General features: G+C 69.2%; 55 protein-coding genes and 11 pseudogenes. 39 read left to right on the forward strand and 27 right to left on the reverse strand.

The window, feature by feature from the left end:
- Positions 1-305 precede the first annotated feature (305 nt).
- Positions 306-1,082: a DICT sensory domain-containing protein gene (locus tag SY89_RS07660; protein ID WP_054583763.1), complete on the reverse strand. Its 777-nt coding sequence runs from the start codon at positions 1,080-1,082 to the stop codon at positions 306-308.
- Between the two features lie 190 nt (positions 1,083-1,272).
- On the opposite strand from SY89_RS07660, the gene SY89_RS07665 reads away from it, so the two are divergent.
- The 3 genes from SY89_RS07665 to SY89_RS07670 all read left to right on the forward strand — a co-directional run bounded on the left by SY89_RS07665 (position 1,273) and on the right by SY89_RS07670 (position 2,956).
- The gene (locus SY89_RS07665; RefSeq protein WP_054583764.1) at positions 1,273-1,491 is read left to right on the forward strand and encodes a hypothetical protein; all 219 of its coding nucleotides are present in this window, start codon (positions 1,273-1,275) and stop codon (positions 1,489-1,491) included.
- An 86-nt stretch (positions 1,492-1,577) separates the two neighbouring features.
- Positions 1,578-2,030 carry a hypothetical protein gene (locus SY89_RS18265; protein ID WP_239685543.1) on the forward strand — a complete coding sequence of 151 codons (453 nt, stop codon included), beginning with the start codon at positions 1,578-1,580 and terminating at the stop codon, positions 2,028-2,030.
- On the forward strand, positions 1,925-2,956 hold the full coding sequence (locus SY89_RS07670; RefSeq protein WP_239685648.1) for a M20/M25/M40 family metallo-hydrolase: 1,032 nt from the start codon (positions 1,925-1,927) through the stop codon (positions 2,954-2,956). The genes SY89_RS18265 and SY89_RS07670 overlap by 106 nt, the downstream gene beginning before the upstream one ends.
- Before the next feature lie 12 nt (positions 2,957-2,968).
- Here SY89_RS07670 and SY89_RS07675 read toward each other — a convergent pair whose 3' ends face one another.
- Together SY89_RS07675 and SY89_RS07680 are read right to left on the reverse strand one after the other, a co-directional pair.
- Positions 2,969-4,300, reverse strand: coding sequence for an isochorismate synthase (locus SY89_RS07675; protein ID WP_054583766.1), 1,332 nt, complete (start codon positions 4,298-4,300; stop codon positions 2,969-2,971).
- A gap of 26 nt (positions 4,301-4,326) precedes the next feature.
- The gene (locus SY89_RS07680) at positions 4,327-4,917 is read right to left on the reverse strand and encodes a sulfite oxidase-like oxidoreductase (protein WP_054583767.1); all 591 of its coding nucleotides are present in this window, start codon (positions 4,915-4,917) and stop codon (positions 4,327-4,329) included.
- Between the two features lie 152 nt (positions 4,918-5,069).
- Between SY89_RS07680 and SY89_RS07685 the strand changes: the two genes are divergently transcribed.
- The 4 genes from SY89_RS07685 to SY89_RS07700 all read left to right on the forward strand — a co-directional run bounded on the left by SY89_RS07685 (position 5,070) and on the right by SY89_RS07700 (position 6,497).
- A complete protein-coding gene (locus tag SY89_RS07685) occupies positions 5,070-5,282 on the forward strand; it encodes a DUF7120 family protein (RefSeq protein ID WP_049981868.1) in 213 nt (70 codons plus the stop codon).
- A gap of 109 nt (positions 5,283-5,391) precedes the next feature.
- Entirely contained in the window at positions 5,392-5,670 is a 279-nt protein-coding gene (locus SY89_RS07690; RefSeq protein WP_054583768.1) for a UPF0058 family protein, read from the forward strand.
- Positions 5,671-6,006: a DUF4112 domain-containing protein gene (locus SY89_RS07695; RefSeq protein WP_054583769.1), complete on the forward strand. Its 336-nt coding sequence runs from the start codon at positions 5,671-5,673 to the stop codon at positions 6,004-6,006.
- An 83-nt stretch (positions 6,007-6,089) separates the two neighbouring features.
- Complete coding sequence (locus SY89_RS07700) at positions 6,090-6,497, forward strand: hypothetical protein (RefSeq protein WP_054583770.1); 408 nt, start codon at positions 6,090-6,092, stop codon at positions 6,495-6,497.
- Positions 6,498-6,530: 33 nt separating this feature from the next.
- Here SY89_RS07700 and SY89_RS07705 read toward each other — a convergent pair whose 3' ends face one another.
- The gene (locus SY89_RS07705; protein WP_054583771.1) at positions 6,531-7,076 is read right to left on the reverse strand and encodes a GNAT family N-acetyltransferase; all 546 of its coding nucleotides are present in this window, start codon (positions 7,074-7,076) and stop codon (positions 6,531-6,533) included.
- Positions 7,077-7,195: 119 nt separating this feature from the next.
- On the opposite strand from SY89_RS07705, the gene SY89_RS07710 reads away from it, so the two are divergent.
- The 6 genes from SY89_RS07710 (at position 7,196) to SY89_RS18280 (ending at position 11,448) form a co-directional block, all read left to right on the forward strand.
- The gene (locus tag SY89_RS07710; RefSeq protein WP_054583772.1) at positions 7,196-8,353 is read left to right on the forward strand and encodes a M24 family metallopeptidase; all 1,158 of its coding nucleotides are present in this window, start codon (positions 7,196-7,198) and stop codon (positions 8,351-8,353) included.
- A gap of 82 nt (positions 8,354-8,435) precedes the next feature.
- Entirely contained in the window at positions 8,436-9,338 is a 903-nt protein-coding gene (locus SY89_RS07715) for an MFS transporter (protein ID WP_054583773.1), read from the forward strand.
- Positions 9,305-9,670: an MFS transporter gene (locus tag SY89_RS17210; RefSeq protein WP_054583774.1), complete on the forward strand. Its 366-nt coding sequence runs from the start codon at positions 9,305-9,307 to the stop codon at positions 9,668-9,670. The genes SY89_RS07715 and SY89_RS17210 overlap by 34 nt, the downstream gene beginning before the upstream one ends.
- A gap of 92 nt (positions 9,671-9,762) precedes the next feature.
- Positions 9,763-10,377: a hypothetical protein gene (locus SY89_RS18270; protein WP_054583775.1), complete on the forward strand. Its 615-nt coding sequence runs from the start codon at positions 9,763-9,765 to the stop codon at positions 10,375-10,377.
- A complete protein-coding gene (locus SY89_RS18275; protein ID WP_239685544.1) occupies positions 10,299-10,814 on the forward strand; it encodes a hypothetical protein in 516 nt (171 codons plus the stop codon). Before SY89_RS18270 ends, SY89_RS18275 begins: the two co-directional genes overlap by 79 nt.
- 82 nt (positions 10,815-10,896) lie before the next feature.
- Entirely contained in the window at positions 10,897-11,448 is a 552-nt protein-coding gene (locus tag SY89_RS18280) for a hypothetical protein (protein ID WP_054583777.1), read from the forward strand.
- A gap of 26 nt (positions 11,449-11,474) precedes the next feature.
- Here SY89_RS18280 and surE read toward each other — a convergent pair.
- The 3 genes and pseudogenes from surE to SY89_RS07750 form a co-directional block, all read right to left on the reverse strand.
- Positions 11,475-12,265 (reverse strand): annotated as a pseudogene (gene surE / locus SY89_RS07740) (5'/3'-nucleotidase SurE).
- Between the two features lie 45 nt (positions 12,266-12,310).
- Entirely contained in the window at positions 12,311-13,123 is an 813-nt protein-coding gene (locus SY89_RS07745; RefSeq protein WP_054583778.1) for an HAD-IIA family hydrolase, read from the reverse strand.
- A gap of 46 nt (positions 13,124-13,169) precedes the next feature.
- Positions 13,170-13,616, reverse strand: coding sequence for a DUF4112 domain-containing protein (locus SY89_RS07750; protein WP_054583779.1), 447 nt, complete (start codon positions 13,614-13,616; stop codon positions 13,170-13,172).
- Positions 13,617-13,702: 86 nt separating this feature from the next.
- On the opposite strand from SY89_RS07750, the gene SY89_RS07755 reads away from it, so the two are divergent.
- Together SY89_RS07755 and SY89_RS07760 are read left to right on the forward strand one after the other, a co-directional pair.
- A complete protein-coding gene (locus tag SY89_RS07755; protein WP_054583780.1) occupies positions 13,703-14,362 on the forward strand; it encodes a hypothetical protein in 660 nt (219 codons plus the stop codon).
- A gap of 60 nt (positions 14,363-14,422) precedes the next feature.
- Positions 14,423-15,183: pseudogene (locus SY89_RS07760) on the forward strand (GTP cyclohydrolase III).
- Between the two features lie 73 nt (positions 15,184-15,256).
- Here SY89_RS07760 and SY89_RS17215 read toward each other — a convergent pair.
- Complete coding sequence (locus SY89_RS17215; RefSeq protein WP_189319133.1) at positions 15,257-15,394, reverse strand: hypothetical protein; 138 nt, start codon at positions 15,392-15,394, stop codon at positions 15,257-15,259.
- 144 nt (positions 15,395-15,538) lie between these two features.
- Between SY89_RS17215 and SY89_RS07765 the strand changes: the two genes are divergently transcribed.
- Positions 15,539-16,447 (forward strand): hypothetical protein, encoded by a 909-nt coding sequence (locus SY89_RS07765; protein ID WP_054583781.1) that lies wholly within the window; start codon positions 15,539-15,541, stop codon positions 16,445-16,447.
- 48 nt (positions 16,448-16,495) lie between these two features.
- On the forward strand, positions 16,496-17,317 hold the full coding sequence (locus SY89_RS07770; RefSeq protein WP_054583782.1) for a BtpA/SgcQ family protein: 822 nt from the start codon (positions 16,496-16,498) through the stop codon (positions 17,315-17,317).
- 251 nt (positions 17,318-17,568) lie between these two features.
- Here the strand turns inward: SY89_RS07770 and SY89_RS07775 are convergent, their stop codons facing one another.
- The 4 genes and pseudogenes from SY89_RS07775 to SY89_RS18290 form a co-directional block, all read right to left on the reverse strand.
- The gene (locus tag SY89_RS07775; RefSeq protein ID WP_054583783.1) at positions 17,569-18,231 is read right to left on the reverse strand and encodes a VOC family protein; all 663 of its coding nucleotides are present in this window, start codon (positions 18,229-18,231) and stop codon (positions 17,569-17,571) included.
- Positions 18,232-18,320: 89 nt separating this feature from the next.
- A pseudogene (locus SY89_RS19565) lies at positions 18,321-18,919 on the reverse strand (DUF5789 family protein).
- A 59-nt stretch (positions 18,920-18,978) separates the two neighbouring features.
- Positions 18,979-19,266 (reverse strand): carbohydrate kinase family protein, encoded by a 288-nt coding sequence (locus tag SY89_RS18285; RefSeq protein WP_239685545.1) that lies wholly within the window; start codon positions 19,264-19,266, stop codon positions 18,979-18,981.
- Positions 19,267-19,517: 251 nt separating this feature from the next.
- Positions 19,518-19,973: pseudogene (locus SY89_RS18290) on the reverse strand (carbohydrate kinase family protein); the annotation flags it as partial.
- 163 nt (positions 19,974-20,136) lie between these two features.
- Here SY89_RS18290 and ilvA point away from each other — a divergent pair.
- A pseudogene (ilvA, locus tag SY89_RS07790) lies at positions 20,137-21,356 on the forward strand (threonine ammonia-lyase).
- A 22-nt stretch (positions 21,357-21,378) separates the two neighbouring features.
- On the opposite strand, the gene SY89_RS07795 reads toward ilvA, so the two are convergent.
- Positions 21,379-21,702, reverse strand: coding sequence for a hypothetical protein (locus SY89_RS07795; protein ID WP_054583784.1), 324 nt, complete (start codon positions 21,700-21,702; stop codon positions 21,379-21,381).
- Positions 21,703-21,927: 225 nt separating this feature from the next.
- On the opposite strand from SY89_RS07795, the gene sod reads away from it, so the two are divergent.
- Entirely contained in the window at positions 21,928-22,530 is a 603-nt protein-coding gene (sod, locus tag SY89_RS07800; RefSeq protein ID WP_054583785.1) for a superoxide dismutase, read from the forward strand.
- Between the two features lie 224 nt (positions 22,531-22,754).
- On the opposite strand, the gene SY89_RS07805 is transcribed toward sod, so the two are convergent.
- Entirely contained in the window at positions 22,755-23,168 is a 414-nt protein-coding gene (locus SY89_RS07805) for a Rieske (2Fe-2S) protein (protein ID WP_054583786.1), read from the reverse strand.
- Between the two features lie 104 nt (positions 23,169-23,272).
- Here SY89_RS07805 and SY89_RS07810 point away from each other — a divergent pair.
- The 6 genes and pseudogenes from SY89_RS07810 (at position 23,273) to SY89_RS18295 (ending at position 27,105) form a co-directional block, all read left to right on the forward strand.
- A pseudogene (locus SY89_RS07810) lies at positions 23,273-25,125 on the forward strand (aldehyde ferredoxin oxidoreductase family protein).
- Positions 25,122-25,427 (forward strand): hypothetical protein, encoded by a 306-nt coding sequence (locus SY89_RS07815; protein ID WP_054583787.1) that lies wholly within the window; start codon positions 25,122-25,124, stop codon positions 25,425-25,427. The pseudogene SY89_RS07810 and the gene SY89_RS07815 overlap by 4 nt, the downstream one beginning before the upstream one ends.
- Positions 25,428-25,490: 63 nt before the next feature.
- On the forward strand, positions 25,491-26,069 hold the full coding sequence (locus tag SY89_RS07820) for a DUF7124 domain-containing protein (RefSeq protein WP_054583788.1): 579 nt from the start codon (positions 25,491-25,493) through the stop codon (positions 26,067-26,069).
- Between the two features lie 48 nt (positions 26,070-26,117).
- Positions 26,118-26,384, forward strand: a complete 267-nt coding sequence (locus SY89_RS07825; protein ID WP_054583789.1) for a hypothetical protein — start codon at positions 26,118-26,120, stop codon at positions 26,382-26,384.
- Complete coding sequence (locus SY89_RS17220) at positions 26,384-26,527, forward strand: hypothetical protein (RefSeq protein WP_189319134.1); 144 nt, start codon at positions 26,384-26,386, stop codon at positions 26,525-26,527. Before SY89_RS07825 ends, SY89_RS17220 begins: the two co-directional genes overlap by 1 nt.
- Entirely contained in the window at positions 26,527-27,105 is a 579-nt protein-coding gene (locus SY89_RS18295; protein ID WP_239685546.1) for a hypothetical protein, read from the forward strand. Before SY89_RS17220 ends, SY89_RS18295 begins: the two co-directional genes overlap by 1 nt.
- A gap of 102 nt (positions 27,106-27,207) precedes the next feature.
- Here SY89_RS18295 and SY89_RS07840 read toward each other — a convergent pair whose 3' ends face one another.
- Together SY89_RS07840 and SY89_RS19570 are read right to left on the reverse strand one after the other, a co-directional pair.
- A complete protein-coding gene (locus SY89_RS07840; protein ID WP_054583790.1) occupies positions 27,208-27,834 on the reverse strand; it encodes a TorD/DmsD family molecular chaperone in 627 nt (208 codons plus the stop codon).
- Positions 27,824-29,953: pseudogene (locus tag SY89_RS19570) on the reverse strand (4Fe-4S dicluster domain-containing protein). The gene SY89_RS07840 and the pseudogene SY89_RS19570 overlap by 11 nt, the downstream one beginning before the upstream one ends.
- Before the next feature lie 275 nt (positions 29,954-30,228).
- Here SY89_RS19570 and SY89_RS07850 point away from each other — a divergent pair.
- The 4 genes and pseudogenes from SY89_RS07850 (at position 30,229) to SY89_RS07865 (ending at position 35,492) form a co-directional block, all read left to right on the forward strand.
- Positions 30,229-33,442 (forward strand): annotated as a pseudogene (locus SY89_RS07850) (formate dehydrogenase subunit alpha).
- Positions 33,443-33,487: 45 nt separating this feature from the next.
- On the forward strand, positions 33,488-34,120 hold the full coding sequence (locus SY89_RS07855) for a 4Fe-4S dicluster domain-containing protein (protein ID WP_054583791.1): 633 nt from the start codon (positions 33,488-33,490) through the stop codon (positions 34,118-34,120).
- Positions 34,117-34,512, forward strand: a complete 396-nt coding sequence (locus tag SY89_RS07860; RefSeq protein WP_054583792.1) for a hypothetical protein — start codon at positions 34,117-34,119, stop codon at positions 34,510-34,512. Before SY89_RS07855 ends, SY89_RS07860 begins: the two co-directional genes overlap by 4 nt.
- A complete protein-coding gene (locus SY89_RS07865) occupies positions 34,509-35,492 on the forward strand; it encodes a cytochrome b/b6 domain-containing protein (RefSeq protein ID WP_054583793.1) in 984 nt (327 codons plus the stop codon). The genes SY89_RS07860 and SY89_RS07865 overlap by 4 nt, the downstream gene beginning before the upstream one ends.
- A gap of 82 nt (positions 35,493-35,574) precedes the next feature.
- Here SY89_RS07865 and SY89_RS07870 read toward each other — a convergent pair whose 3' ends face one another.
- The gene (locus SY89_RS07870) at positions 35,575-35,973 is read right to left on the reverse strand and encodes a hypothetical protein (RefSeq protein ID WP_054583794.1); all 399 of its coding nucleotides are present in this window, start codon (positions 35,971-35,973) and stop codon (positions 35,575-35,577) included.
- A gap of 94 nt (positions 35,974-36,067) precedes the next feature.
- Here SY89_RS07870 and SY89_RS07875 point away from each other — a divergent pair, with 94 nt between their 5' ends.
- Positions 36,068-36,247: a hypothetical protein gene (locus SY89_RS07875; RefSeq protein WP_054583795.1), complete on the forward strand. Its 180-nt coding sequence runs from the start codon at positions 36,068-36,070 to the stop codon at positions 36,245-36,247.
- A gap of 76 nt (positions 36,248-36,323) precedes the next feature.
- Here the strand turns inward: SY89_RS07875 and SY89_RS07880 are convergent, their stop codons facing one another.
- The 4 genes from SY89_RS07880 to SY89_RS17225 all read right to left on the reverse strand — a co-directional run bounded on the left by SY89_RS07880 (position 36,324) and on the right by SY89_RS17225 (position 41,855).
- A complete protein-coding gene (locus tag SY89_RS07880) occupies positions 36,324-37,022 on the reverse strand; it encodes a PD-(D/E)XK nuclease family protein (RefSeq protein ID WP_054583796.1) in 699 nt (232 codons plus the stop codon).
- 134 nt (positions 37,023-37,156) lie between these two features.
- Positions 37,157-37,900, reverse strand: coding sequence for a hypothetical protein (locus SY89_RS07885; protein WP_054583797.1), 744 nt, complete (start codon positions 37,898-37,900; stop codon positions 37,157-37,159).
- Positions 37,897-39,831, reverse strand: a complete 1,935-nt coding sequence (locus SY89_RS07890) for a UvrD-helicase domain-containing protein (RefSeq protein ID WP_189319135.1) — start codon at positions 39,829-39,831, stop codon at positions 37,897-37,899. Before SY89_RS07890 ends, SY89_RS07885 begins: the two co-directional genes overlap by 4 nt.
- Positions 39,828-41,855, reverse strand: a complete 2,028-nt coding sequence (locus SY89_RS17225; RefSeq protein ID WP_054583799.1) for a PD-(D/E)XK nuclease family protein — start codon at positions 41,853-41,855, stop codon at positions 39,828-39,830. The genes SY89_RS07890 and SY89_RS17225 overlap by 4 nt, the downstream gene beginning before the upstream one ends.
- Positions 41,856-41,984: 129 nt before the next feature.
- Here SY89_RS17225 and SY89_RS07900 point away from each other — a divergent pair, with 129 nt between their 5' ends.
- Complete coding sequence (locus SY89_RS07900; protein ID WP_054583800.1) at positions 41,985-42,977, forward strand: asparaginase; 993 nt, start codon at positions 41,985-41,987, stop codon at positions 42,975-42,977.
- Between the two features lie 38 nt (positions 42,978-43,015).
- Here the strand turns inward: SY89_RS07900 and SY89_RS07905 are convergent, their stop codons facing one another.
- The 4 genes from SY89_RS07905 to SY89_RS07920 all read right to left on the reverse strand — a co-directional run bounded on the left by SY89_RS07905 (position 43,016) and on the right by SY89_RS07920 (position 46,198).
- A complete protein-coding gene (locus tag SY89_RS07905; RefSeq protein ID WP_054583801.1) occupies positions 43,016-43,996 on the reverse strand; it encodes an AAA family ATPase in 981 nt (326 codons plus the stop codon).
- Positions 43,997-44,125: 129 nt separating this feature from the next.
- Positions 44,126-44,686: a hypothetical protein gene (locus SY89_RS07910; RefSeq protein WP_054583802.1), complete on the reverse strand. Its 561-nt coding sequence runs from the start codon at positions 44,684-44,686 to the stop codon at positions 44,126-44,128.
- A gap of 76 nt (positions 44,687-44,762) precedes the next feature.
- Complete coding sequence (locus SY89_RS07915) at positions 44,763-45,524, reverse strand: enoyl-CoA hydratase/isomerase family protein (RefSeq protein WP_054583803.1); 762 nt, start codon at positions 45,522-45,524, stop codon at positions 44,763-44,765.
- 23 nt (positions 45,525-45,547) lie between these two features.
- Positions 45,548-46,198 carry a helix-turn-helix domain-containing protein gene (locus tag SY89_RS07920; RefSeq protein ID WP_054583804.1) on the reverse strand — a complete coding sequence of 217 codons (651 nt, stop codon included), beginning with the start codon at positions 46,196-46,198 and terminating at the stop codon, positions 45,548-45,550.
- An 83-nt stretch (positions 46,199-46,281) separates the two neighbouring features.
- On the opposite strand from SY89_RS07920, the gene SY89_RS07925 reads away from it, so the two are divergent.
- The 5 genes and pseudogenes from SY89_RS07925 (at position 46,282) to paaE (ending at position 49,212) form a co-directional block, all read left to right on the forward strand.
- Positions 46,282-47,223: a Phenylacetic acid catabolic protein gene (locus tag SY89_RS07925; protein ID WP_054583805.1), complete on the forward strand. Its 942-nt coding sequence runs from the start codon at positions 46,282-46,284 to the stop codon at positions 47,221-47,223.
- Positions 47,224-47,225: 2 nt separating this feature from the next.
- Positions 47,226-47,743: pseudogene (locus SY89_RS19575) on the forward strand (PacF protein).
- Positions 47,743-48,570, forward strand: a complete 828-nt coding sequence (gene paaC / locus SY89_RS07935) for a 1,2-phenylacetyl-CoA epoxidase subunit PaaC (protein ID WP_054583807.1) — start codon at positions 47,743-47,745, stop codon at positions 48,568-48,570. Before SY89_RS19575 ends, paaC begins: the two are co-directional and overlap by 1 nt.
- The gene (paaD, locus tag SY89_RS07940) at positions 48,563-49,015 is read left to right on the forward strand and encodes a 1,2-phenylacetyl-CoA epoxidase subunit PaaD (RefSeq protein ID WP_054583808.1); all 453 of its coding nucleotides are present in this window, start codon (positions 48,563-48,565) and stop codon (positions 49,013-49,015) included. The genes paaC and paaD overlap by 8 nt, the downstream gene beginning before the upstream one ends.
- A complete protein-coding gene (gene paaE / locus SY89_RS07945) occupies positions 49,012-49,212 on the forward strand; it encodes a 1,2-phenylacetyl-CoA epoxidase subunit PaaE (protein ID WP_054583809.1) in 201 nt (66 codons plus the stop codon). The genes paaD and paaE overlap by 4 nt, the downstream gene beginning before the upstream one ends.
- A 27-nt stretch (positions 49,213-49,239) precedes the next feature.
- Here the strand turns inward: paaE and SY89_RS07950 are convergent, their stop codons facing one another.
- Positions 49,240-49,716 (reverse strand): MaoC family dehydratase, encoded by a 477-nt coding sequence (locus SY89_RS07950; protein ID WP_054583810.1) that lies wholly within the window; start codon positions 49,714-49,716, stop codon positions 49,240-49,242.
- A gap of 114 nt (positions 49,717-49,830) precedes the next feature.
- Here SY89_RS07950 and paaI point away from each other — a divergent pair, with 114 nt between their 5' ends.
- A complete protein-coding gene (paaI, locus tag SY89_RS07955; RefSeq protein ID WP_054583811.1) occupies positions 49,831-50,229 on the forward strand; it encodes a hydroxyphenylacetyl-CoA thioesterase PaaI in 399 nt (132 codons plus the stop codon).
- Positions 50,230-50,257: 28 nt separating this feature from the next.
- Here the strand turns inward: paaI and paaK are convergent.
- A pseudogene (paaK, locus tag SY89_RS07960) lies at positions 50,258-51,543 on the reverse strand (phenylacetate--CoA ligase PaaK).
- 109 nt (positions 51,544-51,652) lie between these two features.
- On the opposite strand from paaK, the pseudogene SY89_RS07965 reads away from it, so the two are divergent.
- Together SY89_RS07965 and SY89_RS07970 are read left to right on the forward strand one after the other, a co-directional pair.
- A pseudogene (locus tag SY89_RS07965) lies at positions 51,653-52,824 on the forward strand (thiolase domain-containing protein).
- A complete protein-coding gene (locus SY89_RS07970; RefSeq protein ID WP_054583812.1) occupies positions 52,821-54,290 on the forward strand; it encodes an OB-fold domain-containing protein in 1,470 nt (489 codons plus the stop codon). The pseudogene SY89_RS07965 and the gene SY89_RS07970 overlap by 4 nt, the downstream one beginning before the upstream one ends.
- Positions 54,291-54,308 lie beyond the last annotated feature (18 nt).

Genomic DNA, 54,308 nt, shown 5'->3' on the forward strand with positions numbered 1-54,308 from the left:
GGCCGTTGGTGGCTACACACTCACGGCAAAGTCGTTGGTACCGGGCGACGGAGGCGCGGGAGTGCGTGTGCCGGAGTGGCTTCACACCCACGGCGTAGTCGCCTTCACCGCGCGACGGAGCGCGCGGGAGTGCGTGTGCCGTGAGTGGCTTAGCTCTCCGATTCGACTTCCACTTCCACCGGCTCGGCTTCGCCGCCGACGAGGAAGTAGACGAGCGTGACGAACGCGAGCACCAGCAGCAGTTTTGCTTTCGTGGACATACGCGCCCCTTCGGCCGACTGGCTCATAAACCCGCCGACCCGGATTCAGAGCTCCCGCCGCACGTAGTCGTCGACGGGCAGCGCCTCGCCGGGATCGGTGGTGAAAAAGCCGTCCCAAACGCCCATCTCGTCTTCCACCGCGAGCAGCGCGTAGGGGTTGGGGGTGTCCGGAGCCGCCGGGTTGGGCGGCCGGTGGATCACGAACCACGAGTCCCGGTAGTCCTCCGTCTCGCCGGCGTGGACGGTGACGCCCAGCTCCGTCGCCCAATCGGTGCCCGCGTCGTCCACGCCGTAGACGTGCGTGTCAACGTCACTCTTGCCGAGTGTCTGGTAAACGCGATGGGTCCCCTGCTCGTCGACGATCCGCGAGAGCCGCTGGAAGGAGGCGCGATGCGTACCGGTGTCCCGCTGCCACGCGGTGCGCTCGATCTGCCGGGAGACGGCAATCAGGAGCAGTTTCTCCTTGTGAGACTGGGGATACCCTCGGAGCCGAAACTTCACGCCTTCCAGCCCCTTGATCACGGCCGGGAGGCTCGTCTCCTCGAGGCCCGTGGAGCCAGTGACGAACGCGTCGGAGTTGGTGAACAGCAGCGACGACGACACCGCGTCGAGCGACGATTCGGCGAGCACCTCGCCGGACTCGTCCAGCAGCAACACCGTGTCTTCGGCCACCCCCTCGACCTCGGCTTCGTCGACGGCGACCGGCTGCTCGGAAAACACGCCCGCGAGCATCGTCCGGAGCTGTTCGGGCTGGCTCCGGTTTGCGAGCACCAGCCCCCGTTCGGCCCCGTCGTGCTCGTCGACGAACCGCCTGAGCGACATGTATGGCGGTGTTTCTATTGTGGGGCACATATTCCCTTCGGCCTCACACCCCTGGGGAACAACAGCTTAGTTGACGCCGACCTAACAACTGTCGCATGGCCCTCCAAACGGGACCGATCGTGTCGGTTCTGATCAGCCGCGTCACGCTCGGCGTGTTCGCAGTGGTCGGCGCCGCTGTCGCCCTCGCAGAGTGGGGCGTCATCCCCAGGAGGCACTACTCGTCGGGGCACCGGGGATCGCTGCGGCACTCCTCCTCGACACGTTCCTCTACAACGAGTTCCTCATCCGTACGGGCGCGGGGATCTGGGTCGAGATCTACGTGTTCCTCTACGTTCAGGCCGTCCTCGTCGGCGCCGTGGTGACCGCACTTCGGCGGCACTGGTCGGAAGAGCTGCCAGCCGCGGCCTGAGGCGAAACCGCGGCCGTCGACCGCTGAGTCTCGGCAACAAGCGACCCCTTGCGACCCTTTACCTCACTCCAGCCCTCCGAAGGCCTATGGACCCGACAGTCGACGAGACGATCGAGGACCGGTTCGACGCGTACCTGGACGACCTGATCGAACTGGTCGCGCAGCCGTCGATCAGCGCGACCGGCGAGGGGGTTCGCGAGTGCGCCCGCCACGAGCGCCAACTCTGCCTGGAGTACGGCTTCGACGAGGCCGAGATCGTCGAGACCGCGGGTCACCCGTCCGTGCTGGCTCACGCCTACGTCGACAACGACCCCGACAACGACGCGCCGACGGCGCTAGTGTACGGCCACTACGACGTACAGCCAGTCGATCGCGAGCAGTGGACCAGCCCCCGTTCGAGCCGGAGGTTCGCGTCGAGGACGGCGCGGAGCTCCTGTACGGTCGCGGTACCGTCGACAACAAGGGCCAGCACTTCACCTACCCCTGTGCCGTCCGGACGCTTCGTGACACCACGGGGCTGCCGTGCAACGTCACCCTGATCCTCGACGGCGAGGAGGAGAGCGGCAGCCCGAACCTGCTCGACGCCGTCGAGGCGCGCGAGGACCATCTCGCGGCCGACGTGTCGATCAACTCGGACGGCCCCATCGACGGCTCCGGCCGCCCGAGCGTGAGCTTCGGTAACCGCGGCATCCTCGTGGTCGGCCTCGACGTCGACGGCCCCAAAGGCGACCTCCATTCCGGCCACTACGGCGGCGCGGTCCCCAGTCCCGCGTGGGAGCTGATCCGCCTGCTCGGGACGATGCGGGACGAGCACGGGCGGATCGCCATCGACGGGTTCTACGACGCCGTCGAGGGCGTCCCGGCGCCGGACCGCGACCTGCTCGACGAGTTCGAGCCCGACCCCGACGAACTCCAAGCCGACCTCGACGTCGGCGGGTTCCAGGACGGCCCCGGCGAGACGTTCCTCGAGCAGACGCTGTACTACCCCTCGCTCAACGTCAACGGCCTCGCCAGCGGGCACGGCGAGGACGGGTTCAAAACGATCGTCCCCAGCGACGCCGCGGCGACGATCGACATGCGCCTCGTGGTGGATCAGGACCCAGACCGGATCTTTGAACTGTTCGAACGCCACGTCGAGGCCCACGCCGACGACCGACTGGAGACGACCGTCACCTACCACGCCAGCATGGATCCGATGCGGACGCCGATCGACACGCCGTACTTCGACCCGATCGTCGACGCCGTCACGGACGGCTGGGGCGAAGAGCCGGTCGTGAAGCCGTCGACCGGCGGCTCGGCGCCGTACGCGCTGTTCACCGACTACCTCGGGCTCCCGCACGCGAGTATTCCGTACGGCCAGAACGACAACAATCAGCACTCGCCCGACGAGCGGTTCGCCGTCGAGCACTTCAGAACGGGCATCCGGACCAGCGCGCGCTTGCTCGACGCGGTCTCGACGGTCTGACCGGTCGGCCGTTCACTCCTCGCGTTCCAACGCCGCCAGGATCGGCTCGAACTTCAGGCTGACCTCCTCCCACTCGTCCGCCGGATCGCTGTCGGCGACGATCCCGTTGCCCGCGAACAGCGTCGCACGGCGTCCGCCAGCCACGGCTGAGCGAATGCCGACCGCGAACTCGCCGTCGCCGTCGGCGTCGAACCATCCGACCGGCGCGGCGTACCAGCCACGCTCGAACGTCTCGGTCTCGCGGATGACTCGTTCGGCGGTCTCGGGCGGCAGGCCGCCCACGGCCGGGGTCGGGTGCAGCGCGTCGACGAGATCGAGCACGTGGGGGTCGCCGTCGAGGTCGGCCTCGATGGGGGTGTGGAGATGCTGGACGGTCGCCAGCTTCCGGACGCCCTGCTCGGCGACGGTCACCTCGCCCATCGGCGCGAGGCGTTCCTCGATCGTCTCCGCCACCAACGCCTGCTCGTGCTGGAGCTTCTCGCTTTCGAGCAGCGAGTCCGCGAGCGCGGCGTCCTCTTCGGGCGTGTCGCCGCGGGCGACTGTGCCGGCGAGCGCGTCGGTTCGGGCGTGGTCGCCGTCGAGGTGGACCAGTCGCTCGGGCGGGACGCCGAAGAAGCCGGCCTCGTCGGTCGGCTGGATCAGGAACCGGAAACAGTCGGGGTAGGAGCGCCGCAGTCGTTCGAGCGCGTCGGAGATATCGACCGCTTCTTCGAGCGTGACCGCGAGCGCGACGGCGAGTACGACCTTCCGCAGGTCGCCGGCCTCGATGCGCTCGACTGCGGACTCGATCCCGGCGGCCCACGCCGCCTCAGTCGTCGTGCGGCGGCTGGCGACGACGCCCGGCTGCCCGCCGACCGGGCGCATCGCCGGCAGCTGACCGATCTCGTCCGCGATCGTCTCCAGTTCCGCCTCGAGCGCGTCCGTGTCGCCGTCGACACGGGTGACCGTGAGGTGGGTCGCCTCGTCGGTGCGGACCAACTGAATCCGGGGGAGCACGAACGCTGCCGGCGGGAACCCCTCCCACGGGGGCTCGGGCTCGTGGTCGTCGTGGAACGCCGCGCCGCCGAAGAAGCGGGGTCTGGCCGCCCCGTCGGGCATGGTCGCGCCCGCGAACGCCGTTTCGGCAGCGTCTCTGACCGTTTGGAACCGCTCGGCGCCGTCGCTCGTGAGTCGGATCGCCTCGCCCGCACCGACCACTTCCAGCCCGTCCGGGGCGGCCCAGCGGACGCGTGGCGCGCCTCGACCGACGAGAAAGGCGCGGAACGACACGTCCGGAACCTCCCGGCTCCGGGCGACGAGCGTCGTCTCTGCCGGATCGATACCGGCCTGCCGCGATGACTCCATCTACTCCTCCTTTTCGGGGGACGGCCCTAACTGTACCGCTCCTCGTTCCACGGGTTCGCGGAGTCGGAGTAGCCGCGTTTCTCCCAGTAGCCGAGCTCGGGCTCGGTGAGGAACTCCACGCCTTTCACCCACTTCGCGCCCTTGTAGGCGTACTTGTGCGGGGTCACAACCCGTAGCGGGCCGCCGTGGTCGGCCGGCAGCGGCTCGCCGTCGAACGCCCAGACGAACATGACCTCCCGGCGGTCGCACTCCCCGAGCGTGAGATCGGTCGTGTAGCCGTCGTGAGCGTGGAACATGACGTGTTCGGCGTCGTCGGCGACGCCGACCGCGTCCGCGAGTTCGGGGAAGGGGAGGCCCGTAAACGCACAGTCGAACTTCGACCAGCCGGTGACACAGTGGAAGTCCTGTCGCTGCGTCTCCGGCGCCAGATCGCGGAACTCCGCGGCGGTGAACTCCCGAGGCTCTTCGACGGCGCCGGAGACGGTGAACGTCCAGTCGTCGTCGACGGCGGGCGTGTCGCCCTTCGAGAGGACGGGGAAGCTCTCGGTCTTTCGCTGCCCGGGCGGGAGGCGCTCGCCACCGAACTCCTCGTGGAGCGCCGTCACGTCTGTGGTCATACTCGGTCGAAGTGGGTCCGGTCACCTATGGGTGTCGGATCCGGCACCCTCGGCGGAGTCTTCCCCGAGGATTCAGGCTGCTGGCGCCGGCTGCGCTGGTGGGCGGCGCGGCAACGGGCTTAAATACCCGCTGCGACAAACTCCTCTGACAGATGCCGAAGGTCGATCTCACCGTCCCCGAACACTTGGAAATGCAGATCGCACAGCTCGTCGAGCAGGGCGAGTTCGTGGACCGAAACGAGGCCGTCGAAGAACTCCTCTCCACCGGACTGAAAGCCTACAAAACCAGCGGCCCGATGGACGACGAGGAGCCCGAGTACGAGGACGAGGGCATGATGGGCCACGAGGACGAGTACGTTTTCTGATCGGCGTTTTCGCAGGGTTCGCTCACACCGTGAGTCCCGACTCCCTCGGGAGCGTATCGTGTGAGGTCACCCCAATAACGTTTAACCGCCGGAACCGCGTGGTTCGGGTATGCACAAGGACGAACTGCTCGAACTCCACGAACAGATGGTGATCATCATGGAGAACTTCCGGGAGCGCGAGGACGTCGAACCCGGAACCTTCGACGAGTACGACGAGCTCGACGTCGACCCGTCTCACGTCCATAAATCCAAGAGCGAGCACAAACACGCCGTGTTCGTGCTGGGCAACGCGCTCGCGAACGCGATGAGCGAAGACGAGTTCTCCTCGGCCGGCCGGATCGGCAAGCGGATGCAGGAGCTCGCCGAGGACGCCGAAAGCCGCCTGTAGATGGCTGAACCGGCCCGGCTGACCCGTGCCCGGCGCGTGGCAGATCTTCTCGACGCCGCATTCACGCTGCCCGTGATCGGGCGTGTGGGGTTCGACGGGCTGATCGGGCTGCTTCCGGTCGTCGGCGACTGGGCGATGGCGATCCCGTCGCTGTACGTCGTCTACCAGGGGTACCGACTCGGCCTGCGGAAACGAACCGTCGCGTGGATGCTCCTGCTGCTACTCGTCGAAACCGTCGCCGGGAGCGTCCCGATCGTCGGCGACGCGCTCGACATCGCGTGGAACGCGAACCAGCGAAACGTGGCACGGATCGAGCGCCACGTCGCCGACGGCTGACCGACGGCGGCGACGGGTCCCCGTGAGCCACCACCGAAACGAACCGGTTCGTTTTTTCACCTGATCGGGCTCACGCTCCGGTCATGGCTACGGAGTCACCCGAGATGAGCGACCAGCTCCTGACGATACTCGGTGCCGGCGCCGGCGTGATGCAGATCGTCGTGTTCACGTGGGTTAGCGTGCTGCTGTTCGACAGCGTCGTCTACGGCGTCGCCGTCGGCGCGTTCGCCGGCGTGGGAGCGTTCCTCTTCATCCCCTGGCTGCTGAGCTACACGGCCGCACAGGAGGGTCAGAGCCTCGAACCGGCGAGTGAGCGAGTGAGCCGCAGCACCGGGACGGGCGTGTTCGGCCTCGGACTGGAACTGGGCGCCATCACGATGCTCACGCTGGGGTTCGTTCGCGAACCGCCGGGGCTGCTGTTGGGCGTCGCGAGCGCGCTCGTCGTCGCCGTCGGGGCCTACTTGGTCGGCTCGTTCGTCCTGGCGCGGTAACGCGCCGCCGACGCGGCAGGCGGCGGTCCCGTGTCAGAGCGTCCGGGACATCCGGTGGGCGGCACCCATCGGGTTGATCGTGGAGAACCCGGCGCGGCTGTAGAACCGCTGAACCCCGCGCTTCCAGGACTCCACGGTGAGCCAGACGTACCTGATCCCCTGCTCGCGGGCGAACCCCAGGCCGTTGGCCATGAGTTCGCTGCCGATGCCGGCGTGTTGGTACTCCTGGTGGACGAAGATCGCGAGCTCGTGGCGATCCGTGCCGTCCGGGACGAAGCTCACGTGCCCCACCGGCCGGCCCTCGTGGAGGGCGACGACGTTCACTCCCGCCAGGAGCCCCTCGACCCACGCCCGGATCTCGTCGCGCCGGATCGGCGGCGTCCCCTGGGCACGCTGTTCGGGGTCGAACGTGTCGTACATCTCGATCAGTCCCGCGAACGTCTCGTCGCGGTACGGACGGATCTGGATCTCCCGGCCGTCGTCGTCGACGATCGTCGACGGGGGCTCAGTTGGGTGGATGCGTGCGGGCCTGATTCGGTCGAGCAGCCCGCGAACGCCGCGGCGTGCCTTCTCGATCACTCTCGATTCCCTTGTGGATTGCTCACACATCACGCGCCGTCCCTGATAAACACCCGGCCCGATTCCCTGGCCGGTCCCGCTCCCCCGGAAGCTAAGCCCTGTCAGTGACAGGCACGGGTATGGACGAGCGCCTTGTCGCCGAGAAAGTGGAACAGGCCCGTGACGCCGTCGCCGACAGCGACGCCGACGTCTGGGTGATCTACTGCCGGGAGACCGACGAGATACACGAGCCGACGCTGCCGTACGTGCTGGGGTTCGACGTGGTCTGGCCCACCGCGATCGTCGTCGGACCCGAGGCGTCCACGGTGATCCTGGGCCAGCACGACGCGCCGACCGCCGAGGATCTGGGCGTGCACACGGTCCGCCCGTACGACGAGTCGATTCGGGAGCCGCTCCGGGCGGCGCTGGCAGAACTCGACGCCGAGACGGTCGCCGTCAACTTCGACCGCGACGACAACGTCGCCGACGGCCTCACCCACGGGATGTACCTCCGACTCGACGACCTGCTGCCCGATCGGGAGTTCGTCGGCGCCGGCGACATCGTCGCCGACGTCCGCGGGATCAAGTCCGAGACCGAACGGGAACGCATCGAGGCCGCCGGCGAGACGACGCTCGATCTCCTCCACGCCGCCGCCGACGAGTGGACGGCCGACACCACGGAGGCAGAGGTCGCCGACTACCTCCACGACCGGATGCGGGAGGCGGGCTACGGCAGCGCGTGGTCGTGGGAGTACTGCCCGACGGTCCACGCCGGCGGCGCCGCCGACGTGGGCCATACGCTCCCCGGCGACCGGACGGTCCCCGAGGGCGAACTCCTCCACGTCGACTTCGGCGTCGTCCAGGACGGCTACGCCGCCGACCTCCAGCGGCTCTGGGTCAACGGTGAGCCGCCGGCGGGCCTCGTCGAGGCGTTCGAGGACGTGCGCGCGGCCATCGAGGCCGGCTACGACGAACTCGAACCCGGTGCCGTGGGCCACCGCGTCGACGCTCGCGCCCGCGCGGAGCTGGTCGCGCGGGACCGGGAGCTGTTCGACCACGGCTTCGGTCACCAGGTCGGTCGCAGCGCCCACGACGGCGGCATGCTGCTGGGCCCGGAGTGGGAGCGCTACGGCGAGACCGTCGAGGGCGAGGCCCGGCCGGGCGAGATATACACGATGGAGCTCGGGCTCGACACCGAGTGGGGCTACGTCGGCCAGGAGGAGATGGTCCGGGTGACCGAGGACGGCACCGAGTACGTCGTCGAGCCCCAGACGGAGCTCTGGCGCCTCGACGAGTAGCGGCCTGAGCCGAGCAGTTCGCCGGGAGACGCAGCTATTTACCGCTCCAACCCACCGCTCCGATAGCGCCACGCCTCTCGACATGCTCCCGACCACGCTCGGCCGCGCCCGCGAGATGCTCACCGCCCTCCACGGTGACGGCCGCGGCTGGAGCGTCGTCGCCGTCGCGCTGGGGTGGGCGATGATCGTCGGCACGATGCTCTCCGTCCCGGCGGCGCTGCCGTACATCCGCGCGGAGTTCACGCTGAGCAACACCGGCGCCGGCGTCGCCGTCACCGCGATGTGGCTGGTGTACGGCGCCTGCCAGTTCCCCGCCGGGCTGCTCACCGACCGGATCGGCGAACGACGGATGCTGCTCGGCTCGATGGCGCTGGGCGGGGCCGTCGCCGCCGCCTTCGCCGTGTCGCCGACGTTCCCCGTCTTCGTTCTGAGCGCCGGCCTGTTCGGGATCGTCGGCGGCCTGTTCGCGACGCCGCGGGTGACGCTGCTCTCGCGGGCGTTCCCCGACAACAGCGGGACGGCGATCGGCGTCGTGATGGCCGCTGGCAACGTCGGCTCGTCGCTGCTCCCTGCCGGCGTCGGGCTGCTCGCGGCGGCGATCGGCTGGCGGTTCGGGTTCGGGCTGGAGATCCCGCTGTTCCTCGTTGCGTTCGTCGCGCTGTGGATCGCTCTCGACGGCACCCCGCGCTCGGAAGGGCCGGCTGCGGAGGAATCGACCGGAGCGGAACCCTCGGTGCGGGAGCTCCTGCCCCGCGTGCTCGGGGCGGTCCGGGATCGGGAGATCGTGCTCGTGACGGCCGCGATCACGCTGACGTTCTTCACGTTTCAGGGGTTGACCGCGTTCCTCACGACGTATCTCGTCGACGTGAAAGCGCTCGGCGAGGGGACCGCCGCGATCCTGTTCGGGGGCTGTTCGCCGTCGCCGCGATCACCCAGCCACTCGCCGGGCGGGTGGCGGATCGTACGAATGAACGGGTCGTCCTGATCGCGATCACGGCGGTCTACGCCTTGTTGTTGGTCGGACTGGTGCTGACGGGTGAGCGCCTGCTGCTGAGCGTGGTCGTCGTCCTGCTCGGCACCCAGCGCGGATCGACCCCGGTCGCGACGGCGTACATCGCGGCCGGGCTGCCAGCGGATATCCGGGGCAGCGGCTACGGTCTCCTGCGGACCGTGTTCACGAGCGTCTCCTCGCTCGGCGCGATCGTCGTCGGCGCGTTCGCCGACGCGGCGCTGTTCGACGCGGCGTTCCTGCTGCTCGCGGGGTTGGCCGTGGTCGCGACCGGCTGCTACATGCTACTCCCCCGGCCGGGGGCGTAGTCGTCACGGCGACCGCTCGTCGGGCGAGCTTTCAAGTCCGGTGACGGCACTACTACGCCCATGTCCGTCTCGTCGGCCCTCCAGTTCGGGGGGTGCCCTGGGCGCTCCTCCAGCGGCTGTTCGTCGTCGCCGCACTCCTCGGCGGCGGCGCGCTGGCCCTCGCGCTCGACGACGGCCGCCGCCTCGAGCGCCTCCGGGAGCGGTTCGTGCTCGGCGTGCCGTGGGGGACCGTCGTCACCGTCCTGGGCGTTCTCGGAGTGTACCTGTTCGTCCAGAGCGGCTACGCCCACTGGTACCGGCCGGTCGTCCTCCCGTTCCGGGCGTGGTCGTACTTCGAGCCGCTGGGGATGCTCGTCGCCGGCTTCGCCCACGCCGGGCCGGGCCACCTCCTCGGGAACCTCTTCGGCGCGCTGACGCTCGCGCCCATCGTCGAGTACGCGATCGGGCACTATCCGCCGGAAAGCGCCGGCGATCCGGAATCGACGCCGTCGACGCTCCGGGGGCGACTCGCTGCGCTCCGGCGGCGCCCAACGGCTCGGGCGTTCCTCCTCTTCCCGCTCGGCGTCGCCGTCGTCGGCGTCGTGCTCACGATGTTCACCGTCGGCGCCGTGATCGGCTTCTCGGGGTGGTGTTCGCGTTCGCGGGGTTCGCGCTGGCGCGCTACCCGCTCGCGACGGTGCTGGCACTCGTCGGGTCGGACCTGCTGAACCTCGTCTACAGCGCGCTCCGGAACCCCACGATCACCGCGTCGGGGCGCTCGCGGTTCGTCACGCCCTGGTGGGCGGATATCGCGATCCAGGGCCACGCGATCGGATTGCTCGTCGGCGTGGTCCTGGCGGCCGTGGTACTCCGGCATCGTGACGGGGCGACACCCTCGCCGACGCGGCTGTGGACCGGGGGTGTGCTCCTCGCCGCCAGCCAGTCGCTCTGGGCGGTGTACTGGTACCGCGGCGGCACCGAGTACGTGCTCTACCGCGCGGCCGGCCTCGGCCTCGTCGCGCTGGCGGCAACAGCGATCGTCGTCGCCGTCGCCGGCCCGGACTGGTCGCCGTTTTCGGGGACAGCGAGGACCAGACACCAGATAGCGACGAGCCGCGGGTCAGGGACCTCTCGGTGCGACAACTGGGCGTCGTCGCCCTCGTGATCACGGCGGCGCTGTTCTCCGGCCCCGCGGTCGCGGTCAACCTCGTCTCGACGGAGGGCGACCTCCCGGGGAGCCGGCGACCGTGCGCGGCTACGAGGTCACGTACGCCGAGGGGGTCGAGAACGAGATGGTGTCGGCGATCCCCGTCACGCTGTTCGGGGAGACGACCGAGGTCACCACCTCCGGGGTGATCGTCGCCAACCCCGACAGGCGGATCTGGCTCTCGGTCGTGCCACGCGGCCGACTCGCCACCAACGGCCGGGCGACCGTCGTGGTCGGCGGCGTCGGCTGGCGTGACACGGTCACGGCGGTCCGGCGCGGCTGGACCGCCGTCGGCGGCGGCACGGCCTACGCGGTCGCGCTCGGAACCGAGGGTGAGCGGCGGACGGTGTTCACCTCCGCCCCCGCACAGGCCGAGCCACGGATCGCGAACCAGAACGTCTCCGTCGCCCCGGGGAACGACTCGTTCTACCTCCTCGTGAGCGAGGGGAACGATACAGTCCGCCGGCCGCTACCCGAGAGAAACGAGTCGGTGACCGTCCGGAACGTGACGTTCTACGAGCAGGACGAGCGCATCGTCGCCGTCCACGACGGGACGCGGGTTACGGTGCTACGGAAGGAGACGTACAACTGAGCCGATCGGTGGCCGTCGGCGAGTCGCTAGGGGCTGTACGTTGCCGCCACGTCGTCGAGGCGATCGTGGCGCTCGACGGTGTGGGGCGCGGTCAACGGCGAGACGCTGATCTTCCCGTCGATGACCGCGCGTCGGTCCGTGCCGTTCTCGTCGGGGATGTCGCCGTTCTGCATGCGCTGCCAGACGCGGTCCTCGAGTCGGATCGCGTCCCCGTCGAAGTCGGCGGTCATCGCGTACAGCGGCGAAGGGTCGGTGACGACCATCGGCGGCCGCGCCACGGAATCGTCCGGCGCGGGCGCGTTGACGTTGAGGTAGTCGACCTGCTCGAACACGCCGGTGTCGAGCGACCGTTCCACCAGATACGCGGCGGCCTCGCTGGCGCCGGTGTACGCCTCCTTCGGCGGCGTGATCTCCTCGAAGTCCTCGTCGCCGTCGGTGGGACGTACTGGGAGACCGCCATCGCCGGCACGTCGAAAAACGCCGCTTCGACGGCCGCCGAGACGGTGCCGGACCGACCCATCACGTAGGCGCCGAGGTTCGCGCCCTTGTTACAGCCGGCGACGACCATGTCCACGTCGGGACAGAGCGCCTCGATGCCGGCGATGACGCAGTCGACCGGCGTCCCCTCGACGGCGTAGCCGAGGTCGTACTCATGGACCGTCGCCTCGAAGGAGCGGGCCCGGCCAACCGCGCTTTGATTCGAGTACGGCGCGACGGCGATTGGGTCTCCCACCTCCTCGAGAGCCTCGTAGAGCGCCCGGAACCCCGGGCTCTCGATCCCGTCGTCGTTGGTCACCAGAATGCGTGGTTCGCTCATGCCCGCCGATGGGGCGGAACCGCGGTTAAGCGGTTCGACTCCGAATCAGCGCTGGTCCTCGCCGTCGAGGATGGCGCCGAGATCGGCGAGCGAGTCGACGACGAAATCCGGGGTGACGGCGGACCGCTCGACCCGCGACGAGTCGCGAACGCCGGACCGCACGAGCACGGTCGTCATCTCGTCGGCGCCCAGCGCGATGTCGGTGTCGAGGCGGTCGCCGACGACCAGGCAGTCGGCGGGGTCGCAGTCCAGCCGGTTCAGCGCCAACTCCCGGGTGATGCCGTGGGGCTTTCCGAGTACGGCCTCCGGCTCGCGCTCGACGGCACCCGCGACGGCGGCGATCATCGCCCCCGAGCCCGGCACGTCGCCCTCCGCGGCGGGGATGACGGCGTCGGGGTCGGTCCCCACGACGGGGAGATCCTCGGTCCGGATGGTCCGGACGGCGGTGGTGAGCGTGTCGTAGTCGAACTCCCGATCGATCGACACCACTGCCACGTCGACGCCGCGTTCGGGGTTGCCGTGTCGACCCGCGACCACCACGTCGAACCCCGCGCTCGCCAACTGATCGCGGAGGCCGCGCTCGCCGACGAGATACACGGTCTCGCCGGGGTGGTGGCGCCCCAGATACGAGACCGTGCTCGCGCCCGCAGTGAGGATCTCGTCCGGGGCGGCGTCGACGCCCGCGCGTCGGAGTTTCTCGGCGTACGCTGTCGGCGGCCGGGTGGGGTTGTTGGAGACGAACAGCCGCGGGACCGCCCGCGACTCGAGTGCTGCCAACCCTTCGGCGGCGCCCGGGAGTTGCTCCTCACCGCGCACTACGGTCCCGTCGACGTCGAGGATCGCCCCCTGATACGCCATACCCCTGCTACGGCGGCGACCACCAAAAACAGCCGGCTCGGTGTGACTACTCGACGGGGATCTCGACGGCGTCTCGCCCGGTATCGGCCTCGTCGCTTGAGTGGGGGAACAGATCGTCGATCGCCGCCTCGACGTTCCACTTGTTCGCCTTGAACACGGCGTCGAACACCGGGCCCACCACGGGGATCGATCCGCCGACGGCGTCGGCGCTGATCCGGGCCAGCATGCCGAGCAGCGTCGTGAACGACACGCCGAGCCGGGCTGCTTCCACCACGATGTACAGCGAGATCCCCGCACTGAGCGCGTCGCCGACCCCGGGGAGCATCGAGAGCAGGGGATCGACGCCGATCCGGTACTCGATAACCGGAATTTCGACCGACTCGTCGAGCACCATCGCCACGGTGCGCATCCGTTCGAGCGCCGCACGGTCGACTGACTCGGGCACGTCGGCCGGGTCGATACCGTCGAACGCCGCGGCGATCTCGTCACCCATGCATCGGTATACGCGGTTGACGGGGGAAAACGCTGTGGCGGGCCGGTGCCGCCGTGAGTTAAACCCCGTCGGCTCGAAGAGGGTGTATGAGCACGCTCGAAATCGTCGATCGCTGGGACGGTGGGATCAGTTGGACGCTGGCGGAGGAGCTCGACGGCATGCACCGGACCAGCCACGCGATCGAGACGGAGGCGGGCGTCTGGGTGATCGACCCCGTCGACGCCCCCGGGCTCGACGACGAACTCGCCACACTGGGCGACGTTGTGGGGGTGACACTGCTGCTGGACCGTCATAAACGGGACACGGCAGCGGTCGCCGAGCGCCACGACGTTCCGGTGTCACTGCCGAAGGCGCTCACGGGCGTCGCCGACGAACTGGACTGTGAGACGACTGTGTACAGCCGCACGCTCCCGGACACTGAGTTCCAGACGATCACCGTGGTTGACAACCGGCTCTGGCACGAGGTGGCGCTCTACGACCGCGACCGCGGGACGCTGATGGTTCCCGAAGCCGTCGGCTCGGTCGACTTCTTCACGACCGACGTGGAGCGCCTCGGCGTCCATCCGGCGCTGCGGCTGTTCCCGCCGCGGACGGCGCTGGGGTCGCTCTCGCCGGAGCGCGTGCTCGTCGGCCACGGGCCGGGTGTGTTCGATGACGCCGCCAACGCGCTCCGTGTCGCGCTGGCTCGATCGCGAAAGAGTGCGCCGAAGTACTACACCGGCCTGCTGCTGTCGCCGCTGCGGTAAGGCTCCCCAGATTCGGGAATACCAAACTACAACTACGCGACCCCCGGATCCCGGACCGAGATGAGTCGGCTGCAGCTCACCCATATCCAGATCGACAACTACGGCCCGTGGACCGTTGAACCCGAACCCCGCCGGGAGATGGACCTCCAGACGCTCCAGTCCCGGCTATTCGCGGACATCGCGCAGTTCGTCGGCTCCCGCGACGGCTACGCCTTCTTCACCCGTTTCGACAACATGGTCGCCGTCACGAACGGCCTCGACGAGGCGGACCACGAACTCCTCCAGGAGTCGATCGGCAACCGCTACCCGATCTCGGTCAGTCTCGGCACCGCCGTCGATTCGGTGCCGATCGAGGCCCTCGAGGGCGCGACCGAGCGCGTGCAGGAGGCCGGCAGCGCCCAGGATCGCGGCCGCCGCGAGGTCCTGGCCGGCGACTACCGCCCCCGGAGGCCGACGACGTCGCGATCGCGCACTTCGACGTGAACGACGCGACCGGGAAGTACACCGACCGCCTGAACGAGTTCGACTCGTTCATCCGAATCGAGCAGGCCTACGCCAGCCTGATGCGGTACATGCGTGAGGCGCACGGTGCGCTCTCCTTCTTCGTCGGCGGGGACAACGTGATCGCGGTCGTCCCGCAGATGAGCGAGGCGGAGTACGGCGCGGCGATCGATCACGTCAGCGAGGACGCCGACGTGGAGCTCAAGGTCGGTGTCGGCCACGGTCCGACCCCGCACGACGCCGGAATCGCCGCGAAGCACGCGCTCGAAGACTGTCGATACGACGGGACTCGGGTCGAGTTTGCGGGCGGCGAGCATTGAGGCCGGTTTTGCCGCTGTCGTCGTTGAACGGGGGAGTCTGCCCTGCCGATCACCTCACGCGGGCGCCCCAGAGCTACGCGCTCGTCAACAGGAGATATCCAACGAGAGTGAGTGAACAGAGTAGCGTCACCAGGTACACCGCGAAACGTCGCTGGTCGGTGCCAGTCACCGCTTTGGAGAGGATGCGCACGATACCGGCGAGTGCGAGCATCACGCCGACCACCAACGCAGTTTCAGCTGGGGGCACGGCTCTTCACAGCGGAGCAACGACGCCGCGTCGCTTAGCCGTTTTCCCGGGGGCGCTCGGCTGTCCCCTTCCGCAACCGCTTTTTCCGTCGGGCTCTTCGGTCACGTAATGACTGAGCCGGTACCCGTCGCAGTGCCCCGGAAGGGGCGACCGCTGGAGGCGGTGCTGGAGCGGGTCGCCGCCGTCGCCGACACCGAGAACGCCGAGGCGACGGTCGATCAGGTGACCTCCGTTCTCCGCTACGAGAAGGCGATCACGAAAGGCAAACAGACTGCCGAGAAGGGGAGCTACGAACGCCTCGTCGAGTACTCCGACCCGGCCGATCCGTCCGGCCCGGAGTTCACGCTGGTACGGGACGACCGCGAGGGAAAACCGCGGCGGATCGTGTTCGACAGTCTCACCGTCGAACTCGGCGGCACGGCCGTCCATCTGGTCGGTCGGGAGGAGCCGTTCCGTGCGCTGCGGACCCACGAGTTCGCGCTCGGCTTCGACGCCGCTGATCTGGTGCTGGAAGAGGTCGTCTCGCTCGGCCCCGAGGGCGTCTCGAACCTCGCGGCTGTCAACGAGCGCATCGACCCGACGGAGTCCGACGTCCGCGTCGTGACCGGGCTCGGCGACACCGTCTATCACACCCTGCTCGGAACGCCCGAAGTCGTCCCCTCAGGCGGTGAGCTCGATCGGGGGTTCCTCACTACGTACGAGGGAGCGATGTGTATCTCGCCGCGCTACGAACGGTTGGTGGAAGCAGTTCTGGGGATGGACGCGGTCCGGGGTATCGAGTTCGTCTACCCCGAGAACGGGCAGGAGGAGGAGGCGGCGATCGCGGAGGCTGGCGTCGGCGTCTACCTCACCGTGACTGGGAACACGGCCCGCGACCACGGGCTCGTGCTGGGCGAGCAGCTGTTCCCCAGCGAGACTGTGCTGCTTGAGAACACCGCCGAAGTCGACGCCGAGATCGAGGCTGTTCGATCGACCATCACCGGCGGGCTCCGTGAGGAGACGGAGCTCTGGGCGTAGCCGTCCCGGAGTCGTCAGAGCTTACCCGGGTCAGTTCGAGGCCCGGCTATGGATCTCGAAGCTACGTTCGGCCACAGCCAGCCTATCGTCGGGATGGTCCACCTCGATCCGCTCCCGGGCGCCCCGAAGTTCGACGGCGACCGCAACGCCGTGATCGACCGTGCCCGCACCGACGCACGGGCGCTCGAAGCTGGCGGCGTCGACGCCGTGATGGTGGAGAACTTCGGTGACGCGCCCTTCTACCCCGACGACGTGCCCAAACACGTCGTCGCCTCGATGACCCGGGCCGCGGGCGCGGTTGCCGAGGAGGTAGCCCTCCCGGTGGGCGTGAACGTACTCCGGAACGACGCCGCCGCCGATCTCGCAGTCGCCCAGGCCGTCGGTGCCGACTTCATGCGAGTCAACATCCACACCGGCGCTCGCGTTGCCGACCAGGGGATCATCGAGGGCAAAGCCTACGAGACGATGCGTGAGCGAGACCGGCTCGGCGCCGACGTGGCGGTGCTCGCCGACCACGACGTGAAACACTCAGCACCGATCGCCGCGGAAGAGTTCACCGCGGAATCGCTCGCCGACAACGTCGAGCGCGGGCTGGCCGACGCGACGGTCGTCTCCGGGATGGGGACGGGCCACGCCGTCGACCGTGATGAGCTCCAGCAGGCCGCCGACCGCCGGGAGGAGTTCGGGCTGGACGTGCCGCTGTTCGTCGGGAGCGGCGTTACCGCCGACACGGTCGGGGAGATCCTCTCGGTCGCGGACGGCGTCATCGTCGGCACCGCGCTCAAGGCCGGCGACGCCTCCGGCGACCCCGTGAGCGAGGAGCGAACCCGGGAGCAGGTCGCGGCGGCCGACGAGGTCCGGGAGCACTGACCGTCGTCGACGCAGTCGCTCACGAGGCTGGCGAACAGGCGGCCCGTCGACGCCCGAGGCGCGTGCCGCACTCCCGCTGACGCCCCGGGGCTGTTCTCAGCGCATCGACGGTCGTGGCCGCGCTATCCGTGATAAACTCTCGGCTCAGTCCCAAGCTGACGAGACTGGAACCCTGAAAGAAGCCGCTGACGGTGACTTACTTTGGCGAATCCTCGGCGTCTAGCGCGACGCCGACGGCCCCGAGCGCCGAGTCAAGGTCGGGCTCCCGTTCGCTCACAGTCCCCCGAGCCGGAGGCGGCCGTGCTCGGGATCTCGATCCCCTCGACGGGGATGCCGAGCTCCTCCAGCGCGGCGCGCATGTGTTCGTCCTTCACGTACTCGGCGCCGCTCTCGACGCGGTGGGACTGTGCGTGGGCCAGCACCTCGCCCCGGCGGTCGTCGGGGATCTCGAACTTGTCGGCGGCGAGTTCGATCGTGAGGCCGTTGTGGTCACGGGTGTACAGCGAGTGGAACGCGCCGCGGTCGAACTCGTTGTAGCCGTAGCCGTGGTCTTCGAGCCCCTGGGCGATCTCCGGCAGGCGCTCGCCGTCGACGCTGAACGCGAGGTGGTGGACGCCGCCCATTCCGACGCGCTGGGGGCGGTTGTCGGAGTCCCGATCGTCGGTCACGAAGAACGTGATGATCCGGCCGTCGCCGGCGTCGAAGAACAGGTGCGTCGCCTCGGGGTTGTCGAGGTTCGGCTGGCGGAGCACCAGCGGCATCCCGAGGATGTCCCGGTAGTACTCGACGGTGTCCGCCTCGTTGCTCCCGATGAGGGTGATGTGGTCGACGCCGGTGACCCCGACGGGACTGTCGGGTTTCTCGGCGGTGACGGGCACGTCGCTCTCGTCGGCTTGGGTGGGTACGTTGGCCATAGATAGCGCCTACCAGTTGGTTCTCGCTCCACGGCTAAATCGATTCCCGGACGTTCACCACACCCGGTAACGGCAGTGTTAGCTGCCGTTTAGACGCCCAGCCACTCGTCGTTTCGGACCTCGTAGCCGGTGCCCCGAGTGATCTTCGCCCCCTGCCGGCGCACGTCGCGCGACCCCGGGAGTTTCCCCTTCTCCTCGATCCGGTCGACGATCCACTCGGTGATCGCGTGAACGCCCTCATCCTCGTCGATGGCGTCGACCGCCTGGAGCGCCCGGATGGTCTTCTCGTAGGCGTCGCGCTTGCTCGACGAGAACTCCACGTTCGGGATCGTCTCGCTGGCCTCGACGATCCGCTTCATCGCCGACGCCAGCGTCGGTCGCTGGATCCGGCTCCGGATGACGTCCGGATCTTCGAACGTCTCGACGTCGGCGTCGGGGAGCAGCTCCCCGACGGCGTACGTCTCCTGCCCCGCCGTGACGCGTCGTTCGCCGACGGCGTCGACGACCTCCGCGCCGGTCGCGGGAAAGAAACGGTCTCCAGTTCTTCCTCGATCTCGTCGAGTTCGGCGTCGTCGACGGGCGGCTCGGTCTCGTCGTAGCGCTCCAGTTCGGCCTGGATCGCTCGCTCACGCTGTCGCCGCTCGGCGTCGTGGGCCTGCTTGTCTCGGCCTTGCTTGTCGTCTGCCATACGTCAACGTACAAGGCGAGGGAAGATAACCCTGTGCCCGAACTGATGATTTCGGCTATTCAGTCCGTTCGCTCGGAGAGGAAGGCCGAGACGGCGGCTCGGTCGGGGAGTCCGCCGCGAGCCCCTTCGGCGCGACAGTTCAGCGCCGCCGCGGCTGCGGCGAACTGACCGGCTTCCACGGCGTCGTCGCCGCCGAGCAGCCAGCGTTCGGCCAATGCCGCAGTGAACGCGTCGCCCGCCCCCGTCGTGTCGACCGCGGCGACGTCGAACGCGACGATCCGGGTCCGCTCGTCGCCGTCGAACAGCGTCGCGCCGTCGGTACCGAACGTGACCGCCCCCGGCTGCACCCGCGTTCGCGGAGCACGTCGGCGGCCTCGTGGCCCGGGCAATCGAGGTACGACTCCGCGGCGAGTTCGGCCGTGACGAACAGGTCGGCGATCTCGACCACGCGGTCGATCGTCGCCGGCTCCGTCCCGCGGTCCCGGAGCTCCTCGATCGGTCCCGAGAGGTCGAACGCGAGCGCCGGCCCGTTCGGTTCGGCCGCGATCTCGACGATCTCGCTCGTCACTGGGTCCGGCGTGTAGGCTGTCACGAATACGGCGTCGGCGGCGCGGATCGCGTCGCGATCGGCGTCGTCCAACCGGAGCCGGACTGTCGAGTCCCCCGCCGTCACGATCATCCGCTCGCCGTCCGGGGCGCGGAGGATGACGCAGTGGGTCGTCGTTCCGGGGCCGCGCCGGAGCAGCGCTGTCGACACCGGGCCGGCGTCGAGATCGGCGAGCACGCGGTCGCCCAGGTCGTCGTCGCCGAGGCGGGCGAGCAGCGCGCTGTCGCGGCCGAGCCGGGCCACGCCGGTCGCGACGTTGGCACCGACGCCCCCGAAGCGTTCGCTCACCTCGCGGGCGAACGCCCCGCCGTCTGGGGCGGGCAGGTTCGTCACGCCGTAGAAGCGATCGACCGTCGCTGCACCGACGGCGACGAAGTCGGGATCCGTGTCGGTGTCGGCTGTGGAGGCGGTGTCGGCTGGCGGAACGTCGTCGCCGGCGTCGCTCATACTCGCGCTCTGTCGCGGCCGCGATAAGTGCACGGCGGTCGACGCGGGGCGTCGCAGTCGCGCGAATGAGCGAAGGCCTAAGTCGGTGTCGCCCGACTACCGGGAGCGTGAACGACGACACGAACCGACGCGGAAGCGACGGCGAGCGAGGGGGAGCGCGGCCATGACGGTCTCACTGACCGACGTGCGCGAGGCCCGCGAGCGTATCGGGCGCGTCGAGCGGATGCGCGAGACGCCAGTCAGACAGAGCGCCACGCTGGGCGAAACCGTCGGCGCCGACGTGTGGCTCAAACTCGAACACTTCCAGAAAACCGGCTCGTTCAAGCCCCGAGGCGCGTACAACTGTATCTGCCAGATCGCCGAGCGGGGCGAGGCTGATCGCGTGGTCGCCGCCAGCGCGGGCAACCACGCCCAGGGGGTCGCGTTCGCGGCGACGGAGTGCGGGCTCGACTCGCTGGTGTTCATGCCCGAGACGGCGCCGCAGGCCAAGATCGACGCGACCCGAGGGTACGGGGCGACGGTCGAACTCCGGGGGACACGTTCGCGGACGCGATGGCGGCGGCCCAGGAGCGCGCCGACGAGCCCGGAGCCGCGTTCGTCCACGCCTACGACGACGCGGACGTGATCGCCGGGCAGGGAACGCTCGGCCTCGAACTGCTGGAGCAGGTGCCCGACCCCGACACAGTCGTCGTCCCTATCGGCGGCGGCGGGCTGATCTCCGGGGTGGCGACGGCGATGCAGGCCGCCGAGAGTGACGTACGCGTCGTCGGCGTCCAGGCCGAGGACGCCGCGACGGCGCCACAGAGCCTCCGGAAGGGCGAACCCGTCGAGAACGAGAACCCCAACACCATCGCCGACGGCATCGCGACCGGGAGTCTCTCGGACCAGACGTTCGAGATCATCCAGGACCGGGTCGACGAGGTGGTCACTGTCGACGACACCGAAATCGCGAACGCGACGCTCTGGCTGCTCGAGCGCACCAAACAGATGGTCGAGGGCGCCGCGGCGGCCTCGGTCGCCCCGCTGCTCTCCGGCGAACTCGACGTCGACGGGACGGTCGTGCCGCTGCTCTGTGGCGGCAACATCGACATCGCGACGCTCCAGGACGTGCTGACCCGCGCGCTCGTCGACCGGCGTCAGTTCGTCACGATCCGCATCCGGATCGACGATCGGCCCGGCGTGCTGGGGGAGCTCGCCTCCCTGTTCGGCAAGCACGACACCAACATCCGCGACGTGCGCCACGACCGCTCCGAACAGGGGCTCCCGGTGGGCGAAGCAGACATCGTCGCCCGGCTGACGACGCCCAGCGAGGCCGCTATCGAGCGCATCGTCGAGGACATCGAAAACGCCGGCTACACGGTGCGGGACGTGGGCCCGTCGTAGCGGTCTCGCCGCGCCGGACCTCCTACTTCTCGCCGTCGACGCGCTCCCACGCCGCCGACGAGTCCAGCGCCGGACGCGCCTCGCGGAACTCCGTCTGGATCGCGCCGTAGAACCGACTCCGACCCACTGGGCTGCGCAGGCGGAGCACCAGGGTTTCGTCGGTCGCCTCGAACGCCGTCAGCGACCACCCGCCGCCCGCGTGGCGCCACTCTCCGAGCCGCCGAGCGTCGTCGGCGATCTGGCTACCGAGCTTCCAACTCTGGCGCGTGAGGTTGTGGAGGTCGAGCGGGACGGCGTCGGGCAGCGACGACGGTGTCGAATCGTCGCACGGTGCATGTGTCGCCATACCACGCAACAGGAGGTGGAGAACCAAAAGTCGCTCCCTTCCGGCCCGCCCGATGCCGACAGTGCGCTCGGCTGTGCCGGCAGTCGTCAACTCTGGTGGCCAGCCGTGGTCGGTTTGTTCGGCGCCGCTGTAGGCGCTTTCCCCGGAGAAGCAAACACCTCGGATTTCGAACTTGAATCCGTTTCAGCGAACGTTCATACTGCCCCGTGACGTACGACGGATTGCATGTCTGACTACGAGCTGCCGCCGCTTCCGTACGACTACGACGCACTGGAACCGTCCATTAGCGAGCAGGTGCTGACGTGGCATCACGACACCCACCATCAGGGCTACGTCAACGGCTGGAACAGCGCCGAGGAGACGCTCGCGGAGAACCGCGAGAACGGCGAGTTCGGCTCGTCGCCGGGCGCGATCGGCGACGTGACCCACAACGGGTCGGGGCACATCCTCCACGACCTGTTCTGGAAGAACATGAGCCCCGAGGGCGGCGACGAGCCGTCGGGCTCCCTCCGAGACCGTATCGAGGAGGACTTCGGCTCCTACGAGGCCTGGAAGGGCGAGTTCGAGGCCGCTGCCGGCGCCGCCGGCGGGTGGGCGCTGCTCGTGTACGACTCCTACAGCAACCAGCTCCGCAACGTCGTCGTCGACAAGCACGACCAGGGCGCGCTCTGGGGCTCGCACGCGATTCTGGCGCTTGACGTGTGGGAGCACTCCTACTACTACGACTACGGTCCCGCCCGTGGCGACTTCGTCGACGCGTTCTTCGACGTGGTCGACTGGGACGAGCCGTCGGCCCGCTACGAGCAGGCCGTCGAGCTGTTCGAGTAACCCAGCCGCGGCGAGTGACCGGCAGCGGTCCCCGGACCGCTGCACGAAAGTCGATGTCGTGGCTGTGTAAACCAGCGACGGCGCGTGCCCTGTCGCCGCCTCCGTGTGGCGATCACGAAACTCGATGCCGTGGCTGTGTGAGCCAGCCTCTCCCGCTTCGGCACCCCGCTGACGCTCCCCCTCCCGTCGACGCCGGCTTCGCCGGTTGGCGCCCCGCCGGCGGCTCAGAACGAGAGGTGTGAGGTCGAACTCGGCCCGTCGTCGTCGTCCAACCCGCCCTCGTGGAGGTACGTGTACCCGTCGTCGACCAGAAACACCGCGCCGTCCCTGACTTCGATATCGATCGGGCGCAGTGACGACCCCGCGGCGGGACCGTTCTCGCAGTCGCCCGCACAGGCGTCGAACAGCGACCCGTGTTTGGGACAGATGAGCTCGCCGTCCCGGATCGCTGCCCCGCGACCGGTGTCGAAGCGCTGGTCCTCGTGGGGGCAGGTGTTGAGCCAGGCCTCGACCCCCGGCTCCGCCTCGCAGGGGACGAGAATAGCCTCTCGTTCGTTGGTGAACGCGTCCGCCACGCTGAACAGGTACGAGCCGTGCTCCGGGACCGCTTCGACGGCCGCGACGTGCGTCCCACGCATCGACGGCACGTCGCCGCGCGCCGACAAAAGCATAGCGCCGCCGTGTTCGGGGGCGTGGTGCCGTCGGGCAACGCTTTTAGCCGTGCCCACCCTGGCTCTCACAGATGCAACGGGAGTCGGTGCTGCGCGTCGATCTCACGCGGGGGTCGCCAGCCGCGAGACCGTTCCCGAACGCTGGCGACGCCGCTACCTCGGGGGAAGGGACTCGGCGCACGCTATCTCTACGAGGAGCTCCCAGTCGACGCCGACCCGCTCGGGCCCGAGAACCGCCTCTGTTTCGCGCTCGGCCCGCTCTCGGGCTACCTTCCGGGTGAGACGCGCTACGCCGCGGTGACCAAATCGCCGCTGACCGGCGGCTTTCTCGACTCCTACGCCGGCGGCCAGTTCCCGCTCGCCCTGGCCGACGCGCTGCCTGACTGTCTGGCCGTGATCGTCCAGGGCGCCGCCGACCACCCGACGACGCTGGTCATCGAGGACGGCGATGCCGAACTCGTAGCCGCGGAGAACTGGGGCGCCGACACCGTCGAGACCGCGGAGGCCTACCCGGACGCGAGCGTCGCCTGTATCGGCCCGGCGGGGGAGAACCAGGTGGCCTACGCCACCGTCGCCTCCGACGCGGGCGAGCACCACGCCGGCCGCGGCGGCGTCGGCGCCGTGATGGGCGCGAAGCGACTGAAAGCCGTCGTGGCCCGCGGTGACCGACCCGAGATCCCGCCCGCGATCGAGCAGCTGCGCGAGCGGACCGACGCCGAGTACGCCGACCACGCGACCGGCCGCTGGCAGGCCGCCAGCGGCACCCTCGAGTCAGTCGAGTTCGCCGACGAGGTGGGCGCACTCGCGACGGAGGGCTGGCAGGCCGGGCGGTTCGAGGGTAGCGAAGGCGTCGGCATCGACGCCGCACGCGACGCCGCGGTCGAGCGCGAGCGCCCGGACGACCGCGTGCCCGGCGGGTTCCGAGTCGACACCGAGGAGGGCGAGAGCGTCCCCCGCGGCGCGGCGTCGATCAGCCTCGGTGCGGGGCTCGGGATCGACGACTTCGACGCCGTCGCGGCGCTTGGCGCCGCCTGCGACCACCTCGGCGTGGACGTGATCGAGTCGGGCAGCGCCGTCTCGTGGACCGTCCTCGCCGCCGAGGCCGACCTCGTCGACGAGTCGGTGGCGTTCGGCGACGAGGCGGCGGCCCGCGACCTCGTCGAGCGCATCGCTCGGCGCGAGGACCCGCTCGCGGACGCGCTGGCCGACGGCGTCGCCGAGGCGGCCGCGTTCGTCGAACGCGAGGCCGAAACGGGCGGCGCCACCGCGGCCGATGCCGAACTCTCCGGCGAGGAGCTGGTGCCGACCGTGAAGGCGATGGCGCTGCCGGGGTACGACCCCCGAGGCGCCGAGGGATGGCGCTGGCCTACGCGACGAGTGACCGCGGCGGCTGTCACCGGCGCGCCCGTCCGGTGTCACCGAGGAGGAGGTGTTTCACGACCGCACTCTGGCAGAGACCGTCCGAGAGGTTGCTGACGCCCAGACCGCCCGTTCGGTGCTCTGGAGTCTCGTCGCCGACGACTTCCTGGGTGACGTGCTCCGGGATGATCTGGGCGCCGAGTGGCTCCGTGCGGTCGGTATCGACCACGACGCCGAGTCGCTCGCGCGGGCGGGCGAGCGGATCTGGACGCTGATCCGGCTGTTCAACGCCCGCGAGGGGTTCGACCGCGCGGACGACGGCCTGCCGGCCCGCCTGCGACAGGCCCGCGCCGACGGCGCCGCCGTCGACCCCGACGCGTTCCAGCGCACGCTCGAAGCGTACTACGAGTACCGCAGCTGGGGGCGTGACGGCCTGCCGACCTGCGAACTGGTCGCGGCGCTCGACCTCGAGCGCGTCGTCGACGGGGCGACGCCGCTCTCGGCGGACACCCCCGTCGCCGCTGCCGGCGACCCGACTGTACCCGAGGACACACAGACAGAATGACCGACAGGATCGATCTCGACGATGTCGAACAGCCCGACGAGGAGCGCGACGCCGACCAGCCCAACCCCGGAGACTGGCTCTGGCGCGGCGAGGGATCGCCCGACGAGGAGCCAGATGCCCCGGAGCGGAGCGTCGACATCGGCGCCGACGACTTCGAAGCCGCCGACGCCGCCACCCCCGGATCCCCCGCGAGAACGACGACAGACCGGTCGGCGTCCCCGTCGAGGGCGGCGGCGCCGGTGGGGCGCCGGCGAGTTCGGGTAGCAGTCCGACCGGCGGCGTCCCCCGAGCGACGACGGTGAGGGGCGCGAGGAGACCGATACGAGCGAGGACCCCGCGAACACCGGCGAGACACCTAGCCGCGCGTGGGGGAGGCCGCGCGGGAACACGGCGACGCCGCCGGGGCGACCGAACCCGGCGGCGCTCAGCCCGGAACGCCCTCGGGTGGCGACGGCGCCACGCCGAGCGCGAGTCGGACGGCTGAGGGGCACAGTCGAGGGGAAGAGTGGGAGAACGCCCAGCCCGTCGAGCAGTCCGAGTCGACGCCGGGTGCGGCCTCCCACGGCTCGGCGCCGACCCGGACCGCCGACATGACGATGGCGTTCTCCTACCGGGCGATCCGACGGTTCGAGAACGTTCACGCCGTGCTCGCCGACGCCGAGAACTGGACCGACTACCTCGGCATCGTCGGCGACGTGGACGCGACGGTGATCAACAAGTACCAGCGCGACAACGTGCTGGATCTCGACTTCTTCAACGGCTCCGGCACGGGGCCCGCCGAGCGACTCGCGGCCGTCGGGCCGAACTCGATGTTCCACGCCGAGCGCATGGTGCTCGTCGGCGTCGACGAGCGCGAGCAGGCGTGGGCCGAGGAGGCCGACTGGGAGTTCATGCCGCTCGAGACGGCGGCCGAGGAGGCCGACTGGGCGCTCGCGGAGAACTGATCGCTGCCGACCCTGGGGTTTTTGACTCGACGGCTCAATGTCCCAGCTATGAGTCTGACAGACGCGTTCGAGCGGTCCCGAACCCTGACGGTGGGACTACTGGTCGCGATCGCCTGGTTGGTGTTCTCCGTCGCCCGCGTCCTGGGTCAGTTCGACTACTGGGCGCCCGAACCGGCCGGTATGACGCCCGAAGCGGGGGTCATCGGCGTGCTCGTGATGGCGGCGACTATCCTGTTCGCCACGCTGGTGCTGGGCGCCTTCGAGAGCGACGAGCCCGCCCCCGAAGCGTGGCCGCCCGAGGACGCCGCTGAATAATGCAGTACGTCTGTACCGAGTGTGACACCATGGCCCGGTTCGGCGCCGAGACCGGTCCCGTGAACACCGAGTGTCTCGTCTGCGAGGCGGTAACCCGCTGGGAGCCCGCCTTCGAGGGCGAGGCACAGGGGGTGTCGTTCTGATGGCGCTGACGGTCAGTATCGGCGACCGGCTCGCCGCCGCCGCCGCGGAGTGGGCCGACCAGCGCATGCTCGACGACGAGGACGCGCTGGAACAGAAGCTCGAACAGGCGCTGCTCGAGGTCGAACATCTCGCCTCCGGCACCACCGAAATCGAGTTCGAACTCGACGATCGGACGCTCCACTACGCACCGAGTGACGAGCTCGAGGAGCTCCTCGACGAACAGGCCGAGCGTGTCGACGCCGAGCCCGCCGCGGTGCTCGAACTGCATCTCGAACTGTTCGCGCGGACGTTCCTCCCGAGGACTCGGTCCAGCCGGGCGCCGGCCCGGGCGCGCCGGTCGACGACTGGTGAGGGAAAACGACTAAGCCCCGTCGGTCTAACTACCCCTATGGCTCACAAGGACAGTGGCTGGCGTCCGGATGGGGCGATGGACGCGTTCGGCGGATACGAGGTCTGGGAGTACAACCTCGGCCCCCACGAGATCAACGAGGGCCAGGTCGACGGCGAGATAGACTTCGAGAAGTACGCCGACGAGGACGGCTTCGCCACGTCGGTCGACGAGCTCGACGACAAGTAACACGTTCGCCGGTTCTTCTGTGAGGAGCGAGAGAGTAGTGATCGCTGGGCGTCGCCGACCGAAACCCACCGAACAGTCGTTACTGTAGCAGTCGAACAGCCGTTACAGCAGCTGTGCGACGATCTCGTCTTCGAACGACGCCGTCCCGGCGGCGATCTGCGCGCCGGCGACGAACAGCGGTTCGTCGGTCCGCTCGACGAGGTGGTCGGTGAACTGTTCGAGCCACGTCAGCAGATGCTCGTCGAGGAACACGCGTTCGAAGCCGACCGTCTCGTCGTGGCCGGCGCGCTGGCGGTCGATCAGGTTCCGCAGGAACGCGAACTCGACGGCGATGTGGTCGTTCTCCTCGCCGTACTCCTCCGGCGGGCTCCAGCCTGCGGCGCCGTAGCTGGCTTCCACGTCGGCCAGCCCTTCGCCGATGAACTCGGTGTCGTCGCGGTAGTACGTCTCGTGTGGCAGCACGTCCGGGCGGGGGCCGACCATCAGGACGGTGTACTCTCTGGCGAGTTCGTCGACGACCGCCTCGACGTCTCGGCCCTGGTTGGCCTCGATGAACTCCTCCAGTGCCGCGAAGCCGGCGTCGAGATGTTCGTTGACTTCGTCCCCGGGGGTCTCGATCTCCCCGGCGAGCAGGCGCTCGACGAACGCCTCGTCGGGCGTGTCGTGGAACACTTCGATCACGAAGTCGACTAGCTCGATACGTGCGTCGTAAACGGCGTTATCGTCCATTGTTGACCCCTTGGAAAACGACCTGCGCGCGGCACTCGTCGCAGTACTCGAAGATGCTGTGCTCGGTGTCGCCGGCGACGCCTTCGACGAGGTCGCCCACCTCGTCACGAACCGACTCCATCGAGCCGCGACTGGTGAACGGCGTCCCACAGCGCACACACTCGAGCATCTCGCCCTCGAAGACGGGCTCCCACTCCTCGCCGTCGCGGTTCTCCGGCAGCCGGGAGCGCTCCAGTCCGGACTCGATCGTGATGGCGCCCTCCGGACAGCCGCTCTCACACACCCCGCAGTTCACGCAGTCCGCGTGGTTGAACTGGAGTTCGCCATCGTTCGTCCGCTGGATGGCGTCGGTGGGACAGAGCGTCGAACAGGTCGGCGTGAGGTTGCAGGCGTCCGAGACCTCCATTCGGCCGAACGTGTCCAGTCCGCGGATCACGTCGCGGTCCGGCTCGGTCACGCCGATGATCCGGCGGATCGACTCTAGCGCCCAGTCGTGCGTCGTGAACGGCTCGCGGGGGAGTCGGGCCGACCGGTGCCGGTCGCCTCGTGTTCGCCGGTCGGCAGCGGTGACGGCTCCAGCCCCTCGACGAACGCATCGAGGTCGGCGGCGAAGGCGGCCGGATCGTCGCCCCCGGGGCGAAAAACGCCGTTCGGGCGCCGAGTTCGAGATCGCCGGTGGCGACGTTCATCCGGTCGACCAGTTCGGCCTTCGGGTCGGGCCCGGAGTGGAGACAGGCGTCGCCGCAGCCGACGATCGCGACGCCGTCGGCGCCGGCCGCGAGCGCGTGGAGCACGTGGGCCTCGCCAACGGTGTCCGTACAGTTCACGCGAACGGGGAGGATCGGCTGGTAGCCGGCGTCCTCGCCGCGGCCGACGCGGCGCCCGTAGCTCTCCAGGGCGTCGGCAGCCTGCTCCGAGCAGACGAACGCGACGACTGGCGACTCGATGCCGGGATCGCCCCCGAAGAACTGCGAGATGCGGCCGCCCTCGTCGATGTCGACCAGCGACTCCACCTCGCGAGCCAGTCGCTCGTTCGTCGGTTCGCGGAGTTCGACGGCGCCGGTCGGGCAGGCCGACGTGCAGGCGCCGCAGTTCATGCAGGCCGTTTCGTCGAAGGCGACTTCGTCGACGGCGGGTCGGGAGACCGCTTCGTGCGGACAGGCGTCCGTACAGCGCGTACAGCCCTCGACCCCCGAGTCACCCGAGGCACAGATATCCATCTCGATGTCGAGATGCTGGGGCTTGCTGACCCCGCCCAGTTGGCTCTCGACGGCTGCGGCGACGCCGCCGTCGAAGTGGGAGAAGTAGCCCAGTTGGCCGCCGCGGCTCTTCGTCGGGCCCCCGGGGTAGACCACCTGATCGGCCGCGATGGTCCGTTCGACACCCTCGGGTTCGATGGCGTCGACCGGGCAGCAGTCGAGATACTCCCCGTCGGGGCGTCGGGGGCGATATCCACCGGGTAGCTGGTGACTGCCTCGTCGGGCCCCTGCTTGACACACTCCATGCAGCCGATGCAGTCCTCGGTGACACGAGCCTCGAGCGTGAGTTCGAACTCGCCGAACGAGCCCGAAACGTCACGGACGCGGCCCCGCTCGATCGCCACCTCGTCGAGGTCGTGCGCTGGATCGCTGAAGTCGCGACCGTTCGCGATCAGCGTTACGTCGGCGCGGCCGGCGAGCGACGCCGCCGCCGCGGCGTCGCCGACGACGACGACGTGGTCGCCGGCCTCCTTCGAGACCGTCCGCGAGGGCGACTCCTCGCGCAGGCCGGCGACGGTCGCGTCGATGGTTCGGGCGGTTTTCTCCGTGGCCGCGGGCGTGTCGTGCACCCAGCCGGAGCCCTCGCGGTGGTCGACGAACGCCGTCGCGTCGGGGTGAAGCCCCTGGGCCTCGGCCATCTCTCGGATCCGGCGCTGACAGCCCGCGTCGGGAGCTGTCGCGACGACGTGATCGAGATCGTACTCGTCGACGACAGCGGCGGCTTTCTCGAGGCCGTCGCCACAGAGGTGGCCCGCGCTGGCCACCACCTCCACGTCCTCGTCGCCGACGCCCTCCCTGACGCCTTCGGCATCGATGGCGTCGGGGGCGCCGCAGTCGCAGACGAACGCGCCTACCTTCATCGTCCGAGCGGTAACCCACCAGCCGCATTAGGGCTTGCGACACGGGCAGTTTGCCTTTTGGTTACCCGAAAACAGCTTGATAGTTCGTGATATACGTTTCGTGAGGCACGATCGACAGTCTCACGTGAGTGAAATTAGTTTCACACGAGGTGCCAAAAACCCGTTTAGGACCGGCTAAAACCGCCATACTTGGGTGCGATGGATTGAAGGTAGGTCCGTTCATGTTTCCGTTAATTCGTGCCAGCTCGTGTCAGTTGGTGCGACAGGATACAACAATGAGCTCAGAACCAGTCTCCCTCGACCTGGACCGCAGGTCGTTCCTGAAAGCCAGCGCACTCGCAGGTGCGGTGGCGCTCGGGGGCGGCGGCGCGGGACAGGCGCTCGCACAAGGTGACGGGGAGGTCGACGGTGCTGATGAAGAGGGTGAACTCACGAAGACGGTCTGTAACTTCTGTGCCGTCGGTTGTGGGTTCCGGGGCGAACGACAAGGCAACGCCTTCGTCGGGCAGGAGCCTTGGCACGAGAACCCCATAAACAACGGATCGCTCTGTTCGAAGGGGGCCGCCATCTACGGCAGCGAACACTCCGAGCGCCGGCTCAAACACCCGCTCATCAAGGAGGGCGACACCTCCTGGCGGAAGGCCGGATGGAGTGAAGCCCTCGACAAGGTCGGGAGCGAACTCAACCAGATCCGTGAGGAGCACGGTCCGGACTCCGTGATGTGGATGGGCTCGGCCCACTTCTCCAACGAGGAGTCCTACGCGTTCCGGAAGCTGTCGAGCTTCTTCGGGACCAACAACGTGGACCACCAGGCCCGGATCTGTCACTCCACGACCGTCGCCGGCCTCGCGAACACGTGGGGCTACGGCGCGATGACTAACACGATCAACGACTACCGCAACTTCGACCTCAACCTCATCATCGGGCAGAACCCTGCGGAGGCCCACCCGATCGCGATGCAGCACATCCTCGAGGGCCAGAAGCGCGGTGGCGACATCGCCGTCGTCGACCCGCGGTTCACCAAGACCGCGGCCCACGGCGACTACTACTACCGGATGCGGCCCGGTACCGACGTGGCCCTGATGATGGGCCTAATGAAGTATCTCCGGGACGAGCAGAACCTCGACCGGGAGATGCTCGAGGAGCGGGTCATGGGGTGGCCCGACGTCGAGGCCGAACTCGACCAGTACGACCTCGAAACCGTCGAGGACATCACCTGGGTCAGCCAGGAGAAGATCCGCGAACTCGGCGACCTGATCGCCGAGAACGCGCCCAACGTCCAGATCGAGTGGGCGATGGGTGGCACCCAGCACAACAACGGGACCCAGAACATTCGGTCCTACGCGCTCACCTCGCTGGCCTCCGGGAGCGCCGCCCGCTCCGGCGGCGGCCTGCAGGTCATGCGTGGCCACGCGAACGTGCAGGGGGCGACCGACCTCGCGGTCGCGAGCCATATCCTGCCGGGCTACTACTCGGTCGGGTCGCCCGGTTCCTGGCGCTACTGGACCGACGTGTGGTCGAAAAGCCCGTACACGAGCGGGGAGATCTCCTTCGAGGAGCTGTACGACGAGTACGACCTGATGCCGGAGGAGAAGTACGCCCGGCAGGCGGGCGAGGGGGAGGTCGACGAGTCGTTCCCCAACGACCGCTCGATGATGTTCCAGAAGGGGATGACCGTCGCACGGTGGTTCGACGGCGGCCTACCCCAGGAGGAGCGACTCAACGAGACGCCGCTGTACCAGCCCGACGAGCTGAAGGCGGTCGTCATCTGGGGGCACTCGCTCAACTCCATCTCGGAGATGCAGAAGATGAAGGACGCGATGGACCGGATGGATCTGGTCGTCGTCGTCGACGTGTTCCCCTCGGTGGCGTCGGTGCTCTCGGACCAGGACAACGTCGTGGTTCTCTCGGCGGCGTCCCAGTACGAGCACCACCGCTCGCTCACCAACTCCCACCGCTCGGTGCAGTGGTCCGAGCCGGTACGACCGCCGTCGCACAACACCAAGCCCGACCTCGAGATCATGCAGGAGCTCGCCGACCGATTCGGCTTCGGCGACCACTTCGACTGGGGCGCGGGCTCCGGCCTCTACAACGGCAAGAGCACCTACGAGGAGACCCTGCGCGAGGTCAACCTCGGCGTCCGGACGATCGGCTACCAGCAGGACCCCAGCGCCTGCAGGAACAACAGGAGTACGACTACGCGTTCTCCACGGACAACCTCCGCTGTGAGGAGGAAGGGCTCCCCGTCTCCGGGGAGTTCTGGCAGCTGCCGTGGCCGTGCTGGGGCGAAGACCACCCCGGGACGCCGATCATCTGGAACGACGACCTCGACCCGCGCAACGGCGGGCAGGACTTCCGAGCCCGCTGGGGCGTGCAGGCGCCCACGCCCGAGGACTGGGAGGCGATGGACGTCGGGGACAAGGAGTACCCGATGCAGGAGACGTACGATCAGGAGGGTGAGGAGGGCCTGAACCTCCTCCGGGACCCGTACACTCCCGACTGGGAGTCCAACTTCGACCAGGAGGTGCAGGGGGTTCCCCAGTACCCCGGCTTCGCGACGACGCTGCCGGAGGACTACTCCAACCCGGACCAGCTCTCGCTGCCGTACGCGTACGCGCTCGACCCGACCAAGTCCGTCTACGACACGGCGGTCGCGATGAACGAGCGCTACGGGACGGACTTCGACGAGGAGTTCTACCAGCAGTACGACTACGCACAGCCGGACGCGCCGACCGGGCGTGGCCGTGCACGTGCGGTTGTCTGGGGCTTCCTCGACACGGTTCCGGTCCACCGCGAACCGGTCGAGAGCCCGCGCCCCGACCTGGTCGAAGACTGGCCCGCCAACGGCCAGCAGACGAACTTCTACCGGCTCGACCAGAACAACGCGGCGGTCCAGGAGCGCGCGACTGCCGCGGCGAACGATCCCGGCGACGAGTCGGCGTTCAGCACGGTCATGACCACGGGCCGGCAGGTCGAACACCAGGGTGGGGGGCGGAGTCCCGCTCCAACGAGTACCTGGCTGACCTGCAGCCCCACATGTACGTGGAGATCCACCCGAACATGGCCGACGAGATGGGGATCGACGGCGGCGACCTCGTGGTCGTCTCCACCACCGACCGCGGGTCGGTGCTCGTCAAGGCTCGCATCACGCCGCGCCCCGGCCACGGCCCGGAGGAAGAGGAGATCTTCCTGCCGTTCCACTGGGGCGGGATCGCGAAAGGGGAGAGCTTGCTCGAGAAGTACCCCGACGGCAACGAGCCGTTCGCCATCGGCGACTCGGTGAACTTCATCACCTCGCGCGGGTACGACGTGGAGACCCAGATGCAAGAGACGAAGGCAGCGCTGGCGAAAGTCCGCCCGGCCACCCAGGAGCTCGTCGACGAGCTCAACATGGACGTGGACCTCGAGACGTTCACGTTCCCGCAGGACGAGGCCGGCTTCGGTCAGCAGAAGGATTTCGACACCCGCGACAACACGACGGTTCAGTAAAATGTCCACAAACGAATCAAACACCGAAGTCATCGGCCAAGGGTGATGAGCACCGGCGACGACACGCGCATCTTCCCCGACGTGGCCGCGTGTATCGACTGTGGCGGCTGTGTAGTCGCCTGTAACCGAACGTGGGACGTCCCCCGTGACGAACAGCGCATCAGCATCTCCACGATGCTGGAGGGCGAAGAGGGCGCCGAGGGACTCAACGCAAGCCCCTCCCAAGCGATGTCCCAGGGCGAGAACCCTGGCGAGACCAGCGTGCCGATGCAGTGTTACCACTGTGAGAACGCGCCCTGCGTGACGGTCTGTCCGGTCGACGCCCTCGTCAAGAAGGACGACGGGTTCGTCGACGTTCGCGACGACGTCTGTATCGGCTGCCAGTACTGCCTCTCGGCCTGCCCGTTCGGCGCCCCGCAGTTCCCGGGCTCGAACGACGGCGCGGCGGAGATCTTCGGGACCGGCGGCACGATGGACAAGTGTACGATGTGTCAGGACCGCCAGGACGTCGGCAAGGGGCCGGCGTGTGCCGAGGAGTGTGCGACCGACGCCATCCTCGTGGGTACGTCCGACCAGATCGCTGACGAGCTCGACAAACGAGACTCCGGGACGTTCTTCAACGACGACGCGATGGAGATCGTCTTCGGTGCCGACGACGCGGAGGCGTTCGGCGTATGAGCAACTCGACCACAGAGAACGGCGTCAGCAGCTACTCGGGAACCATGATCGCGGTCAACGCCGTGATCGCCGTGGCGGTCGCACTCGGCGCGGTCTGGGTCGCCAACGGGTTCAACGTGTTCTACGAGCGGCTGGACCGCGTCTCGCCGACCGCCGACGGCGGCGGGATCGGGACGGCGTTCGCCCAGGGGAACGACATCGGGTGGCTCGTGTTCATGGTCGAAGCGATCCACGCGATCGACGTGCTGATGGGGCTGTTCATCCTCGTGCTGGTGTTCGTCCACTGGAGCGCGTTCCGTCGGCTCGCGGGTCGGATGCGCCAGCCCGGCGAATCCCGCGCGATGCCGGACGGCGGTGACACTGACACGGAGAACGGAGGTGACACCCAATGACGAATCTCGACCACGGGAAGTTCACGCGCATGACGACGGTGTTCCACTCGCTGCTCGCCATGGACGTGTTCTTCCTGTTCTTCACGGGGTACGCCATCATGTTCAACGACGAGCTCTGGTGGATGCTCACCCTGATGGGTGGCTCCGGCTCGGTCGCGGCGCTCCACCGCGTGTTCGGCGTCGGGCTGCTGGCGCTGATCACGTTCTGGGCGCTGATGATGGTGACGACGGATACCGGCCGCTCGAACTTCAGTGAGGTGCTGCCGACGCCGGACGACGCGAAGGCGTTCGTGCAGGACATCCAGTTCGTGCTGGGCAACGCCGAGGAGCGCCACCCCAACGCCCGCCAGTTCGCCGGCGGTACCGCCGACGAGATCCCGCTGTTGAGCTACGTCGGCAAGGGCGTGATCTTCATCTTCGCCGTGGAGCTGGCGCTGCTGACCCTCTCGGGGCTGCTGATCTGGAGTAAAACCGGGCTGATGCAGTACTTCGCCACGCAGACGGCGGCGATCGCGTTCGTCGTCTTCCACGGGCTGCTGGGCGTCGTGATGCTGATGGGGATCATGTTCCACATCTTCGAGCACGGCTTCCACCCGGCGTTCTTCCCGGTGGAGACGAAGGCGTTCATCCCGCGCTCGATGATCCCCGAACACCACGACGATGACGACGAGGGGACGGGCATTGAGCGGCTCCAGCTCTCCTCGGGCTGGGCGAGCGCGTCCAACCTCGCCGGCGCGGCGACGGTGATCGGCATCGTCAGCGTGCTGACTGCCAGCATCTACGACACCGGCTACCCGGTGTCGCTGGAACTGCTCGTCGGCGGCGGGCCGACGAACCTGCTGCTGACCGTCGGCGTCAACATCGGCATGCTCGTGCTGTTCTTCGGCATGGTGCTGTCGGTGTACGGCAACCTCGTCCGCATCCGCTGGGAACAGCAGATGGCTCAGGAAGAGGGCGCCGAGGCCGAAGCCGCCGACTGAGGCGGTTCCTCCTCCTTTCGGCTTCACAGTTGCCAGCGGCGCGGCTGGCTCGTGAGTTGACGCGAAGAATCAGCGGTCGACGTTACGAGATCAGTTCCGCGCTCTCAGTCGACAGTTCGACGGTCACGTCCTCGGTCGCGTGCTGCTGGATCTGGTCGATGTTTCGCGTGAGCACCTCGAGCACGTCCTCGGGCTCGGGGTAGACCAGCATGTTGCCGTCGTCGTCTTCCATCACCAGCTGGGTGTCGGAGAGCTGGATCTGGCCGTCCTCGATCGAGGCGACGATCGCCGGCAGCGCCTCGGAGCCGCCGGGTTCTCCCTCCTTCACCTTGGTAATGTAGAGACTGTCCATCCCGATCAGGTCCTTGTACTCCCGGACCCGCTCGGCACAGTTGACCATGTCTCGGGTTACCGCCGTCTTCTCGGGGTTCCCGTGTTCGCCCTCGTAGCAGTGTTTACAGACCCGCAGTTCCATCCGCATACCCCGGCGTGGGGATGGGGGCGGATATAGCTGTTCACCTCGGCCGATCGTTCCCGGTCCGGGGAATTATGGTGGCTGGGATGCAACGGGGAGTATGGCGAGTGAGTTACTCAACATGGCCTACGCGTGGGCGGGTGTCGTCGTCGCTGTCGGCGGCGTGTTCGCCACGATGACGGTCACGGACGGTCCCGAGGAGAGCAACGTAGCGTCTGGCGTCACGGCGATCGCCGTCGCGGTGTTCAGCATCGCGCTAGTCGCCTCGCTGACGCTCTAACCCGGGGCCTGTTCTCCCGATCACACCGACGTTCGGAAGCGCCAGCGCCGAGCCGAGCCACCCCGCCCCGCGGCCCTTACTGCTGACAGTCCCAGCGGCGGTCCGCGAGTCGATCCAGCCGCTCGCGGACGGTCGCTTCGCCCGCCGTGACGACGGTTGTCTCCTGGTGGGCGCCGACGGTCGTGACCGTCGCCGTCACGGCCGACCCCTCCTGGCGCTCAAGCAGCCACGCGTACGTCGCCGCCTGCAGTTCGTAGCGCGCCCGAAGGTCGGGTTCGGGCGGCCGCAGGCCGATCTTGAGTTCGTCGACGTGCCACTCGCCGTCCCGGTCGATCGAGACCACGTCGGCACGCCCGCCGACTTCGACGGCCAGTCCGGCCACGCGCACGACCGCGTCGAGTGGCTCCTCCACGTATCGCTGCCGGCTCGCGATCAATCGGTCGTACACGTCCGTCGCCGCCAGCTGTGGGCAGAGCGTCCCCTCGACGTAGCGCCGTAGCTGCTCGCGCTCCTCGCGTGCGACGCCCTGGGCGTGCTCGCGAACCGCGCGGTCGAGTGCGCCGGGGAGTGGCCCTGCGCAGTCCCGGAGCGTGCCGGGGTCGACGCCCGCCGAGATCGCGGTCGCGAACACGCTGTGAGCCACGTCCCCGACGACCTCCGGGCCCATGGTCTCGAAGGGGAGCGGCACCGTGACGCCGTCCTGCTCGGCGTGCAGCGCCTGGCCGCTGAGGTGGGCGAGCACGCCGGATTCCGGCGCTGCCGACAGTTCGTACACCGTGTTCGGGTTGACGAACCGTGGCGTCCAGCCACGAGCGTCCAGCGGTTCCGGGCCGGCGACCGCCGCGGGCTCGCTGGCCGGATCGTCGATCGATTCGGGCGAGTCGCCGGCCGCGCGGTGGACGGCGACCGTCAGCGGGTCGTGATCACCGGGGGTGTCGACGGTGTACTCGTCGGGACGATCGGCGTCGAACGCGAGCGCCTCCCGGAGCGTGTCGACCCAGCGATCCCGTGGCGTCGGCGCCGAGCGCCGGCCGGGAAGCGGGAGCAGGAGGTGATCCCGCGCCCGCGAGAGCGCGACGTACAGCAGGCGCCAGCGCTCGGCGCGTGCGGCCGCGACCGGGCCGCGAAGCGGCGGTGGGCCGGCAACTCTGGGCGAATCACCCTCGACCCAGCGCTCGCTCGCCCAGCGAAGGCCGGCATCCCCGTCACCGGGCGAGGCGTCAGGGTCGTGCGGACCGCCCGCCAGGACGGTCCCCCGAGATCGGGGTAGTCGTCGCCGGTGTCGACGGCCGGCGGCGCGAGCGCGACGTGGCGGCCGTGCGCGACGAACTGGTCGAGATAGGCGCCGTAGCGACCCAGCCCGGTTCCCAGATCCGCGACCGCGACCACGTCGTCCTCGTCGCCTTTGGCGCCGTGGATCGTGCGGAACGTCACGTCGGCTGCTGCGGCGGTCGGGAGGCTGGGGCCGCTTTTCGGGTTCCGGCGCGCGTGACCCAGCGCCGCGGCGAGTTCGGACAGCGAGAACGTCCGGTCGCCCTCCCAGTCCTCGACGACGCCGACCAGGCGGTCGAGCACGGCCGCGTCGCCGACCGCCGTGGCGCTCTGGTCCAGCGGATCCGTCGCGAGCGAGAGCGTCTCGATCACGTCGCTCACCACGGCGGCCCCGCGCTGGCGAGGTGGTCGGCGCGGCGACGCGCGAGATCGGCGAGACCGTCGACGACTGCCGCGTCGGCCCCCCGCATCGAGCCGGCGTCGGCGACGGCGGTGATCGACCAGTCCGCGCGCATGAGCTTGTCGACCAGCCCCGTCACGGGCAGGTCGTCGTCGTTGACCAACTCGAGTGTCGCCTCCTGGGTCGTCGGCGCGCGTAGCCAGTCGACCACCGCACAGACGGCGCCGACGAGCGGGTGATCGAACAGCGCGCGGCTGGTGTCCCGGACCGACAGCCCGGCGTCGGCGAAGGCGTCGACGTAGGTGTCCATGTGGGTCCGGCGATGGAACAGCACCGTCACGCCGGGCTTCTCGCCGTCCTCGCGCTCGAAGCGCCCCGACTCCAGCCCCGTCGCGATGCAGTCGGCCAGCGCCTCGGCCTCTCCCACCCCCTCGGCGGGATCGACCCACGTCGGCGACCCCGGGCGGCCGTGCTCGGGGAACGCAGCGACGTGAACGCTCGGCCCCGGTGTCGGCGCTCGAACCGCCGAGAGCGGTTCGTACTCGTCGATCTCTCGCCCGGCGGCCGCGGCGTCGGCGGCGCCGCGGGTGGGGTCCGTGAACACCGGCTCGAAGACGGTGTCGAGGGCGGCCGTGATCGCCGGGCGGGAGCGGTACGTCCGGGTGGCGCTCCGCCGTTCGTGTGTCTCCCAGTCGATGCCGAAGTAGCGCCCCGCAGTCGCCGCGGTGTCGAACAGGCTCGGCTGTGCGTTGCGCCACGCGTAGATACACTGCTCGCGGTCGCCGACCAGCAGGACGCGGGTGTCGGCGTTCACGAGCGGCGCGAGCGCGTCGTGCTGTGCCCGCGACACGTCCTGGGCCTCGTCGACGATCACCGTGGACAGCCGGCCCCGCCAGCGCGCTCGCAGGCGGTCACGGAACGAGCTCCGGTACGCCTCGCGCTCGAAGAACGTCGCGATCCAGTGCGCCACGTCGACGTGCGCGAGGACGCCGGCAGCGCGACAGGCGTCGTCGTACGCGTCGAGGTAGACCGGTAGCACCGTACAGAGAGCGTCGACGCTCTCGCTCCAGCGATCGTGACAGTTGGCGTCGGCGTCGACGACAGGGTCCGCGTCGCCCGTGGCGTCGGCCTCCAGCGCTCGTTCGACCGCCGCGCGCTCCTCGGCACCGAAGAAGCGCTCCGTGTCGCGTAGCACCTCGGCCATCGACGCCGGTGGCCCGTCTGGGTAGGTGCCCGAGACGACCGCGTCGAGTCGCTCGCGCAGATCGGCGACCGAGAGCCGGCGCTCGCGACAGGCGCTGCGGGCGGCCGCCAACAGATCGGCGGTGTCGGCGTCGTACCGGCCGCCGGGGTAGCCGTCGTCCAGCGTCTCCAGTGCCGTCGAAACCGTGGGGTCGGCTCGCACTGCTTCGAGCGCGTCGCCGTGTACCCGTGCGAGTCCGGCGCTGTCGCCGACTTCCGGCACTTCGTCGAACCCGACCTCACCGGCGACCGCCTCGAAAACCGCGCCGAGCACGCTGTCGATAGTCCCGACCCGGTCGCTCCCACGGAGGGTTGCACCCAGTTCGGCCGCGGTCTCGGCGGTTACCTCCACCGGCGCCTGGGGATCGTCGGCGAACCCGCGGAGGGCCCGTTCGACGCCGGGGAGGATGCTCGCAGCGTCGTCCCGGGAGAACGAGGTGAGACAGAGCGTCTCCGTGGGGCTGTCGACGCCGCCCCGTGATTTCCGTGCGAGGTCCTCCGCAGCGATGCTGTCGGCGGTCACCGATTTGCCGGCGCCGGGGCCGCAGTCGAGCACGAACAGCCCCGACTCGGCGGCGAAGAAGGCGTCGCGGATCTCGGCCTGGGCGCCTTCGAGGCGCCGGTAGCCGTCGGTGTTCGCTTCCACACCCGCCGACTCTTTATCAGTCATCGCGCAGCACCCCCGGTGGCGGCGAGCGCGTCCGGGAGCGCACCCGTCGCCAGCAGCGACTGCACCGCCGACTCGTCGACCGTGCGGGTCGGCACGTCCGCAAGCAGCGGCGAGCGCTCTCGCGTGGTCCCCTCGCGGTCGCGGCGGTAGCGCGTGCAGGCCAGCGTCTCGCTCGCGGCGCCGAGGCCGCTGGCGAGATGGTCGACCTCGCGGGCGGCGGTCCACCGGCCGGGGACCGCCAGCCGACCAGCGGCGGCGCTGTCGCCCGCGACGACCGCCTGCCGGAGCGCGTCGGGGAACACGCTCTCTACGCGACGCGGCCAGACACCGTCGACGAGGCCGACGGCGACGACGTGCGGCGCTTCGCGGAGCCACGCGTCCGTCGCGTCGATCACGTCCACGGCGGCGGCGTTGGCGTGCTCCCGGCGGCCGGGTCGGGTGGTGACCACGCGCTCGGCCAGGTCGGCGACGGCCAGCCACGATCGCGGCACGTCGCCGGTGTCGAGCCACTCCTGATACTTCGCACGGGTGTCGGTGAGGAGCTCTTCGAGCCGCGAGAGCGCCCGGGCGTACCGCGAGGTCCGAGCTAGATCGGCCGCGTCGGCCTCGAACACGGTCGGGAGCGTGACCTCCCGACCAGCTTCGACCAGCGGCCGGAACGTCCGGTGGAGCGCGGCGGGCTCGGGAGTGTCGGGCTGTTCCCGAGCCCAGTCGATGAGCTTCCGAAGCGAGGCCGAGTCCGCCGGGGCGATCTCCGCCTCGTCGACGGCCGTCGCGAGGCGACCGTCCCACTCGGCCAGACTGAGTGCCGGGGAGTCGCTCTCGCTGACGGCCGACAGGCCCGCCCGCAGATCGCCGACGTTGTCGGTGGCGAGTGGCCACGCCGTGGCGTCGTCACCGGCCGCAGGCGGCACCCAGTGGAACTCGATCGGTGCGAGCAGTTCGTCGAGCGTGGGTTCGTCTGTCCCGAGGAGCCCACAAACCGAGGCAAACTGCCGGTAGGGGACCGTCTGTTCGACGGGGAGCTGAGCCCAGACCGCGAGCTTCACCTCGTGGCGGGCCGCGGCGCGCGTGAGCGATCGCTCGTACTCGGCTGCGTCGCGGGCGACGACCAGCACGTCGCTCGGCGACGCGCCGTTGCGGAGGTGGGCGGCGACGAGCGCCGCTGCGAGCCGCGCTTCTTCCTCGGGCGTGTCCGCGACGAGTTCCGCGCTCGTGAGAACCGGCGAGGGCTGGCTCTCCTCGAACGTGACCGGCTCCTCGAACCGGTTCGGCAGTCGTTCGACGATCGACGGGCCGGTACCCGGGCGGAGCGAGAGCGTCACTTCGACGCCGGCCGGGGCCACGGCGCCGATCAGCTCGGAGAGCGGGGCATCGACGACGCTCACGCCCGCCACGGAGAGCCGATCAGTCGCGGGGAACGCCTCGCGCCAGAGCGCCGGCCGGTCGCGGAGCGCGTCGGCGGCGGCCGGGAGCAGCGCCTCCCGGGAGTGAACCGACCCAGCGCGGTCGACGAGTCCTCGCTCCAGGGCGCGAACGCCCGCGAGGACGTCCTTTGTGTCACGTCCTGCGACGGTGGGGAGCTCGTCGGCGACTGCTGCAAGCGCATCGAGTCGCTGCTCGTCCCAGCCGGTCATCTCGCCGACACGGCTGTGAGCCGCCGCGATCGTCTCGGCACGCGCGGGCAGATCACTCCCGAACGCGGCGCGAAGTCGGTCGTTCGCCTCGGTGTCGCGGCGGAGGATCGCCTCCACGTGTTTGAGCCGGTCGATGCGGTCGATCGTCTCGCTCGGGTCGGCCGCGGCGTCGAGGAGTTGGGCGGCGATCGCGGTCGCGTCGGTGAGCCGAAGGCTGCTTCGTGGGCTGGCACGCTCGGCCAGTCGCCGCTTCAGGTTCCGGCGGTGGAGTCGTTCGGGGGTGACGACGAACTCGGTGGGCTCGGGGGCCCGGCCCGCCCGATCAAGCAGTTCGCCGGGGTCGCCGACGACCGCTCGGACGGAGCCGGGGGCGCTGGTCTCGGTCATGCGGGAGAGATAGCTTCGAGGTGGCTCCCGACGGGTAAGAATCCGTGGGACGTGTCGGGCGCGCAAGGAGATAGCGGAAAGGTTCGCCGGCATCCGGCGGTGTATCGCTCGTCGGCGTGGGGTTCGACCATGGAGATCACGGTACTGAGCACGGGTGGCACGATCGCCAGCACGGGCGGCGACGACGGGAAGACGCCGACGAAAGGTGGCGAGGACCTGATCGACGCCGTCCCCGGACTCGGGGAACTGGCGTCGTTCACCGTCCAGCAGGTCGCGAGCGTCTCGGGGTTCGACGTAACGTGGGAGCGTGCGACGGCGCTCCGAGCCGCGGCCAGGCGCGCTGCCGACGAGTCCGACGGGATCGTCGTCACCCACGGGACGGACACGATGGCGGAGTCGGCGTACCTGCTCGACCTGACGACCGACCTCGACGTGCCGGTCGCGTTCACCGGCGCCCAGCGACCGTTCGATCAGGTGGGGACTGACGGCCCGCCGAACCTGCTCGGGGCGGTCCGGACGGTCACCCACGACCGCGTCGACTCGGGCACGTATCTCGTCTTCGACGACGAGGTGCACGCAGCCCGAGACGTGGTGAAGTCCCACACCAGCGCGCTCTCGACGTTCCGGTCGCCCGAGCGTGGCCCAGTGGGCGAGTTCACGCCGGAGGGGCTCAGACTGTTCCGGGAGCCCCGGAGCTACGCGGCAGCGACAGCGTCCGTCGACGAGGTGGCGGCCGAAATCCCGCTGCTCACGTCCGGGCTCGGGGTCGACGGCGACGCGCTCCGTCGGGTCGTCGGCCTCGCCGACGGTCCGGCCGTCGACGGCGTCGTCGTCGCCGGGACAGGGCTCGGCAACACGACCGGCGCAGTCTGTCGCGCGATCGCCGCGGTCCGCGAGGCCGGGGTGCCGGTCGTGATCGCCTCACGCTGCCACGAAGGGGCGACGGCGCCGCTGTACGGCGGCGACGGCGGTGGCACGACGCTCGAGGAGTTCGGGGTGCTGTGGGCCGGCGATCTCCCGGCCTGGAAAGCCCGGATCAAACTCGCCGTCGCGCTGGCGGTCGGCGACGGCGGCGTCGACGAAGCGTTCTTCGAGCGCGGCCTTTGGGAACCCGAACGCTGAGAACCGGGCGCGGAAAATGAGGGCGGCGGTGAACGGCTTCAGGCCTCGGGCGCGGCGTCGATCGTCGGCACCTCGACAGAATCGAGCACGTCGGCGATCACACTCGTCTTCTCGACGCCGTCAACCTGCGCCTCCGGTGTGAGAACGAGTCGGTGGGCCAGTGCGGGGGCGGCGACGGCTTTCACGTCGTCGGGGGTGAGGAACGCCCGGGCGTTCAGGGTCGCGTGGGCGCGGCCGATCTCGAACAGTCGCTGGGTCCCGCGCGGGGAGACGCCGACTTCGACCCGGCGGTCCTGTCGGGTTGCCCGGGCCACGTCGGCGATGTACTCGAGCAGGTCCGGATCGGCGTGAACGGTCTCGGGAACCTGCTGAAGCGTTTCGACCATCCCCTCCCCCAGCACGCGCTCGACCGAGGGCACCTGTTCGGTACGGCCGGCGCGGCGACGGAGCAGCTCGATCTCGCCGTCACGTTCGGGGTACCCCATCGAGTCTTTCACGGCGAATCGGTCGACCTGGGCCTCCGGCAGCGGGAACGTTCCCTCGCTCTCGACGGGGTTCTGGGTCGCGATCACGATGAACGGCTCCGGGAGCTCCCGGGTCTCGCCCTCGACGGTGACCTGCCCCTCCGCCATCGCCTCCAGCAGCGCGGCCTGTGTTTTCGGCGGCGCGCGGTTTATCTCGTCGGCCAGGACGACGTTGGCGAACACCGGCCCGGGTTGGAACTCGAAGTCGCCCTCGCTCTCGTGGAACACGTTCGTCCCCGTGATGTCGGCCGGCAGCAGATCCGGCGTGAACTGAATGCGGGAGAAGGAGAGCCCCAGTGCCTTCGAAACGCTCTGGGCGGTCAGCGTCTTCCCCGTTCCGGGTACGTCCTCGAGCAGGACGTGACCGCGGGCGAGAACACCCACAAGCACGGTTTCGAGGAATTCGCGGCGGACGATCACGGCGCCCTCGATGGCGTCGAGCACCGCGGCACAGCGCTCGCCCGCCTCCGAGGCGGAGGGCGTGTCAGTCGTCATTCAGCCGTACTTACCACGGGGGCCCTAAGTTCCTGTCCTCGACACCAACGTGAACAATCAACACACAGCCTCGCGTTCACACTCGGGGGTCGACCAGTCGAGAGGGGTTGGCGCCGCTTCCAGCGGCAGTCAGTTCCCGCCCGTACGGTCCTCGATATCCGACGCGATGCTGTCGAGTTCCCGGAAGATTTCGCTGTCCGACGGCGTCCCCTCCCACGTTCGGCCGTAGGTCACGAGATTCAGGCCGACGGTTCCCCCGACGACGAGGTCTGCGCCGGGTTCGCCCCACTCGGCGCCCATCACGTCGAACTTCGTCGCGAACGCGCTGGTCATCACCCACGAGTTCCAGGTCGCCCCGCAGTCGTCGCCGAGCAGCGCGACCACGCGTCCATCGGCGATCCACTCGGCGGTTCGGTTCGGGGAGCGGTCCGTGCCGCCGGGCACCACGACGACGCCGGCGTCGGCCGGCTCACTCGCCGTGGATACCGAATCCGGCACCGAGAGGTCGAGCCCGTCGAGGGCGACCGTCTGTCGGTTGAGCGTCGCGAACGGCTGCTCCGGGGTGGGAGTCCCGCCGAGGCTGCTACAGCCGGCCAGTGCCGACCCCACCGTCGATACACCCACGGCGAGTAGCGCCCGTCGACTGAGTGATACGGACCAGTCCTCGTCGTCGCCGATTTCCCGTCGCATGGCGGTCGGGTTGTGGGGTCGGATAAATCGTTCACTGAGGCACACGTCCGCGTTTCACCCTATCAGTGAGTTTTCATCAATCGAAATCCGGTTTACGTCCCTCGCGGAAGGCGTCGACGCCCTCCTCGTGAGCGGGCGTGTCGTAGGCTAGCGACTGGATTCGGGCCTCTTGGCTGATTCCATCGCGCAACGGGAGGCCGATGCTGTCGTGGATCGCCTCTTTCGCGAGGCCGATGTTCTCCGTCGGGCGGTTCTGTAGCGTCTGAACCAACTCGTCGACGCGCGCATCGAGCTCGTCGTCGGGGACGGTCTCGTTGACGAGGTCCATCGCCGCCGCAGCGTCGGCGTCGACGAGGTCGCCGGTGAACGCGAGTTCTTTCGTCTTCCGGAGGCCAATCAGGCGCGGGAGCATCGCCGTCGCACCCATGTCCGGGATCAGCCCGACGTTGATGAAGCTCGCGCCGAACCGTGCCGAGTCGGCGGCGTAGGCGAAGTCGGAGACGGCGACCAGCGAGAGGCCGGCGCCGACGGCGTCGCCGTTGACGTTCGCGACGATCGGCACCGGCGCCGAGAGCGCGTTCTCGGCCACGCGGCCGAACGTGGACCGAACGCGCTCGTACGCTTCCGCGGTCGTCCAGTCCCGCTCGGCCATCGCGTCGATGTCGCCGCCGGCTGAGAACGACGACCCCTCGCCGGTGATGACGGCGACGTCGTGGGTGTCCGGGTCGAGATCGCCGAGTTGGTCGGCCAACTCGGCGGCGACCTCGGGGGTCATCGCGTTGCGAACGTCGGGGCGGTCGAACGTGATTCGCCGGACAGCTCCGTCGGTGACTCGCATGCCCGTAGTGTGGGGGCGAGGCCTTAGTTCCCGCCGACGCCGAACAGCTGTGCGAACAGCGCGCCCTGTCCCCGACGGAGGCGCTCGAGAAAGGCCGATTTGCTGATACCGATCGCGTCGGCGACCTCGGTGGCAGTCACCTCGCGGGGCACGGTGAAGTAACCCATGTCGGCGGCGGTGCGGAGCGCTTCGGTCTGTGCGGGAGTGAGATCCCACCGCTCGGCGACGGTCGTGTCCTCACCCGGCCCGAGTGCGTACACCCGCTCCAGTTCGACACCTACGGTCTCGCCGGCGGTCTCCATCACGGCCTGCAGGATCTCCTGGCCGACGACGGCGCCGGTGAGGATGGCGTCGCCGCGCTCGTAGCGAAGCGACTCGACGACGAACCCCGCGCTGACGAGCTCGTGGACGACGCTGCGCTGCAGTGAGAGACAGCGGTAGCTGTACCGGCCGTCGGCGACGCCGCGGTACAGATACCGGATGCGGTCGTCGGCGTCGAGTGTGGCAGTGAGCTCATCGTTCGCCGGGGAGCTGAACCGGAGCAGCACGTTGCCGTCGTCGCGGAGCAGCGGCGGCGCAACGTCGATCGTCGCGGCGGCGGCCCGGCTCGCGTCCGCGAGCGGACAGTCCTCGCCCCTGATGCGGAACTCCGCCATCAGACACTCGTCGATCATCGGCGAGGGAACGCGCTCGTGTGGTTTAAAACCCGTCTATAGACTGCCGAACGGGTAAGGTCGGGCGTCGGCAAGGAACGATCATGAACATCGAGGAGGTCAAAGAGCAGGCCGAACCACGGGCGTTCAGCCCCCGCGACGACCTGCCCCGGGAGTACCGCGAGGCGGCGACGCGGATGCTCGAGTTCCACGCGAACAGCGAGATCATGGGCGCGTACCTGGAGCGCCCGTTCATCCGGAAGGCGCCGAGCCTCGAGCGGAAGATGGCGTTCAGCGCGAAGACACAGGACGAGATCGGCCACGGGCAGATGCTGTACCGGGCCGCGGAGTCGCTGGGGATCAAGACCCGCGACGAGATGCTCGAGGACCTCGCCAACGGCGACGGGAAGTTCCTCAACTGCTTCCACTACCCGATGGAGCGCTACGTCGAGACGCCGATGATCGCCTTCTTCGTCGACGGCGCGGCGATGCGCCGGCAGGCGACGCTGAAGTCCTCGAGCTGGGAGCCGTACGCCCACGCGATGGACAAGATCTGCTTCGAGGAGGGGATGCACGTCAAACACGGCGAGTCCATCCTCCGGGAGCTGATGAGCGGCTCCAAGAAGGAACAGGAGATGACCCAGGAAGCGTTCGAGGAGTGGTGGCCGCGCATCCTCCAGTTCTTCGGCCCCACGGACGACCAGAGCACGCACCACGACTTCGCCGAACAGGTCGGCCTGAAGACGAAGTCCAACGACGAGCTCCGGAACGCGTTCCTCAACACGTACATGCCGAAAGCCGAGAAGTACGGGCTGGAGATCCCCGAGGAACCCCGCATCCGGGACAACGGCGACGGCACCTACGAGGTCGTCGAGGACGATCTCGATTGGGAGGAGTTCTTCACCGTCTCGAAAAACGAGTACGCGGGCAGCAAGCAACAGATCGACAGTCGAGCGCGGGCTCAGGAGGCCGTCCAGTGGGTCCGGGACATGCTTGACGGGCAGGCGACCACCGGCGACGGCCCGACGCCGCAGGCGGCCGACTGACCATGATCTGGGAAGTGTTCCGCCAGTCGGCGCCCGACGACGCCCACGAACACTGTGGGAACGTCCACGCGCCCGACCGGGAGATGGCCAAGCAGTTCTCCGTGATCCAGCACGGGCGCCGCAAGCCGACGCGTTCGCTGTGGGTCGCCCCCAGGAGCGAGTCAGCGGCGTGTACGGCGACGAGGACGCCGGCCCCGTCGACGGTGAGACCGACTGGGAGGTGTTCAAACAGGCGAAAGCGGGCGGCTACCACGAGCACTGCGGCGACGTGACCGCCGACGGCGTCGACGCCGCGAAAGCGGCGGCCGACGAGGCGTACGGCGAGGACGATCCCAACAGTCTCTGGCTCGTTCAGTCACGCTATGTCGGCGAGATAACCGACGAGGAGGTCGCGTTCGGCGGCACCACGAACAAGGCGTACCGGTTCGCCCAGACGTACAACGTCGACCCGGCGGCCGAGGAGGTGGCGGCCTCCGAGACCGAACAGATCGAGGCCGAACGCCAGCGGGGTGACAGCTAATGGCGACGAGTCGATCGGACCTCGGGGCGCCGGACGAACTCAGCGAGCGGGAGCGCGACGCCGTCGAGGCCCAGCTGTTCCGGCTCGCCGACGACGAGTACATCCAGGCCGAGCGCTACACGTTCTGGCAGGTGCGGGCGCCCACGCTGGAGTCGGACCTCGCGGTGGCGAACAACGCCCAGGACGAGCTCGGCCACGCCCGGCTCTGGTACGACGCGATCCAGCAGTTCGGCTACTCCGAGGAGTCGCTGCTCTGGGAGAGCGAGCCCGACGACTTCCAACACAGTACGCTCGTCGAACTCCCGTTCTCGGAGGGCGACTGGGGCGACGCGATCCTCCGGGGCTACCTCTACGACGTGGCCGAGGAGATCCGCCTCGCCGCGCTGGAGGAGTCGACGTACCGGGAGATCCGCGAGCGAACGAGCCGCATCCAGGGCGAGGAGGACTACCACGTCGAGCACGCCGAGAACTGGCTGCGCCGGATGGCCGACGACGAGGAGGCGCGCCAGCGCGTGCAGGCGGCGCTCGACCGGCTCTACCCGTACGCGCTGACGCTGTTCGAGCCAGTCGGAGATATCGAAGAGGACATCGTCGACCTCGGTATCCGCGACGCCACGCTCGAGGAGATGCGCGATGAGTGGCAGGAGCGCACGACCGCGTTCCTCACCGACCTCGGCTTCGAGGTGCCGACCGACGCCGAGCCGGCGACGCCGACGGGTCGGGACAACGAACACACCCAGCACTGGCACGACCTGCACGAGGAGATGGTCTCCTCGTACCGAAACCTCGGTCGCCACGAAGCGACCACGCTCATGGACGATGAGTAGCGAGCCCAACGACCCCGACGAGTTCGACCGCCCGCGGGCGGACGCCGACGCTACGCCGTGTGGCTACACCGAGTACGACACCAAAGAGCGCACCACGGAGGAGGTGCCCGCGACCGGCGAGGACGCCGACGGCCTCGAACGCGAGGTCTGGGCCGCGCTGTACGGGGTCGAGGACCCGGAGATGCCCGTCAGCGTCGTCGATCTGGGGCTGATCTACGGGCTCGAACTCGACGACGGGGACGCCACGATCGACATGACGCTGACCTACAGCGGCTGTCCCGCCCGCGAGATCATCCTCGAGGAGGTCGAGGCGGCGGCCGCGGGCGTCGACGGCGTCGACGACGCCGAGGTCCGCCTCGTCTGGGCGCCGGACTGGTCGCTCGACCTCGTCACCGAACAGGGGAAGGAAGCGCTCCGGGAGTTCGGCATCAGCGTGGAGCGATGAGCGACGACGCTACCGGGCCGACCCCCGGCTCGGGCGAGCAGGACCCGAGCGTCACGACCAGCGGCGAGACGACGGGCGCGGAGTGCCCGTACTGCGGCTCGGAGAACACCGAGCGCGAGCACCCCCGGGGCCCCTCGCGCTGTCAGTCGATCCACTACTGCAACGACTGCCTCCAGCAGTTCAAGAAGTTCGAGTAAGGGGGCGGAGAACGGCGGATCGGCGCGCTAGGCGGCCTCTTCCTCGGCGTCCTTCCGCTTGATCAGGAACTTCATGTCCCCCTCCAGAACCACGGTGTCGTCCTGGTTCTCCATCACGCAGTCTAGCACGACCAGCCCGGCGTCCTCGCGGCTGAGCTCCTTCTTCTCCGAGACTTCCATCTCCAGCTGGAGCGTGTCGCCGATGGTGACGGGGTTCGGGAGGTCCATGTAGTTCATCCCCAGGAAGGCGACGGCGGTGCGCTCGACGATACCGGTGCGGTAGACGAACCCGGTGGCCTGTACGAACGTCATCGGCCCGTGGGCGATGCGCTCGCCGAACTCCTGCTCCTCGGCGTACTCCGCGTTGGTGTGGAGCTCCGTCCAGTCGCCGCTGAGCGCGGAGTGCATCACGAAGTCCGACTCGGTGACGGTGCGACCGACGCTGATGAACTCTTCGCCGACCTCGAAGTCCTCGAAGTAGTGCGGTTCGTAGCTGTAAGCCATACCCCCGGGTTCGCCCAGTCGCCGTATATAGCTCCCGGAGGCGAGGCAGGGACCGACGGCGCCGACCCCCGCCGACCGGCACTCCTTTGCACGCGCTGGCGGAAGGGGCCGTCTATGTCCGAAGTTCCTGAAGCGACCCGCGAGCGCGTGGCGTCGGACCCGTTCTGTGCGAAACTCGGTATCGAGGTCGTCGACCTCTCGGCGGGCCGCGCCGTCGCGGAACTCGCCGTCACCGACGAGCTCCTGAACTTCCACGGCACGCCCCACGGCGGCGCCGTCTACTCGCTGGCCGACGCCGCCTTCGCCGCGGCATCGAACTCCCGCGGGGAGACGGCGCTGGCGCTCGAGACGAACATCTCCTACCTCGACACCGTCGACGTGGGTGACAGCCTGACCGCGACCGCCCAGGAGACCCATCTCGCGGGCAAAACGGGCGAGTACGAGGTCGAGGTCGCCAACGAGAGCGGGGACCGCGTGGCGACGTTCCGCGGACGGGTGTACCGCCCCGAGTGAGCCGGTGGCGGGCCGCCCGCGGCAGCGCCTATCGGTGGTCGTAGACGCGCTGGACCTTCCCGACCTCGGTGCGGGCGATCCCGCCGGGCTCGACCAGCGTGAGCTCGTCCGGCGTGAAGCTGAGGACGTTCTCCAGCCGTTCGAGGATCTCCTCCCGCAGTTCCGTGTGGCCCCTGTCGCTGTCCTCGGCGCGCTCGACGGTGAGCTCCATCACGTCGAGGTTCTCCTCACGGTCGAGATCGATCCGGTAGTGGGGGCAACGCCGTCGATGTCCAGCACCGCGTGCTCGATCTCGCTGGGGTAGAGGTTCACCCCGCGGACGATCAGCAGGTCGTCGGCGCGACCGGTGACGTTGTCCATCCGGACCATCGTCCGCCCGCACTCACACTCCTCGTAGTCGAGCGTCGTCAGGTCGCCTGTCCGATAGCGCAGCACTGGCAGCGCCTCCTTCGTGAGCGTCGTGAGCACGAGTTCGCCCTCCTCACCCTCGTCGACCGGCTCGCCGGTCCGCGGATCGACGACCTCGGGGAGGAAATGGTCCTCCCAGATGTGGAGGCCGTCCTGGGCCTCGTGGCACTCGTTGGAGACGCCGGGACCGATGATCTCCGAGAGCCCGTAGATGTCGATCCCGTTCACCCCCAGGCGCTCCTCGATCTCCTCGCGCATGGGGTCGGTGCAGGGTTCGGCGCCGAAGATGACCGTCGAGATGGGGAGCTCCCGGGGGTCGTAGCCCATCTCCTCGGCGGTCTCGGCGAGGTAGAGCGCGTAGGAGGGCGTACACGTGAACACGTCGCTCTCTAAGTCGACCATCAGCTCGATCTGTCGTTGGGTCTGCCCACCGCCGACGGGGATCACCGTGGCGCCGAGCTCTTCGACGCCGTAGTGGAGGCCGAGACCGCCGGTGAACAGCCCGTAGCCGTAGGCGTTCTGCACGGTGTCGCCGGCCTCGGCGCCGGCGGCAGCCAGTGATCGGGCGACGACTTCGCTCCAGACGTCGATGTCGTCGTCGGTGTAGCCGACGATCTTCGGTTTGCCCGTCGTCCCCGAGGAGGCGTGGATCCGCGTCACCTCGTCGTCGTCGACCGCGAACAACCCGTCGGGGTACTCCTCCCGGAAGTCTTCCTTCGTCGTCATCGGGAGCTGTCGCACGTCGTCGACGTCCTGGATGTCCGCCGGCGACACGCCGGCCGCGTCGAGCTTGTCGCGGTAGAACGGCACGTTCTCGTAGGCTCGTTCGACCGTCTCGCGCAGCCGTTCGGCCTGGAGCTCCCTGATCTCCGACCTGTCGGCCGACTCTATGGGCTTGTGTACCATTCGACACGCTGAGAAGGTACGACGGAAGTAAAAACCATGAGGGTTCGGCAACCCGGTGGGGTTCTCCCCCACGGGAAGCCTTTTCGCCGAACCGCCAGAACGAACGTCCATGCGGGACGCCTACATCATCGGCGCGGGGCAGACGGAGTTCGGCGCGATGCCCGGCGAGAGCTATCGATCGCTGTTCACGGCGGCCGTCGATCACGCACTCGACAGCGTGCCAGCCGGCATCGACACCGACGCCGTCGACGAGGCGGTCGTCGGCTCGCTCGGCGTCGGCGGGCGCCAGATCGGGCTCTCCGGGCCGGCAGTCACCGAACACGCCGGTCTCGACGGGATACCGAGCACGCGCGTCGAGAACGCGTGTGCCGCCTCGGGCTACGCCGTCAGGCAGGCCGTCCAGGCGGTCAGAAGCGGAATGGCCGACGTTGTCCTCGCGGGCGGCGTCGAGGTAATGACGGACATGAGCGGCGACGCCGCGAAGTACTGGCTCGGCGTCTCGGGGGAGACCGAGTGGGAACGCCTGACCGGCACCACCTTCGCCGGCGTGTACGCCCAGATGGCCAGCGCGTACTTCGACCGGTACGAGGCGACGCCGGAGCATCTCTCGAAGATCGCGGTCAAGAACCACGCGAACGGCGCGAAGAACCCGAACGCCCATCTCGGCTTCGAGTGCTCGCTGGACGACGCCACCAGCGCGCCCGCCGTCGCCGACCCGTTGAACCTCTATCACTGCTGTCCGACCTCCGACGGCGCCGCGGCGGTGCTCGTGGCGAGCGAGGAAGTGGTCGACGAGTACAGCGACGACCCGATCCGCGTCGCCGGCGTCGGCGCCGCCAGCGAGCGCGTTGGGCTGTTCGAGCGGGACACCTACACCGGGATCGACTCCTCGACGATGGCCGCCGCGACGGCCTACGAGCGCGCCGGGATCGAACCCGCAGACCTCGACTTCGCCGAGGTTCACGACTGCTTCGCGATCGCGGAGCTGCTGGCCTACGAGGATCTGGGGTTCTGCGAACGTGGCGAGGCCCACGAACTCGTCGAGGCGGGCGCGACGGCGCTCGACGGCGACCTCCCGGTCAACGCCTCGGGGGACTGAAGTCGAAGGGCCACCCGATCGGCGCGACCGGTGCGGGCCAGATCGCGGAGGCGTACAAACAGCTCCGGGGTGAGGCCGGCGACAGGCAGGTCGCTGACGCCGAACGCGGGCTAACACACAACGTGGGTGGCAGCGGCGGGGCGGCGGTCGTGCACGTCCTCGAACGGGAGGTGGGGCGATGACTGACGACGTGTCGGCGAGCGAGCCGGGTATCGCCGCCATCGGCGCGTACACCCCGCGACTCCGCGTCGACGCTGCGGCGTTCGAGGAGGCGTGGGGGCGCTTCGACGCCGCGGGGGTCCAGGCGAAAGCCGTCCCCGAGGCCGACGAGGACGCACTCACGATGGGCGTCGCGGCGGCACAGCGCGCGCTCGACGCCGCCGGCCGAGACGGTGAGGCGATCGCCCACCTCGCGTTCGCGACAACGACGCCGCCGATGGCCGAGGAAGACCTCACGCCGCGGCTCGCGAGCGTGCTCGGCGCGCCGGCGGACGCGGCTACGCGCACGCTCACGGGGAGCACCCGCGCCGGCGCGCAGGCACTGGCGGGGGCGCTCGATGCGGGCCCCTGGGGCCGCCCGGCTGAGCAGGCGGACAGCATCGGGCTCGTCGTCGTCGCCGACAGTCCACGCGGCGCGCCCGACAGCGAGATCGAACACGCCGCCGGCGCCGGCGCGACCGCAGTCGTGCTCGCCCCGGACGGCGCCGGCACGGTCGTCGACCGCGCCGCACACGTCGAATCGGCCCCCGGCAGTCGGTTCCGCGGGGCCGGCGACGCGGAGACGACCGGTCTCGGTATCACTCAGTACGACCGCGAGGCGTTCACCACGGCGCTCGGCGGCGCTGCCGACAGCCTCGACGCCGATCTATCGGGCGTCGACGCCGCGGCGGTCCAGTCACCGGACGGCAAGCTCCCGTACCGGGCCGCCGGCGCGCTCGGCGTCGACACCGAAACGATCGCCGCGGGGGAGACGGTCAGCCACCTCGGCGACACGGGCGCCGCGAGCGCGTTCCTGGGCGCCGCCTCGGCGTTCGACGACGGCGCCGAGCGCGTGCTGCTCGCGGCCTACGGCAGCGGGGCCGGCGCGAACGCGTTCGTCGTCGACGGCGCGGTGCCGGTGAGCGCAGCGCTCTCGGGGGAGGATCAGCTCTCCTACGCCGAGTATCTCCGCCGGCGCGGCGAGATCACGACCGGCGAACCCGAGGGCGGCGGCGCCTACGTCAGCGTCCCCGCCTGGCAGCGGTCCACGCCTCAGCGCCACCGACTCGTCGCCGGTCGCTGTCCGGACTGCTGCGCGCTGAACTTCCCGCCCGGCGGCGCCTGCCGTGACTGCGGGGGGCGCCCCGACGCCTACGAACGGGTCGAACTCCCCGGGCAGGGAACCGTCGAGGCGGTGACCACGATCGCCCAGGGCGGCGCGCCCCCGGAGTTCGTCGAGCAGCAGTCCCGCAGCGGCCCGTTCCTGAGCGCGGTCGTCGCGCTCGACGGCCCCGACGGCGGGGGCGTGAGCGTCCCCACACAGCTGCTCGGCGACGCCGAGGCCGTCGAGATCGGCACGCGCGTCGAGGCGACGATCCGGCGGATCTACGAGCAGGAAGGCGTCATCCGCTACGGGTTCAAGATGCAGCCCGTCGGGCGTCGCCGGTAGGCGGCCGTTCCCGCGGGT

It is taken from the genome of Halolamina pelagica (assembly GCF_001307315.1).
Classification (GTDB): domain Archaea; phylum Halobacteriota; class Halobacteria; order Halobacteriales; family Haloferacaceae; genus Halolamina; species Halolamina pelagica_B.

Bases quoted from the DNA above. Each gene is read 5' to 3' on its own strand.
- SY89_RS07660 (WP_054583763.1), bottom strand. From the start codon at position 1,082: ATGTCGCTCAGGCGGTTCGTCGACGAGCACGACGGGGCCGAACGGGGG.
- SY89_RS18265 (WP_239685543.1), top strand. From the start codon at position 1,578: ATGGACCCGACAGTCGACGAGACGATCGAGGACCGGTTCGACGCGTAC.
- SY89_RS07675 (WP_054583766.1), bottom strand. From the start codon at position 4,300: ATGGAGTCATCGCGGCAGGCCGGTATCGATCCGGCAGAGACGACGCTC.
- SY89_RS07680 (WP_054583767.1), bottom strand. From the start codon at position 4,917: ATGACCACAGACGTGACGGCGCTCCACGAGGAGTTCGGTGGCGAGCGC.
- SY89_RS07685 (WP_049981868.1), top strand. From the start codon at position 5,070: ATGCCGAAGGTCGATCTCACCGTCCCCGAACACTTGGAAATGCAGATC.
- SY89_RS07690 (WP_054583768.1), top strand. From the start codon at position 5,392: ATGCACAAGGACGAACTGCTCGAACTCCACGAACAGATGGTGATCATC.
- SY89_RS07695 (WP_054583769.1), top strand. From the start codon at position 5,671: ATGGCTGAACCGGCCCGGCTGACCCGTGCCCGGCGCGTGGCAGATCTT.
- SY89_RS07700 (WP_054583770.1), top strand. From the start codon at position 6,090: ATGGCTACGGAGTCACCCGAGATGAGCGACCAGCTCCTGACGATACTC.
- SY89_RS07710 (WP_054583772.1), top strand. From the start codon at position 7,196: ATGGACGAGCGCCTTGTCGCCGAGAAAGTGGAACAGGCCCGTGACGCC.
- SY89_RS07715 (WP_054583773.1), top strand. From the start codon at position 8,436: ATGCTCCCGACCACGCTCGGCCGCGCCCGCGAGATGCTCACCGCCCTC.
- SY89_RS07745 (WP_054583778.1), bottom strand. From the start codon at position 13,123: ATGGCGTATCAGGGGGCGATCCTCGACGTCGACGGGACCGTAGTGCGC.
- SY89_RS07750 (WP_054583779.1), bottom strand. From the start codon at position 13,616: ATGGGTGACGAGATCGCCGCGGCGTTCGACGGTATCGACCCGGCCGAC.
- SY89_RS07755 (WP_054583780.1), top strand. From the start codon at position 13,703: ATGAGCACGCTCGAAATCGTCGATCGCTGGGACGGTGGGATCAGTTGG.
- SY89_RS17215 (WP_189319133.1), bottom strand. From the start codon at position 15,394: ATGCTCGCACTCGCCGGTATCGTGCGCATCCTCTCCAAAGCGGTGACT.
- SY89_RS07765 (WP_054583781.1), top strand. From the start codon at position 15,539: ATGACTGAGCCGGTACCCGTCGCAGTGCCCCGGAAGGGGCGACCGCTG.
- SY89_RS07770 (WP_054583782.1), top strand. From the start codon at position 16,496: ATGGATCTCGAAGCTACGTTCGGCCACAGCCAGCCTATCGTCGGGATG.
- SY89_RS07775 (WP_054583783.1), bottom strand. From the start codon at position 18,231: ATGGCCAACGTACCCACCCAAGCCGACGAGAGCGACGTGCCCGTCACC.
- SY89_RS07795 (WP_054583784.1), bottom strand. From the start codon at position 21,702: ATGGCGACACATGCACCGTGCGACGATTCGACACCGTCGTCGCTGCCC.
- sod (WP_054583785.1), top strand. From the start codon at position 21,928: ATGTCTGACTACGAGCTGCCGCCGCTTCCGTACGACTACGACGCACTG.
- SY89_RS07805 (WP_054583786.1), bottom strand. From the start codon at position 23,168: ATGCGTGGGACGCACGTCGCGGCCGTCGAAGCGGTCCCGGAGCACGGC.
- SY89_RS07815 (WP_054583787.1), top strand. From the start codon at position 25,122: ATGACCGACAGGATCGATCTCGACGATGTCGAACAGCCCGACGAGGAG.
- SY89_RS07825 (WP_054583789.1), top strand. From the start codon at position 26,118: ATGAGTCTGACAGACGCGTTCGAGCGGTCCCGAACCCTGACGGTGGGA.
- SY89_RS17220 (WP_189319134.1), top strand. From the start codon at position 26,384: ATGCAGTACGTCTGTACCGAGTGTGACACCATGGCCCGGTTCGGCGCC.
- SY89_RS18295 (WP_239685546.1), top strand. From the start codon at position 26,527: ATGGCGCTGACGGTCAGTATCGGCGACCGGCTCGCCGCCGCCGCCGCG.
- SY89_RS07840 (WP_054583790.1), bottom strand. From the start codon at position 27,834: ATGGACGATAACGCCGTTTACGACGCACGTATCGAGCTAGTCGACTTC.
- SY89_RS07855 (WP_054583791.1), top strand. From the start codon at position 33,488: ATGAGCACCGGCGACGACACGCGCATCTTCCCCGACGTGGCCGCGTGT.
- SY89_RS07860 (WP_054583792.1), top strand. From the start codon at position 34,117: ATGAGCAACTCGACCACAGAGAACGGCGTCAGCAGCTACTCGGGAACC.
- SY89_RS07865 (WP_054583793.1), top strand. From the start codon at position 34,509: ATGACGAATCTCGACCACGGGAAGTTCACGCGCATGACGACGGTGTTC.
- SY89_RS07870 (WP_054583794.1), bottom strand. From the start codon at position 35,973: ATGCGGATGGAACTGCGGGTCTGTAAACACTGCTACGAGGGCGAACAC.
- SY89_RS07875 (WP_054583795.1), top strand. From the start codon at position 36,068: ATGGCGAGTGAGTTACTCAACATGGCCTACGCGTGGGCGGGTGTCGTC.
- SY89_RS07890 (WP_189319135.1), bottom strand. From the start codon at position 39,831: ATGACTGATAAAGAGTCGGCGGGTGTGGAAGCGAACACCGACGGCTAC.
- SY89_RS17225 (WP_054583799.1), bottom strand. From the start codon at position 41,855: ATGACCGAGACCAGCGCCCCCGGCTCCGTCCGAGCGGTCGTCGGCGAC.
- SY89_RS07900 (WP_054583800.1), top strand. From the start codon at position 41,985: ATGGAGATCACGGTACTGAGCACGGGTGGCACGATCGCCAGCACGGGC.
- SY89_RS07905 (WP_054583801.1), bottom strand. From the start codon at position 43,996: ATGACGACTGACACGCCCTCCGCCTCGGAGGCGGGCGAGCGCTGTGCC.
- SY89_RS07910 (WP_054583802.1), bottom strand. From the start codon at position 44,686: ATGCGACGGGAAATCGGCGACGACGAGGACTGGTCCGTATCACTCAGT.
- SY89_RS07915 (WP_054583803.1), bottom strand. From the start codon at position 45,524: ATGCGAGTCACCGACGGAGCTGTCCGGCGAATCACGTTCGACCGCCCC.
- SY89_RS07920 (WP_054583804.1), bottom strand. From the start codon at position 46,198: ATGATCGACGAGTGTCTGATGGCGGAGTTCCGCATCAGGGGCGAGGAC.
- SY89_RS07925 (WP_054583805.1), top strand. From the start codon at position 46,282: ATGAACATCGAGGAGGTCAAAGAGCAGGCCGAACCACGGGCGTTCAGC.
- paaC (WP_054583807.1), top strand. From the start codon at position 47,743: ATGGCGACGAGTCGATCGGACCTCGGGGCGCCGGACGAACTCAGCGAG.
- paaD (WP_054583808.1), top strand. From the start codon at position 48,563: ATGAGTAGCGAGCCCAACGACCCCGACGAGTTCGACCGCCCGCGGGCG.
- paaE (WP_054583809.1), top strand. From the start codon at position 49,012: ATGAGCGACGACGCTACCGGGCCGACCCCCGGCTCGGGCGAGCAGGAC.
- SY89_RS07950 (WP_054583810.1), bottom strand. From the start codon at position 49,716: ATGGCTTACAGCTACGAACCGCACTACTTCGAGGACTTCGAGGTCGGC.
- paaI (WP_054583811.1), top strand. From the start codon at position 49,831: ATGTCCGAAGTTCCTGAAGCGACCCGCGAGCGCGTGGCGTCGGACCCG.
- SY89_RS07970 (WP_054583812.1), top strand. From the start codon at position 52,821: ATGACTGACGACGTGTCGGCGAGCGAGCCGGGTATCGCCGCCATCGGC.